This is a genomic window from Arboricoccus pini (assembly GCF_900187945.1).
Lineage (GTDB): Bacteria > Pseudomonadota > Alphaproteobacteria > Geminicoccales > Geminicoccaceae > Arboricoccus > Arboricoccus pini.
On the sequence record NZ_FYEH01000004.1, the window covers coordinates 1 to 57,671 of the forward strand.

Consider the following 57,671-nt stretch of genomic DNA (forward strand, 5'->3'; position numbering starts at 1 on the left):
CAGCGATGAGAGCATCGTTTTGCCAAGGTTCCTTGCGCCCGCGTTCTTTACCGGCTCGGCCGCCATGTGGGGGTGCCGTCGGGCGCCTGTGGCGGGCTCTTCACTGTCATCCTAGATGGAGGAGCGTCTTGCCGTGCTCGGGCCCGGCCTTCACGTCGATGCGAGGGTGGCAGCCGGCGTTGGATACGGGCAAGGATGATCTTGCCTCCAGGGCTCGGTACGTCCATTGAACCTGCGAGGGTTCCGCGAATTTAGAAGAGCCTCCCGTCCCTTGCCCACCAGCCGATTCGAGACCATGCGCGCTTCAATCAAGACGATCCTGCTCACGGGTGCCGTCCTGCAGACCCTGTCCGGCCTGGCACTCTCCGATGCCGCCCATGCGGCCGACGCCGTCTCCACGTTCAAGGACTGGAGTCTCTACGTCCACCAGGACAAGAGCGGCAAGCTGTGCTATATTGCGAGCGTGCCCAGCAAGCAGGAGGGGACGTTCAGCAAGCGCGGGCAGCCAGCCGTGATGGTCGCCAAGCTGCCGAGCGCGCCGCCGAACGAGCAGGTGAGCGTGCAGCCTGGTTACACATACAAGACCGGCAGCGACGTCACCTTCACGGTAGACAGCACCAAGTTCAGCCTCTTCACCCAGGGTGAGCATGCCTGGGCCAAAACCAGTGCCGATGACAAGGCGCTGATCGATGCGCTGCGCAAGGGGACGTCGCTCAAGGTGAGCGGCACCTCGGCGCGCAATACGACCTCCAACGACACGTATTCGCTCTCGGGCTTCACGGCCGCCTATAACGCGATGCGGGACAAGTGCCCCGATGGAAAGAAATCCTGAGATCCTTGACCGGCCCGCGTCCGAGCTGACGTCGCCGGCGCCGCGTCCCAATCTTTTGGGCCTTGCCCCCGAGGGCATTGAGAAGCTGCTGCTCGACTTCGGACTGCCGGCGGCGGCGGCCCGTCTGCGCGGCAAGCAGCTTTTCCACTGGATCCACGCCAAGGGGACCGCGAGCTTCGCCCTGATGACGACGCTGCCGGCCGATCTCAGAGCACTCCTGAAGGAGCGCGCCTCGATCGAGCGGCCCTCGATCGTCACCGCCCAGGTGTCGCAGGATGGGACGCGCAAATGGCTGCTGCGCTTTGCCGACGGCCAGGAAGTGGAGACCGTCTTCATTCCCGAGCGTGACCGCGGCGCCCTTTGCATCTCGACACAGGTTGGCTGCACGCTGACCTGCAAGTTCTGCCATACAGGCACGATGCCTCTGGTGCGCAACCTGGGTGCGATGGAGATCGTGGCCCAGGTGATGGTGGCGAGGGACGCGCTCGCGGACTGGCAGCCCAAGGGCCAGCGCCATCTAACCAACATCGTTGTCATGGGCATGGGCGAGCCGCTCTTCAACTACGACAACATCAAGGCGGCCCTATCGCTCCTGATGCGTGCCGACGGTCAGGCCTTCAACAAGCGGCGCATCACGCTCTCCACCTCGGGCGTTGTTCCGCGGATCGCCGAGATGGGCGAGGCCCTGGGTGTCGGCCTGGCAATTTCGCTGCACGCGGTGCGCGACGAGTTGCGCGACGAATTGGTGCCTATCAACAAGAAATGGGATCTGGCCGCTCTGATGGCGGCCTGTCGGAGCTATCCGGGCACGCGGCAGATCACGTTCGAATACGTGATGCTGGCGGGTGTGAACGATTCGCTGGAGGATGCTCGCGCCATGGTCCAGCTTCTGGAGGGGGTGGACGCCAAGGTTAACCTGATCCCCTTCAATCCCTGGCCGGGTGCCCCCTTCGCCTGCTCCCCCGATGCCCGTATCCGGCAGTTCGCGGCCATTCTCGAACAGGCCGGCTATGAATCGCCGGTGCGCACGCCGCGCGGCCGCGACATCCTTGCGGCCTGCGGCCAGCTCAAGACCGCGAGCGAGCGCGAACGACGGAAAAAAGCCGCCTGAGTCTGCCTAGAGCGGCCGGACCGGTTTGCAGCGGGCGCAATTGATGAAATAAACGCCACCTGACGTTCATCCTGTGGTTGGGAGCAGCATCGGCCCATGTGGCGTTTTATCCGCGGCTTTTTCGCCGTCATCGGCCTCCTGGCCGTCATCGTGCTCGCGGTCGGCCTAGGCGGCGCCTACGTGGCGTACCGGCAGTGGCGATCGCCCGAGCCCCTCCCCGCCGCGATCGTACTCAGGCTCGACCTGCGCCAGGCTCTGGCCGAGACGCCGTCATCGGGGCTGAGCGGCCTGACCGGGCCGGGCCTGACCGTGAGCGACGTCGTCCTGACGCTCGACCGGGCGGCCGCCGATCCCCACGTCAAGGGCGTGGTGGCGCTGATCGACGAGACCGAGCAGGGCCTGGCCGTGACGCAGGAACTGCGCGATTCGATTCTTCGCCTGCACGCCGCCGGCAAATGGACGATCGCCTGGGCGGAGAGCTTCGGCGAGCTGTCGCCCGCCAACCAGGCCTATTATTTGGCCACCGCCTTCGACGAGATCGACATGATGCCCTCCGGCACGCTCGGCCTCACCAGCCTCGCCGTCCAGACCCTGAACGCCAAGACGCTCCTCGACCGACTGGGCGTCGTCCTCTCGGTCACACAGCGCGAATCCTTTAAGTCCGCCTTCGAGACCTTCACTGCGGCCGAGCCCAGCAAGGCCAACATCCTTCAGCTGAAGGCCGTCTTGGACGATAGCGGAAGCCAGTTCGAGGCGGGCATCGCCGCCGGACGCCGGCTCGACTTCCAGGCCGCCGGCGCCGCCATGGCAGGCGGCCCCTATACCGCCGCCGAGGCCAAGGCAGCAGGCTTGGTCGACAACCTCATCTATGGCGATCAGTTGATGGCCCGGATCGACGACCGCGCCAATGGGGTGCCCATGGTCGACCTCGATCGCTACGCGGCCGACCCACCGCCTGCCCCCGATCATGCGCCGGGCGTGGCCCTCATCCGCGCCTCCGGGCTAATCGTGCGCGGCGAGGACGACGCGTTTGGCCGCATCGCGGCCAACCAGTTGGCCGATACCTTGTCCACGGCCATCGATGATCCGGCGATCAAGGCCATCGTCCTCCGACTCAACTCGCCCGGCGGCTCGCCCGTGGCCTCGGACATTATCGCCCGGCAGATCCACCTGGCCATCGAAGCCGGCAAGCCCGTGATCGTTTCGATGGGCAATGTCGCCGCTTCGGGCGGCTACTGGATTAGCATGGGGGCGACGCGCATCGTCGCCCAGCCCGGCACCCTGACGGGCTCGATCGGCGTTGTCGCCGCCAAGCCCGTGATCGACGGGCTTATGGAAAAAGCGGGCGTGCTCGCAACCACGCTGACCAATGCGCAAAACGGCGCCATGTGGTCGATGACCGTGCCCTACACGCCAGCCATGCAGGCCCGCATCGACGCCATCATGGACGCCACCTATGCGGGCTTCAAGGATGGCGTCGCTGTGGGCCGCAAGCTCGATCCAGCCGTGGTTGAGAAGGCGGCACAGGGCCGTGTGTGGACGGGCCAGTCGGCCCTGGAGCGCGGCTTAGTCGACCGCCTGGGCGGCCTTCACGACGCGCTGGGCGATGCACGCATGGCCCTGGGCCTGGCGCCGAACGCGCCGCTCGACATCGTCCCCCTGCCGGCACCGAAATCACCACTCGAGCAGGTCCGCGACCTTGCCCAGCACGATCTGGGGTTCCTGGGCACGATTCAGGGCCTGGCCACCATGGCCCAGCAGGCGCTCTCAACGAACACCGCCCCGATGATCTCCGTGCATTGATCGCGGCGGCCAATTCTCGATGGACGATCTGCCTGGCTGGGGCATAGCGCGATCGCTAGAAATCTGGTGCCCCGGGCAGGCCGCCGCCACAAGCCCGCGCGCAAGAGCGGATTCCGGCCGACCGGCCGGGCCGCTCCAGGCCAAGCGAAGGTAAGGCCGCACCGAGCCCTTGCCGATCGGCATCAGCCGGATGGTCCTGACGGGTGAAACCGCCTTAGTGGATCTCCGGCTCGACCATGGCCTCGGCACCCTCCAGATAATCGAAGTCGCAGCCCTCATGCGCCTGACGGATATGGGCCGCGAACATCTTCTCATAGCCGCGCGCCGGCGGCGGCTTGGGCTGCCAGGCGAGGCGGCGGCGCGTGAGCTCCGCCTCGTCCACCAGCATGTCCAGCGTGCGCGCCTCGACATCGAGGCGGATGAGGTCGCCCGTTTGCACCAACGCCAGGGGACCGCCGATGGCGCTCTCGGGCGAGACATGCAGGATGCAGGCCCCGTAGGACGTGCCGGACATGCGGGCATCGGAGATGCGCAGCATGTCGCGCACCCCCTGCTTCAACAGCTTCGTAGGCAAAGGCAGCATGCCCCATTCCGGCATGCCGGGACCGCCCACCGGCCCGGCATTGCGCAGGATCAGGACATGGTCCGGCGTCACCTCAAGATCGTCGCGGTCGATGAGCGAGGCCATGTGGTTATAATCGTCGAACACGAGCGCCGGCCCGGTATGCTTGAAGAAGCGCGGATCGGCGGCCGAGGGCTTCATCACGGCACCGTCGGGGCAGAGATTGCCCTTGATGATGGCGCAGGCCTCGCGCGCGACCGGCTTGTCCAGCGGACGGATGATCGCCTCGTCATAGACCTTGGCCGCTTCGATGTTCTGCCCCAGCGTCTTGCCGTTGACGGTCAGGCACGCTTTGTCGAGCAGCGGGGCCAATTGGGACTGGAGGCCCAAAAGGCCGCCCGCATAATAGAAATCCTCCATGAGGAACCGGCCGGACGGCCGGACATCCGCCAGGACCGGCACCTCGCGGGCGATGACATCGAAGCGCTCCAGCCTGAAGGGCAGGCCCGCCCGGCGCGCCATGGCCACGACATGCACCATGGCGTTGGTCGACCCGCCCATGGCCATGTGGACACGGATCGCGTTGTCGACGGCCCCGGTCGTCAGGATGTCGCGCGGCTTCAGGTCTTCCCAGACGAGCTCGACCGCGCGCTTGCCGCAGGCGGTGGCCAGACGGGGATGGTTGGCATCGGCCGCCGGAATCGAGGAGCCGCCCGGCAGGATGAAGCCCATGGTCTCGGCAATGGCCGTCATCGAGGAGGCCGTGCCCATGGTCATGCAGTGGCCAAAACTGCGCGCGATGCCCTCCTCGACCTCTTCCCACTCCCGCTCGGTGATCGTGCCAGCCTTGAGTTCCGCCCAATATTTCCAGCTGTCGGAGCCCGAGCCCAGGGGCTTGCCATGCCAGTTGCCCCGCAGCATCGGGCCGGCCGGCATGAAGATGGCGGGCAAGTTGGTCGAGAGGGCCGCCATGATGAGGCCGGGCGTGGTCTTGTCGCAACCGCCCATGAGGACCAGGCCATCCACAGGATGCGAGCGGATCAGCTCCTCGGCCTCCATGGCAAGGAGATTGCGGTAGAGCATCGTCGTCGGCTTGACGAAGGGCTCGGAGAGCGAGATCGCCGGCAGCTCCAGGGGAAAACCGCCAGCCTGCCAGATACCCCGCTTGACCTCCTCAGCCCGGAGCTTGAAATGGGCGTGGCAGGGATTGATGTCGGACCAGGTATTGAGGATGCCGATGACGGGCTTGCCGGCCCAGTCGCTCTTGGCGTAGCCCATCTGCATCAGCCGCGATCGATGGCCGAAGGCGCGCAGGTCCTTGACCCCCAGCCAGCGATAGGATCGGAGCTCCTCATAGGCGCGCCGCGGTTTTTCTCTGCCGGTTTCGTTCAGCGCCATGCGCCAGGGCCTCCCTTTGACCTCTAGCTCGTGGTTTAGGAGTGCCCCGTTCGCCCGGTCAAGCCGGACACTGGAATAGATTGACGAGCAGCCAGACGATGGAGAGGAAGGCAAACCCGATGGATCCGCTCACCGAGACGCTTCGCGTGCTGCGGCCCTACCCCCACCTTTATGCCTTCTATGACGGCCGCGTTCCGGGTCGACGACTGCTCGGGCCCGCGCCGAACTGGCTGGACGACGGCGCCTTCGAGCTCGGCATCGCCACCTATGCGATCGTCGACGGCGACGAGGCCCTGGTCTATGACGCGCATATCTCGCTGGCACACGCGACCCGGATCCGCGAGGTGCTGGCAGCGGCCGGCCATACACGCCTCACGCTCGTCATCAGCCACTGGCACGAGGACCATGTGGCCGGCAACGCGGTTTTCGCCGACTGCCCGATCATCGCCCACGCACTCACGGCCGAGCGGCTCGAAGCCAACAAGGCCGCCTTCGCGGCGGCGCAGCCGCCGATCGCGCCTCTGGTCATGCCGAACCGGCTCTTCAAGGACAGGCTCGCTCTCAAGGTCGGGCGGATCGAGGTGGAGCTCCACCATGCCGACATTCACTCCCTGGATGGCGTCGTTGTCTTCGTACCGAAGGATCGACTCCTACTCGCCGGCGACACGCTCGAGGACCCCATCACCTATGTGGCCGAGCCCGACCGGCTTGCCGTCCACCGTGCGGCCCTGACCGGGCTGGACGCGCTGGCACCAAGCCGCATCCTGCCCAATCATGGCGCCTTGGCGATGATCGAGACCGGCGGCTACGAGACCGGCCTCATTCAGGCAACCAGGCTTTATCTGGATCGGCTCATCGGCCTCGCGGAGGCCGCAGCGGACGATCCCCTCTGGGAACTGCCGCTCCAGGACTTTGCAGCCGATGCCTTCGCCACGGGTGCGATCACGTATTTCGCTCCCTACGAGATGGTCCATCGCCGCAATCTCAAGGTCATCGCCGCCGCCAGGTAATGTCATCCGCGAGCATTCCGGCCTAGGATCGGCGAACGACATGTCGCCCAGTCGAGGAGAGCCTGCCTTGCCGACCCCGCCCCTTGCCGCTCGCGCGCCGCTGTTGGGCGGTGCCGAATCCGATGCCTGGACCGTGCATTTCCTGGGCGCCCAGCGGCGAGCCGCCGGCGAGGATATCATCCTCCTTAGCATCGGCGATCCCGATGCGCCGACGCCAGCACCGATCGTTGCCGCCGCCAAGGCGGGACTGGATCGCGGCAACACCAAATATAACGACCTGCAGGGCCAGCTTGGACTACGCGCCGCCATCGCCACCTGGAACGAGAAACTCACCGGCGCCACCGTGACACCCGAACAGGTCACGGTCTTCTCCGGCGCGCAATGCGCGCTTTTCGCTGCCTGCCAGTGCCTGCTCGATCCCGGCAGCGAGGTGATCGGCTTCGATCCCATGTATGTCACCTACCCAGCCACGATCGCGGCGGCGGGCGGTGTCCTCAGGCGCGTGCCGCTCGATCCCGATCGCGGCTTCAGGCCGGACCTTGGGGCACTCGAGGCGGCGGTGACGCCCAGGACCCGCGCCGTCCTCATGAATTTTCCCAACAACCCGACCGGTGCCGTCCTCGGGCAGGAGGATCTGGCGGCCATCGCCGCTTTCTGCACACGTCACGATCTCTGGCTGATCTCCGACGAGGTCTACGCGGCCCTGGTCTTCGACGGGCGACATCTAAGTCCGCTTGCCCTTCCCGGCATGGCGGCGCGGACCGTCATCGTTTCCAGCCTCTCGAAGTCGCACGCCATGACCGGCTGGCGGGTCGGCTGGACGATCGGCCCGCCGGAGCTGACCCCGCACACCGTCAATCTCGCGCTTTGCATGCTCTACGGTCAGCCGGGCTTCATCCAGGACGCGGCCACGGCCGGCATCGTGGGCGCGCTCGAGGGCAAGGTGGCCGAGATCGCCTCGATGCGGGAAACCTACAAAGCTCGCCGGGATCGTGCCTGCGCCCTGTTCAAGGATCTGCCCGGCTGCCGTCTGCACGTGCCGACGGCCGGCATGTTCATCATGCTCGACATCCGCTCGCTCGGCTGGAGCGCCACCCGCTTTGCCCTGCAACTGCTCGACGAAGAAGGCCTGGCGGTACTGCCGGGCGATCCCTTCGGCAAGGTCGCCGAAGGGCATTTGCGGATCAGCCTCACCGCATCCGAGGAGCGCATCAGCGAGGCGGCCGCCCGCCTCCGGCGCTTTCTGGCGCGACATCGCAAGGCCGCTTAAACGCGGCCGAAGGCAGAGCAAGGCCGCCCAGACGGGGCCAGGGGGCAACAGCTCTCAGCTGCGCTGATCCACCTTGACCGTCCCCTGCCAGAGCGGCGGCGAGGCGGCATCGACATAGTCCTCGAACATCAAGTTGAAGGCGATCGTCACCCGGTCCTCGGTGCTCTGATTGGTCGGCACGGAATGCTGCAGCCAGGAGGGAAACAACACGAGGCGGCCGGGCTTGACGTCGAGATTGACATTGTTGCCGGTGAATTTGGTGAACTGGCTGACCGGCGGCATCATGACGAAGGCCTGCGGTCTAGGGTCGTCGAAGACGATGCGGCCCTGACCGGCGGGTGTTGCCACGTAATAGACGCCCGAGAGGTAATTATTGGGATGGGTATGGGCGGAATTGCGCCCCCCTGGCGGATTGACGTTCGCCCAGCAGCCAGTGATGCGAAATTGCCGCGACTTCAACTTCAAGGCCTCGCCCACCGCCCCGGCCGCCGTCAGGATCAGAGCCTTTAGATCGGCGAACTCAGGAAGGTCCTGCAAGATCGGGTCGGTCTGCCAGTTTGTGCCGGGCTTGAGGGCCGGACGCGGCTCGATCAGCCGCTCGATCTCGTTCAGGAGCCCGGCGTTCATGACCGCCGCCTGATCCGGCGGCAGGTCGAGCGTCCAGATGGGGGTCGGGAAGCATTCCTTGACGCCGATTTCGAGCCGCATCTGCATCTCCTCCTGAGAGTCGGCTTCAAGACGCCGCGAGTTCGCGCTTAGCAGCGAAGCCGCCTGTCACAAAGAGGAACGCGCCAAATCATCCCGAGGGTCGGCGCAAAGAGCACAATTCAGAGCGATTAGGGTAGCATCGATTGTCACATTGTGGTCTTGGGCCAATTCATCTGGATCATCTAATTGGATCAAAAATCTCATGCTCAAGGAATTTCGCGAGTTCGCGCTTCGAGGCAATGTCCTCGACATGGCCGTCGGCATCATCATCGGTGCTGCCTTCACGACCGTCGTGCAGTCCCTCGTCAACGACGTCCTCATGCCGCCTCTGGGCGTCCTTCTTGGGGGCATCGATTTCTCCGATTATTTCATCCGGCTGAACTGGACCTCCGATCAGACCTACGCGACCCTGAAGGCCGCGAGAGACGCAGGCGTTCCGGTCATCGCCTATGGCTCCTTCCTCAATTCTCTTCTTAATTTTGTGATCGTGGCTTTCGCCCTCTTCATGGTCATCAAGCAGATGAACAATATTCGCCGCCTGGCCGATCGCGCCAATCAGAAGGGCAAGGCCGAGGCCGAGGCCGAAGCCCCGCCGCCAGCCGACATTCAGCTCCTGGCCGAGATCCGCGATCTCTTGAAGTCGGAGCGGTCCTCGACGCGAAGCGCCCCGGCCGAATAACCCGCACGCCGCTCGCTGGCGGCACATGGGTGATCCCGGGCCTAGGATGGCCGCGATCGCTAAGCGCGCCCTCCCCAAACGACGCCCGGCAGGACCTTCCTGTCGGGCGTCGTCATTTTCTCGAAGCCCGCAGGCGGCCATGCATCATGGCGGCGACATCGCCGCCACCATTCGCAACTGCGAAGGCTTTTGACTTGACGGGCGGTGCACACCTCATAAAGTAGGGTCGTGACCAAAGAGCCACGCCCGACGCCATTCCTCCGCGCTGCCCCCGATCACCGCAGCCCAGGCTGCCTGCGGCGCGATGAACTTCTCCCGCGCTACCATTTCGCGTCCGGTCTGGCCGGCCTCGGCAGGCGTGCTGTCGTCCCTGGCAATCGACGATGTCGATGGCGACCAGAACTTTCAACTTTTCTCGATTATTATACTTCTTCTGCGCGCTAACGGTGTGATCGCCGGACGGCGGCATGTAGTCCGTGAACTAGAGACGACCACTCGTCGCCAATTAAGGAAATTCTACTTTAAAACACCTCACCTACCGCTAGTTTCAATCTAGCCAGATGCGCCGACCAATGCTCTAATCGCTTCAAGCCGAGGCATGCCCAGCATCTTCTCGCGGTGCTCGTGCCCGCATTCGAACGGTTCGCCGCCCACTTCGCCCTCTACTCACCGACGTCCTATCTTCCACTTGGAAAGGGTCCGCACGGATGCAGATCGAGAAAGCTAAGAAGGTCAATTTTGCCTCGCTGATCGAAAAGGACCGGCAGGACAGGCAAAAAGAGGAATGGAGCGGGACCTTCCTGGAATATCTCGACCTCGTTAAGTCGAAACCCAGCCTGGCCGACCTCGCGCACAAGCGCATGTACGACATGATCGTCAGCCAGGGCGTCTCTGACCTGGACCTTGAAGCCGATCCCCGCGCCAAGCGCCTCTTCGGCGAGCGCGCCGCCAAGGTCTACGGCTTCTTCAAGGACGAATTCTTCGGCATGGAGCGGACACTCGAGAAGATCGTCCGCTATCTGCACTCCGCCGCCATGGGAGGCGAGGAAGCCAAGCAGGTCCTCTACCTCATGGGCCCGGTGGGCTCGGGCAAGAGTTCGCTGGTCGAGCGGCTGAAGCGTGGCTTGGAGGACACCGAGCTCGTCTACACGATCGAAGGTTGCCCCATCCAGGAAGATCCCCTTCATCTGATCCCGCGGCATCTGCGCAAGCCGTTCGAGGAGATGCTGGACGTCAGGATCGAGGGCGATATCTGCCCGATCTGCCGCTACCGGCTGCTCAACGAGTTCGACGGTAAATACGAGCACGTGCCGGTCAAGGCGATCCACATCTCCAGGCGGGCCCGGCGCGGCATCGGCGTGGTGCCGCCCGTTGATCCGAACAATCAGGATACCTCCGTTCTGATCGGCTCGGAGGACATCTCCAAGCTCGACCGCTACTCGGAGGGCGATCCCCGCGTCCTGGAGCTGAACGGCGCCTTCAATGTCGGCAATCGCGGCATGGTGGAGTTCATCGAGGTCTTCAAGAACGAGACCGAATATCTCCACACCATGATCACGGCGACGCAGGAGAAGTTCGTGCCGGCGCCGGGCCGGCACGGCACGATCTATGTGGACACGGTCATCGTCGCCCACTCCAACGAGGCCGAGTGGCAAAAGTTCAAGGCGGACCACACGAACGAGGCGATCTTGGATCGCATCGTCGTCGTCAAGGTCCCCTATAATCTTCGCCTGACCGAGGAGGTGAAGATCTATCAGCGCTTCCTCGAGCGCTCCAAGTTCGACCTCAAGATCGCCCCACACACGCTGGAGGTGGCCTCGATGTTCGCGATCCTGTCGCGGCTCGAGCCCTCGGCCAAATGCGATCCGATGACCAAGCTCAAGATCTATAACGGCGAGGAAGTGCTCGAGAAGGGCCGGCCCAAGAAGCTGACGGCGCAGGAGCTGCGCGAGGACACCAAGCGCGAGGGTCTCTTTGGCATCTCGACCCGCTTCATCATGAAGGCGCTGGACGTGGCGCTGACCGCCAATAACGGCTCCATCCATCCGATCAACGTGCGCGAATCGCTGATCAACATGGTCAAGGAGACCGATCTCGCGGACGACACCAAGAAGACCTATCTGGAGTTCCTGCAAGACACGCTGCACAAGGCCTATCTCGAGATGCTCGAGAAGGACATCACCAAGGCCTTCGTCTTCAGCTTCAAGGGCCAGGCTGAGACCCTCTTCCAGAATTACCTGGACCATGCCGAAGCCTATGTGACGAAGTCGAAGGTCAAGGACTCGCTGACATCGGAGGAGATGCAGCCCGACGAAGGTTTCCTGAAGTCGATCGAGGAGCAGATCGCCATCATCGGCCCTGCCGCCGACGGCTTTCGCCAGGAAGTGATCGCCTATCTCTGGTCATCGATGCGCCGGGGCGAGAGCGTCACCTACGGCTCCTACGAGCCGCTCAAGGAAGCGATCGAGAAGAAGCTCATGAACTCGGTCCGCGACATCAGTCGCATCATCACCAAGGCGCGCACCCGTGATGAAGAGCAGCGGCAGAAATATGACGCGATGGTCGAGAACCTGCTCCAGCAGGGCTACAAGGAAGACAGTATCGACACCATCCTGAAATATGCGTCCAATCACCTGTGGAAGGATTGAGGCGCGGTCTAATGCTATCTCCACATCCTTTGCAGAGGGTTGGTATCGACAGAGCATGACCACTGTTTTCCGGCCATTTTCGGAATCCGACGCGCTGCGTTCCGACCGCAGTGCCGGAGACCGCAAGCGGCATCGCGAGAAATTGCGTCGCTCGCTCCGCGAGAACATCGCCGACATCATTGCCGAGGAGAGCATCATCGGTCGCGACCGCGACCGCGTCATCAAGGTCCCCATACGCGGCATTCGCGAATATCGCTTCACCTACGGCGACAATGAAGGCGGGGTCGGCACGGGCGACGGTGAGACCCAGCCCGGCCAGATTGTCGGCCAGACGGGCAAGAAAGGCGAGAAGGGCCAAAAGGGCCAGGCCGGTAGCGATGCCGGGGTCGATTATTATGAGACCGAGATCTCGCTGGACGAATTGGTCGAGATCATGTTCGAGGATCTCGAACTCCCCGATCTCGAGCGCAAGATGCTGCGCGAGGCGCTGGCCGAGCGCGTCAGCAAGCGCAAGGGCTATCGCAAATCCGGCGTGCGCGTGCATCTCGATCGCAAGCGGACGGTTCGCGCCAAGCTCAAGCGCAAGGTCGCCGCCGGTATCCCCCTGGCCCCGCACGTGGACGAGGGTGAGGAGGAGACCGGGATCGACGAGAGCGAGCGCATCCTCTTCCCGTTCCGCAAGGAAGACCTCACCTATAAGCGGCTGGTGAACGACACCAAGGAAGAATCGAACGCGGTCGTGATGTGTATCATGGACACGTCCGGCTCGATGGATCGGCTCAAGAAATATCTGGCACGCAGCTTTTTCTTCCTGCTCTTCCAGTTCGTCGCCACCAAGTACGAGAACGTCCATTTGGTCTTCATCGGTCATCATACCGAGGCCAAGGAGGTCACCGAGGACGAGTTCTTCCACAAGGGCGAATCGGGCGGCACGCTGATCTCCTCGGGCTATAAGAAGGCGCTGGAGATCATCCAGGACCGCTTCCATCCGGCCCACTGGAACATCTACGCCTTTCATTGCTCGGACGGCGATAATTTCGACTCCGATAATGAGGAGGCGATGCGCACGGCAGCCGAACTCTGCCAGACCTGCAATCTCTTCGGCTATGGCGAGATCAAGCCGATGGGATCGCATTATTATGAAAGCTCGATGCTGGATCGCTTCCGCCGGCTGAAGGCGCAAAACTTCCAGTCCGTGCTGATCGAGCGCCGGGAAGACATCTGGCCGTCCTTCAGGGCATTGATGTCACGCGATCGCACGCAGGCGGATGGCGGCGGCTAGCCGTGACGGTCGAGGCGCTAGAAGTGCTTGACCATGAAGAAGCGACGATGATCGTTCGCAAAGCCCTCGAGTTCGGCGAACTGCTGAAATCCCAGCTTCTCGTAGAAGCCCCGCGCCTGGAAATCGAACGTGTCGAGCCAGGCGCCCCGACAGCCACGGCGCCGACCTTCATCGAGCGCGGCCATGACGAGGGCCCTGCCGATACCCTGACCGCGCGCCTCGGCTGCGACCCAGACGAGGTCGAAATGGACCATCCCACGACCGCTCTCGCCATAGATGGCACCTTGCAGCCGGCCGTGCCGCCTGGCCGTGACAGCCAGGCGCTGATGGTCGGGCGCGCCGAGAAACGGCCGGTTATGCTCAAGAAGGGCCGTTGCGACCGCGGCATAGTCCTCCGGATGCCACCGGCTGGCGACCTCGATCCGCGCCCTGTGTTGCCCGACCATGCCCTCTCATCTCCCGGCTCTGCCGGCGCGCTGCCGCCCTTTGCGGCCTTGGCCCTGTCGCCTAACACGAGGATCGCCGCATGACCAACTGGACGATCGCCGATCTCGAATATTGGAATGCCCAGATCCAGGCAAAGGTCGAGGAATTCGAGCTCGACTGCTACGTACAGGAATTCGAAGTCTGCGATCAGAACGCCATGCTGGGCTACATGGCCTATCACGGCATGCCGGCCCACTATCCGCACTGGTCGTTCGGCAAGTCCTACGAGCAGACCAAGACCATGTACGACTATGGCGTGCAGGGCCTGCCCTACGAGATGGTGATCAATTCCGATCCCTGCCTTGCCTATCTCATGCGCGACAACTCGCTCTGCCTGCAGATCCTGACGATCGCGCACGTCTACGGGCACAATGATTTCTTCAAGAACAACTTCACCTTCACGAGTGCCACGCGCGCCAGCGAGACGCTCAGCAACTTCAAGGTCCGCGCCCAGCGTGTACGCAGCTATATCGAGGATCCCTCGATCGGCGACGAGCAAGTGGAGCTGTTCCTGGATGCAGCGCACGCACTCTCATACAATCGCTCGCGCAACCAGGCGATCAAGAAGCTCGACCATGCGGGCCAGCGGCAACGGCTCATCGAGATGGCCTTGCCGGCACCGAACGAATGGGCGCATCTCTCCCAGCCTCAACCCATCGAGATGCCGGACCTGCAGCGCATCCCGCTCGAGCCCGACCCCGACATCCTCCTCTTCATCCGCGACCATAATCCAGAGCTGGCCGGCTGGCAGCGCGACATCCTGACGATCGTCGACGACGAGGCGCGCTACTTCATCCCGCAGATCGAGACCAAGATCATGAACGAGGGGTGGGCCAGCTTCTGGCACCACAAGATCATGACCTCGATCGGCCTGCCGCCCGACATCCACATGGAATTCCTGGTGCGGCACAATCAGGTCGTCTGCCCGCATCCGGGCGGCCTCAATCCCTATCATGTGGGCTACGTCCTCTGGCACGACATCGAGCAGCGCTTCGGCGGTGCCGACACCAAGGAAGGCCGGGCCAAGATGTTCGAAGTACGGGAGAGCGACCGTGACGTCGCCTTCCTGCGCCGCTTCCTCACCGAGGAGATGTGCCGCGAGCTCGATCTCTTCTCCTGGCGCTCGCGCGGCGAGCATCTGGTTGTCGATGCCGTGGCGGACGAAGAGCATTGGCAGGAGATCCGCAACACGCTGTTGCGCCAGATCGGCACCGAGGCCATGCCGACGATCAAGATCAAGGACGCCGACCACAAGAGCAGTCGCGGGCTCTATTGCGTCCACGAACATGACGGGCGCGATCTCGATATCGGCAATGCCGAGAAGACGCTGAACCATCTTCGCACGCTCTGGGGCGGCCGCGTCTTCCTCGAGACCAAGCTCAAGGGCAAGCCCGCCATCCTCTCCGACGGCCCGGACGGATTCGACGCCAAGCTCATGGTTTGAGCCGGCGCGGCAGCTAGAGAAGCTCGAGCTGGCTGGGATCGTCAGCCTCGATCATGACCCCGCCCTGCGCGAACACCCAGCCCCGCACCCGCAGGCTGTGCCCGGCCAGTTTGTCGAGCGGCAGACCGGCTTTGCTAAAGCGCCTTTTGTCGCGCGCGTTGACCCGGCAGGTGAAATCGCGATTCCGGTCAGCGCCGAAATTCAGATAGATCCAGCTGGCGTTGCTGCCCACCGCCTGCACCCGCCCCTCGACGACGGCCAAACGGCTGGGCGGAAGGCGGACCGCTCCGGCCGGCTCGACCAGGCCCAGTGCCGGCGACCAGAGGCCCAGCCGGGCGGTGCGGGCTTGCGCCTCCGCCTGCCGCAAGGGCTCGAGGTCGAGCAGGTCCAGGCCGCCCTGCCAGAGAATCACGCTGCCGGCCGCGAGCAATTCCGTTTGCAGGAGCGAGCCCTCCGCCAGCCGCAGCAGCGCCAGCAGCCGGCCATAGCGATCGATACCGAGCGGCCGGGCGAAGAGCCCTGCTTGGCCCACCAGCGACTGCAGCCTCGTCATCAACCCGTCAATGGTGGATGGTGCCCGGCCATCGGCTAGCACGGCCGGCGCGGCGATGCCGGCCAGGCGCAGACTTCGACCATCGACGAGCTTGAAGAGCAGCGGCGCCTCGACGGCCTCCAGGGTGACGGGCTCCCAGCCATCGCCCTCGGTCGCGGCCAGCAGCCGCCCAGGGATCGCCAGTGCCGCCAGCCCTGCCCCCATGACGAGCCGACCCATGTGCCGGCTCATGCGCCGACGATGCATCTCGCCCTTGCCCATCAGGCAACCTCGTTGGTATAGCCAGCTTGGCTGCGCCCGTAGCTCAGTAGGATAGAGCGTCGGATTCCTAATCCGAAGGCCACAGGTTCGAATCCTGTCGGGCGCACCATTTCAGTACCGAACTATGAACGCCGAACCCCGCCAATTTCCCTCCCGAAGCGGCAGCGATGAGCGTTCGCAGCAATTCCGACTGCGATCCCATGATGCGAGCCTCGACCTCGTCAACTTCAACCCGCTGTGCGAGCGCGCGCAGATGGTCGCGGCGATAGCTGCCGGCCTCCAGCCATATCGGTTCGCGTGCCTTGCAGGCCAAAGTCTTGAGCATGTCGGCAAACGCGTGTTGAACCTGTGCTCGCCGATATAGGTGGTGCGGCAGGATAGCATGGACTTGCGCCAAGCCCCATCGGCCACCATCGCGGCTATGGGACGGACTGCGAAGATCACTTCGAAGGACTATTCCGTGAGTGGTTCGCATGCATGCGCAGACCGTCAGGTTGGACCGCGCTGCTTCAGAACCCGCAGGCTAATCGGCTCCCAAATCGGAAATCGAAAACGCTATTCACCACAGTAGCCCGCCTCCCGGTAGGTAAATGGGTGGGCACGGTTCACCTCTTTTCGGATGGTGCGCAAGGGCCGCGAAGAGCCCTAGCGCGAGACGCTTTGCACGCTCGCCGACCAATCCTACCTCTTCACTGGGGGCTATTTACCTTGGTGGAACGAGTATCCGAGCATGCACATCCCGGCCCCGCTCGACATCGGCAGCGCTGCCCCAAGCGACATGGGGGAACGCTCGAAGGAGATACTTACCCTCATCAAGATGAACTGGAATTCGAGCGCTATCGGATAACGCGACTCCGAATTCGTCCTATCGCTTCTACATCTGACGAAAGCCACCATCGCAACGTCACGGCGTGGGAGCAGCGGCCGCTGGCACTGGAGCCGCCGCTGCGGCCTTTCGTGCCGCATAGTCCCGGATCACGGCCTCGATCCGTTCGAGCAATGGGGTGAAACCGGCAAAATTGATCGCGCCGGCCTTCGGCCTCACGACCCGCGTTGCGAACACAGCTTTACCGTACTCGGTCGCGGGATTGATCTTGTTTTCCTTGTTGAATGACTTTCCGTCGAGCTTTTCTGCCAGAAGTGCAGGATCAAAGAAATCCTCGGGGCAAGACTTATGATTCGCACCGAGCGCCGGCGTCTTCACCAGATAGAGGGACCCGTGGAGATGGAAAAACGGGTCATGCTTCTCCAATGCAATATCGAGGCCATAGTTCTTTTTGTTTTTGAGGTAGTTGAAAATATCCCCCGCCCCGTCATCATTGTCGATAAGAACGATGACTGGATGCTCTGCCGGGCGGAAATTGTAGCGGTTAAAGGCCTCCTTCCAGGAAATCAGAAAGCTCAGCAAATCGCCGGAGCCTCCTCGCAGCTGAAGGAAGTCACGCGCCTGATCGGAATACTTGAAAAAATTCACCTTCAGCTCGGGCTTGCCGCCCACGACTGACGCAAGAAGCGGATGCGCGGCAGCAAGCCGCCGGATTGCGCTCTTCAGGTACACAGGATCGGTTGGCCCTTCGCAGATAATCAACGGCTGCGGCGGGTTGATGAAGTTTTTGAAGAAAATGAGTTCGTAGTAGACGACGCGGATCGCCGAAGGCCGTTCGTTCTTCGTCTTCGTGCGCTCTGCATGCAGCTTATGCTGCTTCTCTTTGTTGCCTTCGTTCGCGATCGCAATGTCGATCTGCCGTTCGCGCACATGATAGATGTGATTGATCATGCCTTCGAGGCGCGGCACGGAGTTGCAAGTCGCCCCGTCGAGTTCATAGGCCCCCGTTGTCAGAAAGCGATGGGCTGTCGCGCGAACCCGCTTGTAGTATGCCTGCGCTACGTTGACCTTCTCGTTGACGGTAAGCCCCGTCACCATCTGCCGACTTCCGCGAAGCTGCATGCGCGTTTTGGCGTCATTCACCTCAAAGCCGGCGTCATGGATGCGCGACACCAGCTCTTCGCCGAGCTTCCATTGGGTCCCGTCCAATTCAGCTAGCGCCGATGGGAATTCGCGTTGGTTCGTGGAGATTGTGATGTCATCCGCGTACCGCGTGTAAGTGCATTTGTGCCTCGCCGCCAGCTTCACGAGCCGGATATCGAGAAAATGCGTCATCAATTCAGTGATGATCGGCGAGCAGGGGCTACCCTGCGGCAGCTTTCCGTCTTTGCACGCAATCTGCGCCAAAAGCGTTGCTACCGGCTCGGCAAGGCGAAAATGCTCGTTCTTAAGAAAGAAGCCGCGAACGCGGCCGAAGTTGAAAGCTGGGAAAAAGTCCTTCAGGTCAAGGTTCAGCACGTAGCGACGGCGGTGATGCGTCTTAGCGTTGCTAATGATCGAAGCGCCGGGACGAAACGCATGGGAGAGTTTATTCCGGCGAGGATCTTTCGCTTCGATCTCGCGCAGGCATTTAAAAAGTAGTTTCGAAAGGCTGCGTTGCAGACCTTTCAGACGGTCATTCGGCGCATCAATAGTGCGGACACCGCCGCTTCGCTTCGGAATATCGAAGGTCATGTAGCGGGTCGCCGGCCGCGTTATGTGGATAATGTACGACACGGCGCTCGGGCTATAGCTCAACAGCGCTGCCACTTCGTGTCTGGTTCGCGCGGCGCGAAGATCAGTGAGGGTCAACGTGAAGCACCGAAGAAAGAAGGCTTACAGGCACTCCTACGCGAAGTGTGCATCACATCATGCTGACATAGAGCAGCCTGTAGGGAGCAGCGTCCGAGACATTGGATCATATATCGCGAAACACGATAACAAATCTGCCTGTAAGCTTGATAGTGCGATACCATCCGTCGCGCGCCATGCCAAGCGCTCTCGATTTGTTCTGTATCTCAATACCACGTCACACGAGTACAGGTACCGAATGATTGCGGCAATCGCCTCGAAATCTACTGTAATCTCAAAGACTTACCGCCTGGCTACGGATTCGAATTTAAAAGGCTATGGCGTAGGCAAAGTTATCATCTTCGCCCGGCGCGACGCACCATTCTAAAAACATGGCTCGCGCGATGCTTTCATCGCGCCGAACTTACCATCGGCGCCATCAAGAGCCGATATTCTCCCTCTTCGTTCAGATATTCTGACGCAGGCCCACGTTTGACAGCGCCTTCAGGTGTTCGATATGACCAGCGAATATCCTGGTCAGTTCCTGCCGCCGCCGACCGCATTTGATCTCGACCCGCCCCTCATCGTGAACATCGACCATCTTGCCGCCGTTACACGATGAGCGGCGACTCCAGACGCTCCGGCAGGCGAAAATCCGAGCTCCAGCCCAGTTCCGTCGCGGCCTTAGTCGACGTGACATCGTCGTTGGGCTCGACGATGTTGTAGGCGCCGGGAGCGCCTCGCTCGATGGCGAGAAAGGCCGCATGGGCAGCGGCGTCGACATGCAGCGGCAGGGATGAAGGCGGCGAGTCAAAGCCTGTTCCCGGACCGTAAAGGCGGCCATAACGCAAGACGATCCCCTCGATCGGCGCGGCGTTCATGATGCTGTCCTCCAGTGCCACGACACCCCGTTTGCTGACGTCCAATTCCTCGACGGCGCCGGCGTAGAGCGGCGATGCTTCCGTGAACGGCCGAGCGCCCGGCAAGTAGGCCCAGGCCAGGCTTTGCGCGATCAGCCGACGTGCCCCCGCAGCCTTCGCGGCGCGTACCAGATTGCGTGTTCCCTCTTGCCGCAGGCGCGCATTGGCCTTGATCGCCTCGTCCATGCGCGTCGGTTCGAGACCCGGCGGCAGGGCGGTGAGCTGATGGATGACCGTATCGGGCCTGGCCGCCACTACGACACGTTCCACTGCATCGGCATCGAACATGTCGACAATGACGGCTTCGACTCCGGTTCGCTCCAAGGCCGCCGCCTTCGCGGACGAGCGCGTGGTGCCGACGACGTGGTGACCGGCTTGCTTCAGCAGCGGCAGCAGGCGTTTGCCGATCGCGCCGGTGGCACCGGCGAGAAATAGTCTTTTGCCCATGGCTCTTTTCCTCGACGCTGATAACGTCAGAACCCTAACATAATATAAGAGTTCTTACATTATGCATGAGATCTCTGATCCTCGTCCCGTGCCGGCGGCTGGCGAAGGCAAGCGCGGCGAAGATGGTCACCTGGGCTATCTCCTGCGTCAGGCCGCCGGCGTGTTGCGGCTCAGGCTCGATCGGGCGATGGCTGACCTGGAGGTCACGTTGCCGCAATTCGCCGTCTTGACGATGCTTGCCAATTATCCGGGCTTGTCCAACGCCGATCTCGCCCGGCTGGCCCTGCTCACGCCGCAGACGGTGAGCGTCATCGTCGCCAACCTGGCGCGGCGCGGCACGATCACCCGCCGGCCGCATTCGATCCACGGACGAATCCAGCACATCGATCTCACCGACGAAGGACGCGACGTGCTGGCACGATGCCGCCAGCATGTGCGAACGATCGAACAGGACATCACGCGGGACATATCGGCCGGCGATGAGGCGGTTATCCGGCGCTGGCTGGTCAGCATCGCCTCCCGCGAACAAGCGACAGGCGCATAGGGTTTCCAGAGCGTCGGAGGCCGCATTTCCTGACCTTGCATGACGGCGGCACAGGGTGGTGACAGAGCCGAGGAGTTGCCAGGCTGTACGACGGGCTAGTGGGAGCGGCTAGGCCTCCTCGCCCCAGCGCTTCATGCCCGGCATGGCCAGTCCGAAGCTATCCAAAGCGCGGCCGATGATGTGATCGACCAGATCGGCGATCGTCGCCGGTCGGGTATAAAAGGCCGGCACCGGCGGATGGATGATGGCCCCCATCTCGGTTGCCGCCAGCATGTTCCTGATATGGCCCGCATGCAGCGGCGCTTCACGCACCAGCATCACCAGGGGCCGGCGCTCCTTCAAGACGACGTCGGCGGCACGGGTCAGGAGGGTGGACGTCACGCCGTTCGCGACCTCCGCCAGGCTGCGCACCGAGCAGGGGGCGATCAGCATGCCCATGGTGCGAAACGAGCCGCTGGCGATGGAAGCACCGACATCGCCCAGCGGATGGACGTGATCGGCCAGCGCGTGCAGCGCCTCGCGGCTGAGATCGGTTTCCTGCGCCCGGGTCATCTCGGCCGCCCGCGAGACCACGAGATGCGTCTCGATGCCCAGCTGCCTCAGCACCTCCAGGGCGCGGACGCCGAAAATGATGCCCGTGGCACCGGTGATGCCGACGATCATGCGCCGCGGCGTGCTACTCAATCTCGCCACTCCCAACAGCGGCAGGCCTTCAAGGATCACCTCCCTTGCAAGGCGCGCCAGCGACCAGCCCAAGGCCGGATGATAGGGCAGGAACGTCGATCGACCCAGCCTCGCTCGACCAGCGGCGTTCCCCAGCGGCGACACAGGCGAAGTAACCTACGGCATGGCACGATTTGCCGGCGGCCCATGATTTCCCGCGTCGGTGAATGCGCCTAGTCTGCCGCCTCGGATTACAAAACGCCACCGGTGAAAGAAGATGAGCGATATCGTCGCCGACCTGCTGCGCGAACTCGGCCCCTCCCTGGTCGCAGTGGGCGTGGACATCCCCGCCCGCAACCATTCGGACTGGGTGGGGGTGGCGCCGGCGGAGCCTCTGGCGCTGGTTCGCCCGCGCAGCACCGAGGACCTCGCGACGACAGTCCGGCTCTGTGCGGCCCAAGCTGTTCCCGTCGTTGCCCAGGGTGGCTTGACGGGACTTGCCGGTGGCGCCGAACCGCGCGCCGACTGGGTCGCCATTTCACTTGAGCGTATGAACGGTATCGAGGAGATCGATCCCGCCACCGGCACGATGCTGGTCAAGGCCGGCACCCCCCTTGAGGTCGTCCAGCAGGCGGCGAGCGAGGCTGGCTTCTTCTATCCCGTTGACCTTGGCGCGCGCGGCACGGCCACGATTGGCGGCACCATTGCCACCAATGCCGGCGGCAATCGCGTCATCCGCTACGGCATGACCCGCCAGTCGATCCTGGGGCTGGAGGTCGTCCTGGCCGACGGCACGATCGTCAACGCGCTGAACCGCTTCCTCAAGAACAATGCCGGCTACGACATCAAGCAGCTCTTCATCGGCACGGAGGGCACGCTTGGCATCGTGACCCGCGCCGTGCTCCGCCTCGAGGCGGAGCCGGGCTTCACCAGCGCTGCCGTCTGCGGCCTGCCGGATTACCCGGCGATCGTCGAGCTCTTGAAGTTCGCCAGGCGCAAGCTGGGCAGCGGGCTTACCGCCTTCGAGGTCATGTGGCCCAGCTTCTACGATCTTATGACGAGCAAGGTCGAAGGCGTGCGCCCGCCTTTGGCCGGCCGGCACGGCATGTATGTGCTGATCGAATCGCAAGGGACCGACGAAGCTTTCGACGCGCCGCGCTTCGCAGCCTTTCTCGAGTCGGCTTTTGAAGAAGGCCTGATCGAGGATGCGGCCGTGGCCCGCTCGCAAGGCGATGTCCAGGCCTTCTGGAAGATCCGCGACAGCGTCTCGGAATTCTCCCACGTGCTCGGACCCGACACCGCGCTCGACATCAGCCTGCGCGTCGCCGAGATGGATGATTTCGTCGAGGAGGCCAACGTCGCCTTGCGCCAGGCCTTTCCCGACATGCAAAGCGTCTCCTTCGGCCATGTCGGCGACAATAACCTTCATCTCAACATCCACGTCCCGGGCCTGAGCAAGCAGCCCAAGCCAGAGATCCAGGCAATCGTCTACGAGCTTGTCCGTCGTCGCCAAGGCTCGGTCTCGGCCGAGCATGGCATCGGCACGATCAAAGCCCCTTTCCTGCCCTATAGCCGCAACGCGGCCGAGATCGGCTTGATGGAACGCCTGAAGGACGCGCTCGACCCCAAGGCTCTTCTAAATCCCGGCAAGGTGCTCATCAGGCGCTAACCCACTCGACCTCGTCGAGCAGGTTAGCGCGTTTATGTTGACTACCGCGCTGGCCGCTCTGCTTGAGCAGGGCGGAGTTCCTGGCGGCCCGCCCGGGTCAGTAGAGATGCGTGTGATCGCCCAGTCGTTGGATCGACGAGGCCTGGGGGCCCATCGGGCCCTCGACGGCAGCACGGGTTACACGCACGGCAGCGCCCACCTCGAGCTTGTCGAAGAAATTATCGAGGACGACCGCGCGGGAGAAATAAAGCTGAGGCTCCCCGACGATCTCGACAAAGCCATAATTCTGCTCGCGAAAGAGACGGGCGATGACGCCCGTCTCGCCGGTGGCCTCGCGAGCTCGGGCCTGCCTACCCTTTTGCTGCGCATTGTCCTCGAGCTGACGCTGCATCGCATCGAAGGCGCGATTGAACACGGCGGTTCGATCACCCCCCTTCGATTCCCGCATCTCGTCCTCAGCCTTGGCGATCAGCTTCTTGCCGGGAATTTCAATCTCGATGGTGATCGCCAACGGATTCTTGCCGCTGCCCGGCGCCCGACGTGGCACCTCGACGACGACCCGGCAGGAGACGATACGAGGATGAAAGCGCTCGAGCTTCGCGACCCGTTCGCGGATATGACCTTCGAGAAAAGCCGAAGTCTCCATATCCTTGAAGGCTACCTGCAAGGGCGTGTCCATCAACTGCTCCCTCAACCGTTGCGCTTATTGTCGATCGCGGCAATGCGACCAGTCAAGAAATGAACGTCGCCCCACCACGGTTCCGTCATCCGCCATGGTTCGGTCAAAGGACGGACGCTTGCGTCGCCCGATGGCTTTGCCTAATGTCCGGCCGCTTCGACGAGGCGCGCTGCGGGTGTAGCTCAGGGGTAGAGCACGGCGTTTACACCGCCGGTGTCGGGGGTTCGAAACCCTCCGCCCGCACCATCTTCTCGACGTATTCGAGACCAAGCCGCCTTCAATCCATGCGGCAGTGCCACCTCGCCATGCACTCCACCAAGTTCAAGCTTCTGTGCCATCGCGGCTAAACGGCCGGTCAGACGCGTACGACGGTCGCCGTCGGCATAGGTACAGCGCTCCGCCCAGCCATCACCGAGCCGCCGCGGCGATCGCCCGGTCATCGTCGCTTGCTCAATTCCGCAAGGTGAGTTCAGGCCCGCAAGGTGAACTCGAGCTTTGCGCGGCAGACCGTGTGGCTGAAGCCAGGGCAAAAAAAGACCCGCCAGCGAGGCGGGTCGGCAGGTTGTGAGCCACACGCTGAGGCGTGGCTCACCATCTAGATCGTGCTCAGTTCGGCAGATGAGGGCGATCCATCTCGCCCGGTGCCGCCGCTGCCTTGGGAGGCAGAGCCGCATGCGTCTCGCTCTCAGGGGACAAAGGTTCGGGCTTGCCGGCCAGAGCACGGCTGAGCACCTCGTCGGCCGTGGCCACAGGGATGATCTCCAGGCCCTGCTTCACGTTCTCCGGGATTTCCGCCAGATCCTTCTCGTTGTCCTTGGGGATCAGGACCATCTTCAGACCGCCACGCAGCGCTGCCAGCAGCTTCTCCTTGAGACCGCCGATCGGCAGGACGCGACCGCGCAAGGTGATCTCGCCCGTCATAGCGACCGATGCCTTGACCGGGATCTTGGTCAGGACCGACACAATGGCAGTTGCCATGGCGATACCGGCCGAAGGCCCATCTTTGGGCGTCGCACCCTCCGGCACATGGATATGAATATCCACCTTGTCGAAGAGTTCGGGCCGAATGCCTAGGAGGGCTGCCCGGCTGCGCACATAGGACTGCGCCGCCTTCACCGATTCCTGCATCACGTCGCCGAGCTTGCCGGTGATCGTGGTCTTGCCCTTGCCTGGGACGACGACCGCCTCGATGGAGAGCAGTTCGCCGCCAACCTCGGTCCAAGCGAGACCGGTGACGATGCCGATATTGTCCTCGAGCTCAGCCTCGCCGAAGCGGAATTTCCGCACGCCCGCGAACTTGTCGAGATTGTCCAAGGTCACCTGCACGGCCGTGGCATCGCCCGCCACGATCTCCTTGACGGCCTTGCGGGCGAGATTGGCGATCTCCCGCTCGAGCGACCGGACGCCCGCCTCACGGGTGTAATAGCGGATGAGCCCCATGAGCGCGCTGTCGTCCACGCCCCACTCGGATTCCTTCAGGCCATGCTCCTGCCGTTGCTTGGGCAGAAGATGACGCCTGGCGATCTCGAGCTTTTCGTCCTCGGTATAGCCAGCCAGACGGATGATCTCCATGCGGTCCAAAAGCGGCTGCGGCATACGCAGCGTGTTGGACGTGCAGACGAACATGACGTCGGACAGATCGTAGTCGACCTCGAGATAATGATCGTTGAAAGCGGCGTTCTGCTCCGGATCCAGAACCTCGAGCAAGGCCGATGACGGGTCGCCGCGGAAATCCTGACCCATCTTGTCGATCTCATCGAGCATGAACAGCGGATTGCTGCTCTTGGCCTTCTTCATGCTCTGGATGACCTTGCCCGGCATGGAACCGATATAAGTCCGCCGATGACCACGAATCTCGGCCTCGTCCCGCACGCCGCCCAGCGAGAAGCGCACGAAATTCCGCCCGGTCGCCTTAGCGATCGACTTGCCGAGCGACGTCTTGCCGACACCGGGAGGGCCAACCAGGCAGAGGATCGGACCCTTCATCTTCTCGACGCGCTGCTGAACGGCCAGATACTCGACGATCCGCTCCTTGACCTTGTCCAGGCCATAATGATCGGCATCGAGAATGGACTGCGCGTTCTTGATGTCCTTGATCACCTTGGTGCGCTTCTTCCAAGGAATGCCGAGCATCCAGTCCAGATAGTTGCGCACCACCGTGGCCTCGGCCGACATCGGACTCATGGTGCGGAGCTTCTTGACCTCCGTCTTGGCCCGCTCGCGTGCTTCCTTTGAGAGCCGGGTCGCCTTGATGCGCTCCTCCAGCTCGGAGACCTCGTCCTTGCCATCCTCGAGTTCACCCAGTTCCTTCTGGATGGCCTTCATCTGCTCGTTCAGATAATACTCGCGCTGCGTTTTCTCCATCTGGCGCTTGACGCGCGAGCGGATGCGCTTTTCCACCTGGAGCACGCTGATCTCGGCTTCCATGTAGCCATAGAGGCGCTCCAGCCGCTCAGTGAGCGAGCCCGTCTCCAGCAGTTCCTGCTTTTCGGCGATCTTCAAGGAAAGATGCGCGGCGATCGTGTCTGCCAGCTTCGACTGGTCCTCGATCTGCCCCAGGCTGACCAGGACCTCTGGCGGCACTTTCTTGTTGAGCTTCACATATTGCTCGAACTGGCCGACCACCGCTCGACCCAGCGCCTCGATCTCGCGCGGCTCAAGCGCCGCCTCCTCGATCACCTTGGCCTCGACCTGGAAAAACTTGTCGTTCTCGACAAAATCGGTGATCTCGGCACGGCCATTGCCCTCGACCAACACCTTCACAGTGCCGTCGGGCAACTTGAGGAGCTGGAGGACACTCGAGACGGTGCCGACGCGATAAATGTCGTCCTTCCCGGGATCGTCCTGGCTGGCGTTCCTCTGCGCAACCAAAAGGATCTGCTTGTCCTCTTTCATCACTTCTTCGAGGGCCAGGATCGACTTTTCGCGACCAACGAAGAGGGGCACGATCATGTGCGGAAAGACGACAATGTCCCGAAGCGGAAGAACGGGGTAAGTGCTGACCTCGGGGAGTTCGCTCATTTTGCCTCTCTTGAGAGCCGGATTGGGCAAGCCGGCATCATTCCGAGTTTATCAGGTGGCTCCTGCCAGGACACGTTTCAAGCGTCCTGGCAAGGCTACCGCCGCTAGCCATCGCGGGGTGTGCGCGCATCCACCGCAAGATATGGACCAAGATACGCTCAGTGGCCGGACCAGCCTTCATCCAGAGGCCGTCCGGCGGAGCGATCAGCATCTGATCGAGGGACGATCGCCGGGCGAGAGCCGAGAAGGTCCCCCCTGGCAAGCGGGACCTCAGGAAGCGGAGCCGACGTCGCCGCGTCGATCCGCGTAGATCATCAAGGGCTTGGCACGCGCTTCCGCGACCTCCCGGTTGACGACGATCTCGTCCACCCCATCAAGCGATGGCAGGTCGAACATCGTGTCCAAAAGGATGCCTTCCATGATCGAACGCAAGCCTCGGGCACCGGTCTTGCGCTGGATCGCCCGGTCGGCGATCGATTTCAGCGCATCCTCGGTGAAGTTTAGCTGCACGCCCTCCATCTCGAAAAGCTTGGCATATTGCTTGACGAGTGCATTCTTGGGCTCGCGCAAGATCTTGATCAGGGCCGGCGCATCCAGGTCCTGCAAGGTTGCCACCACCGGAAGACGACCAACGAACTCGGGTATCAAGCCGAATTTCAACAGATCGTCCGGCTCCACCTCACGCAGCACATCGCCGCTCCGTCGATCCTCCGGCCCTGCCACCTCGGCCCCAAAGCCCATCGAGCGCTGCTTGCCACGCTGGCCGATAATCTTCTCCAACCCGGCGAAGGCGCCACCGCAGATGAAGAGGATATTGGTCGTGTCCACCTGCAGGAATTCCTGCTGGGGATGCTTACGGCCGCCTTGCGGCGGCACGCTGGCGACCGTGCCCTCGATGATTTTCAAGAGCGCCTGCTGGACACCCTCGCCCGAGACGTCACGGGTGATCGAGGGATTCTCGGACTTGCGGCTGATCTTGTCGACTTCGTCGATATAGACGATGCCACGTTGGGCCCGCTCGACATTATAGTCGGCCGCCTGGAGAAGCTTGAGGATGATGTTCTCGACATCCTCGCCCACATAGCCGGCCTCGGTCAGGGTCGTTGCGTCCGCCATCGTGAAGGGGACGTCCAGCGTGCGGGCCAGCGTCTGGGCCAAAAGTGTCTTGCCGCAGCCCGTCGGCCCGACCAGCAGGATGTTCGACTTAGCGAGTTCGACCTCGCCGCCCTTCCCGCCATGGGCCAGCCGCTTATAGTGATTATGGACGGCTACCGAGAGCACGCGCTTGGCATGGTCCTGGCCGATCACGTAGTCATCTAGAACGCCCTTGATTTCCAACGGGGTCGGCACACCGGCCCTGCTCTTCGCGACGGCGCTCTTATTTTCCTCGCGAATAATGTCCATGCACAGTTCGACGCATTCATCGCAGATGAATACCGTCGGACCGGCGATGAGCTTGCGTACTTCGTGCTGACTCTTACCGCAGAACGAGCAGTAGAGCGTATTCTTTGAGTCGCCTGCTGCCTTGCTCATCGCATCCACGCGTCCTGATATGTCCCATCCATGATGGTAGCGACCGCCGGGGAGCGGCACAACCCGTGGACACACTCCTTATCCAGTCACCGCCGTGCCCAGGCATGCGACCTTATCTGGAGCAGGTCCAGCCCAGAGACATAGGCATCGACGCGGGCCAACGCCATAGTCAGCCCGCATGGGAGCCCTGCCGCGGTGCGGAACGGGCCTACTTGTCGCCTACCGGGCGCTTCTCCATCACCATGTCGACCAGCCCGAAATCGCGGGCTTCCTCGGCCGACATGAAGCTGTCGCGCTCCATCTTGGATTCGATTTCGTTAAGGCTGCGGCCCGTATGTTTCATGTAGATATCATTCAGGCGCTGGCGGATCTTCAGGATCTCGCGCGCCTGGATCTCGATGTCCGAAGCCTGGCCCTGCGCGCCGCCCGATGGCTGGTGCGTCATGATCCGCGCATGCGGCAGAGCGTAGCGCTTCCCCTTGGCCCCGGCGGTGAGCAGCAGCGATCCCATGCTCATGGCTTGGCCGACGCAGATCGTCGTCACGTCGCAGCGGATATACTGCATGGTGTCGTAGATCGCGAGGCCCGAGGTGACGATGCCGCCCGGGCTGTTGATGTAGAGGCTGATATCCTTGTCGGGATTTTCAGCCTCGAGGAACAGCAACTGGGCGGTAACGAGGCTGGCGACGTGATCGTCTATACCACCCATGATGAAGATGATTCGCTCCTTCAACATGCGCGAATAGATGTCGAAGGAACGCTCCCCGCGAGCCGTCTGCTCGATCACCATGGGGACGAGCTGGCTGGTCAACGCCATATTCTTGCAAAACCTCACCTAGGGCCGCTCCAAGGCCGCCGCGCATCGCTTGCTCCACGATGCTGCGGACAGGCCTGTCTCGCTTCGGTCTGCCAGCTTGGCCGACGCCGGTCCAATGTGCGACGCGTGGGCCTCCCGCACAAGAGGAGGGCGGCGCCTTCCTTGCGGCGGGCCGGCCTCAGCCAGGCGACGCGGCCTTGCCCGGAAGCTCAGGCCTTGGCGTCGTCTTCGTTCTCTTCCGCGGCATCGAGCTTCAAGAGCTCGTCGATCGGCAGGGATTTCTCCTCGACCTTGGCCTTGCCAAAGACCAGATCGACAACCTTGTCCTCGAAGATCGGCGCACGCAGTTGCTCGATGGCCGCCGGATTTTTCTGATAGAACTCGAAGACCTGCTTTTCCTGACCAGGGAAGCGATAGGCCTCACGCAGCACCGCCTGCTGCAGCTCGTTGCTCTCGACCTTGACGTCGTTGCGCGCGCCGATATCGGCCAGGATCAGGCCCAGGCGGACGCGCCGCTCGGCGATCTTGCCATATTCCTCGCGGGCGGCAGCCTCGCTCTCATCACCTTCCTCGGCGAAGGTCTGGCCTGACTGCGCCATCTCATTCTGGAGCTGCTTCCAGATCGAATCGAACTCCATGGCCACCATCCCGGGCGGTACGGGGAAGGTCGCGGCTTCCGCCAGTTGGTCGAGCAGCTGGCGCTTCATACGCGCACGCGCCACGCCCTTATATTCCTCCTCCATGCGATCGCTCATGGTCTTCCTGAGCGTCGCCAGGTCCTCAAGGCCCAGCTTCTGCGCCCAGGCATCATCGATCTCGGTGCCATCGGGCTCCTCGATCGCCGTCACCTTGACGTCGAAGACGGCTTCCTTGCCGGCCACGGCCGGGGCGCCATAGGACTCGGGGAAGGTAACGGTGAGCTTGCGCTCCTCACCGACGGTGGCGCCGACCAGCTGGTCCTCGAAGCCCGGCACCATCATGCCGGAGCCCAGGACAAGCTGCTGCCCCTCGCCGCTGCCGCCGTCAAACAGCTCGTCGTCGATGCGTCCCTTGAAGTCGATCGTCAAGCGATCGCCTTCCTTGGCCGGCCGCGCCTCCGCAGGCGCCTTGAACTCGCGGCGGGCACGCGCCAGGCCGTTGATCGCCGTGTCGATCCGCGCATCGTCGAGGACGGGAACCAAGCGGGTCAGCTCAAGCGTGCTGAGCTCGATCTCCGGCACATCGGGCATCAATTCGACGTCGATCTTAAACTCGAGATCCTTGCCCTCGCCTACGCCCTCGGGATCGAGATCCACCTTGGGCTGCATGGCCGGCTTTAACTGGTTGTCGTTGATCGCCTGACGCGAACCCTCGTTGATCGCTTCCTGCACGACCTCGGAGAACACCGACGATCCATACTGTTTCTTGAGGAGAGTCACCGGCACCTTGCCAGGCCGAAAGCCCGGCATCTTGGCGGTCTTGCTCAAGCTCTCGAGGCGCGACTGGACCTTCGCGTCGATTTCCGCTGCTGGCACGGTGACCGTGAAGTGGCGCGTGAGGCCCTGGGCCTCGGTTTCAACGACCTGCATGTACGACGTCCTGATCCAAACCTGCAAAAAGCCAAAGCCGGCCAGGCATTTCAAGCCCCGCGCCAGCCGATTCCCCTTCGGCCCCGAAGCCATCACCGCAGAGCGGCGTTGGCCAGGGCCGTTTCATCTCCACATGGTGCGGGCGGCGAGACTCGAACTCGCACAGCTTTCGCCACAGGAACCTAAATCCTGCGTGTCTACCAATTCCACCACGCCCGCCGATCGCGCGAAAGCTGCGCCGAAGCTGCCTTCGCCGCGCATGGGGCAAAGCCTATAGCAAGGCTCATGCGGAAGGCCAACAGCGACGAGCCCGGCTGGCGCCGGTTCAGACCGCCGGCCCCTCGTTTGCCACATCCGGCTCCGCCTCGCCGATCATGTAGCCAAAGCCCCGGCTGGTCTTGATGAGCGATACCTCGCTATCCTCGTCCACCTTGCGTCGCAGATAACGGATATAAACGTCAACGATCTTGGTCCCCGGGTCGAAATTGAGGCCCCAGACGTCGGAGAGGATGCGCGTGCGGCTAACGACCTGGCCCGCATGGGCGATCAGATAAGCCAGGAGCGCCCATTCCTTGGCTGTCAACTGGATCTCGCGCTGGCCGCGCCTCGCGGTCCGGGTCGCCGGATCGAGCCTGAGATCGGCCACCTGCATCGGCGGCGGCCGATCCGAGCCATTGGCCCGCCGCTCAAGCGTCTCCATCCGCGCCAGAAGCTCGTCGAAGGCGAAGGGCTTGGTCAGATAGTCATCGGCGCCGCCCTTGAGCCCATCGATCTTGTCCTGCAATTGATCGCGCGCGGTCAGCATCAAGATGAGGCTGCGCCGATCCTCCTGGCGGATCCGCCGGCAGACCTCGAGGCCGTCCATCGAGGGCAGCATGCGATCCAGGATGATGAAGGAGAACACGCTCTGGCGCGCAGCCGCGATGGCTGGCGGTCCGTCGCCCACCTGCTGGACGGCAAAGCCTTCGGCCTCGAGCCCGCGCTTGAGGAACGACGCGATGCGCGCATCGTCCTCGACCAGAAGAACCGTCTTCGTCATGTGCTTTGGTCCTGCAGCGGTAGATGGATGTCAACGCGGGTCCCTCGACCCTCCTGGCTATCGAGCTCGATCGTTCCGCCATGTTTTTCAACGATCCAGCGGGCGATGTTCAAACCGAGACCGCTCCCCCCCGGCGCCTCCCGCCGGCCATTCTCGCCGCGATAGAAGCGCTCGAACACATGCGGTAGATCCTTGCCGGCGATGCCTTGCCCCTGATCCTCGACGCTGACGCAAGCCCAACAATTTTTGGTTGTCGTCATGCTTATCTGAACGCGAGCGTTTGATTTGGAATATTTGATCGCATTGTCGAGGACGATCAGGAGCACCTGTCGCAGCCGCCTGGGATCGGCCCGGACCGCCAGGCCCATGGCCTCGCCATCGAACTCCAGCGCGATACCCTTCTCTTCGGCAAGAACGCTCGCGGCCTCGATTGCACCCAGGACCACATCGTCCAGAACCACGTGCTGCTCGTCAAAGCGGATCTCGCCCATTTCGGAGCGGGCGAGAAAGAGGAGGTCGTCGATCAGCCGGCTCATGCCGGCCGCTTCCTCGACGATCCGCTCCAGTGCTTCTCGATAGGCAAAGGCCGGCCGCTCGGCGCCCCGCAAGGTCACCTCGGCCTCGCCGCGCAGCACCGTTAAGGGGGTGCGCATCTCATGGCTGATATCGGCCAGGAAGCGCACCCGCTGCCGATCGAGGTCGGTGAGCTGGCGGTTTAACCGGTCCAACTCCATCGTCCGAGCGCGCACCTGCTCCTCGAGGCCGGCCTGCGCCTCCGCCAATTGCCGGACCTTGTTCTCCAGCCGCTCGGCCATGCGATCGAAATGCTGCGAGAGCCGACCCAGTTCGTCCTGGCGCTTCAAGCCGATGCGATGCGCGAGGCTGCCCTCCTCGATGGCGCGAGCTCCCCTGGTCAGCGCATCGATCGGCTCCAGCAGGGCCCGGGCGAAGGTGGTGCCCATGATCACCATGAGGAGGATGAGGACGAGGGCCACGACAATCACCGTGTCCGTCACCCGCCTGGAAGTAGCCTGCGCCGCCATCTCGGCATTGCTCACCCTCGCCTCTTCATCGGTCACGGCCCGCGCGACAACGGCGCGAAAATCGGCATCCAGCCTGGGCTGGATCTCGCTCTTGAAGATCTGGATCGCCTCAGGATAGGCCTTCTCGTCGTTGAGCAGGGCAGCCCGCTCGACCGCATGGTCGATCTTGCTGAAGACCTGCCGCAGCCGGTCGAGCTCCTCCAACCAGTCGGCGTTGGCATGGCGCTGATGTTGGAACTGCTGACTATGACGCTGCATTTGCGCAAAGACGACCTCGACGTCGTTACGCACCTGTTCGAGCTGCTCATTGCCCTGCTGCCGCATCAGCAGCAACAGGGCCGTCTGCTCTGCATAACGATGCGTCGCCGTCGCGAACTGCATGGTCAGGCGATAGCGGCTGGTGGCCTCCTCAACCGCCTCCATGGCGTGACGATTGACATGCGCCCCGACCAGCGCCGTGACCGCGAGGCCCGCCACGACGATGCAAAGCACCAGCACGAAGGTGAAGATGCGGCGGCGAATGGTCATGCCGCGTTCCTTTGGCAGCGCCCGCGCCCTGCGCGACGAGGAGCCCCAACTTCGTTTTCGCGGCAGGGCCTGGCCTCAACGGCTGACAACCAGCCTCTCCTCAAGACGCCCTTGCTTCTCCTTATCGAGCCCGGTTTTCTGCCAGTCCTCGACCAGTCGGGCGCCGTGGGAGCGATTCTGGCGGGCCCAATTCTCGAGCAGGTCCTTGCAGGCATGGTCGATATAGGTCTGCGGAGCGGTTCGCACATGAAGCTCGGTACCAGGTGGCAGGCGTTCGAGAATGGCACCGAGCCTGGGTGTCTGCAGGAAGGTGGCCGCCCCCTCGAGGCTCATTTCAATCCTGGACGGGCCCGCCTCCTCGATGGTTACCCGCAGACGAGCAGCCTTATAGATGACCTCGGCGAACGACAAGGCGATGCCGACAAGGACGCCGGTTAGAAGATCGATAAAAACGGTACCCAGGAACGTCGCCGCATAGACGAAAAGGGGCATCCGACCATAACCGGCCAGCCGCTTGACGGCTTCGACCTCCATGAGCTTCACGCCCGTGACGACGAGGATGGCACCCAGGCTGGCTGTCGGGATAAGCTTGAGAATGAAGGGAAACGCCAGGACGAAAAGGGCGATCCAAAGCCCGTGCAGGACAGCCGACCAGCGCGAGACAGCACCGGCCTGGACATTGGTCGAGCTGCGCACGATGACGCCCGTCATGGGCAAGGCGCCGAGGCCGCCGCAGATCATGTTGCCGATCCCCTGGGCGCGCAGCTCCTTGTTGTAGTCGGTGCGCGCGCCGTCATGCATCCGGTCGACGGCACCGGCGGACAGGAGCGTCTCGGCGCTGGCGATGAAGGCCAAGGTCAACGCCGTGACGATGACCCCCGCCTGCGCCAGACCCAAAAGCTCGCCGCCGCCGGGCGGTCTGAGCGCGGCCATTATATTGCCCGGTACGTCGACATAGGCGACGGGTGCCCCGGTCAACCAGGCGGCCAGGGCCGCCGCGACCACGCCCATGAGCGCCCCCGGCAGGAAGCGCAGGCGCCTCGGCTTGAGCTTGTCCCAGCCGACCATCAGGAGGATCGTCAAGAGTCCTATCAGCAAGGCCGCCGCATCCGAGCCACCGTCTATGGTGCCCAGAAGCGCTTGCGGAATGGCCGCCAGATTGGCGATGGCGTCCGCCTCCGGCCGTCGGCCCAGCATGACGTGGATCTGGGCGATCAGGATCAGCGCGCCGATGCCGGCCAGCATGCCGTAGATCACGGCTGGCGAGATCGCCCTGAACCACCGCCCAAGGCCGGCCATGGCGGCCAGGACCTGGAAGAGGCCAGCCAGGATCAGGATCGGGCCCAAGAGACCCACGCCTTGGGTGTTGACGATGTCGAAGACGATGACGGCAAGGCCGGCGGCCGGTCCGCTGACCTGAAAGGGCGAGCCCGCCAGCAGGCCGCCGACAATGCCGCCGACAATGCCGGTGACAAGGCCCTTCTCGGGTGGCAGGCCGGAGGCGATGGCGATGCCCATGCAAAGCGGCAAGGCCACGAGAAAGACGACGAACGAGGCCATGAGGTCACGGCCGGGCGATGGCGTGAGGCGACCCAGCATCATGCGCGCCATCAAGCCGCGCCGGCGACGATCGTGGCACCAAGATCGGGGTCAACGTCATCGGCTTGCGCCTGACCAAGCGGCGCCCAGACGGCTCTCGTTGGATCGAGGACCAGCACCTCCCCCGCCTTGATGTCGAAGATCCAGCCATGCACGCGCAGCCGCCCCGCCGCGAGGCTGGCCGCCACGGCTGGATGCGTTCGCAGGTTGACGAGCTGCGCCTGGACGTTGGCTCGCGTCAGGGCCTCCAATCGGACGGTATCGTCGGCCGCCATCGGCATAGCCTCGGCGGCGACGCGCCTTGCCGCCGCCGCATGATGCAGCCAGCCGGCCACCGCCGGCATCGCCTCGAGGCCCTCTGGATGCAGTGCCGCCTTCATGGCACCGCAATCGGTATGACCGCAAACGATGATGTCCGGCACCTTCAGCGCCATGACGGCATATTCGACGGCGGCCGCGACGCTGCCGGCCAGTTGGCCGTGCGGCGGGACGATGTTGCCGGCATTGCGGCAGATGAAGAGGTCGCCGGGCTCGCTCTGCGTGATCAGCTCCGAGACGACACGACTATCGGAGCAGGTAATGAAGAGGGCACGCGGGCTTTGCCCGTTCGACAGGCGGTCGAACTGGGAACGCCGGTCGGGGAACACATCGGCACGAAAGCGTCGCACTCCTGCCAGGAGTTCGTCCATGATCTTTCCTTCCACGAGGCTGACTACACACACATCCTCACCTTAGAGCTGCGACGCAGCATTGCTTCGCCTCGTGGTTTAAAGTTCGCCGAGAACGGCATTAGAATGTGGCGAGCACCTGCCGCGAGGAAGGAAAGGCGCCGCGAAGACCGCTGGCACCCATGCCTCAGACCTTGCACGTACGCGCTTCTTTTGCGCGTCGTTTTCCTCTATGCAGCGCGGCTATGACGGAACGTGTCCTTATCCTCGATTTCGGTTCGCAATTCGTACAGCTGATCGCGCGGCGGCTTCGCGAGATCGGCGTCTATTGCGAGATCCATCCCTGCACGGTCGACGATGCCTTCGTGCGCGCCTTCGATGCGCGCGCGGTCATCCTCTCGGGCAGCCCCGCCTCGGTGACCGAGGCCGACAGCCCGCGCGCGCCGCAGGCCGTCTTCGAGCTCGGCGTGCCGGTCCTGGGCATCTGCTACGGCGAGCACACGATGTGCCAGCAGCTGGGCGGCAATGTCGAGCCGGACAATCATCGTGAGTTCGGCAGGGCCACCATCGAGGTGACGGTGCCCTCGCCGCTCTTCGACGGCATCCTCTCGCCCGGCGAGGGAGCCGTCGTCTGGATGAGCCATGGCGACCGGGTGACACGCCTGCCTGAGGGCTTCAGCCTCATCGGCAAGAGTACCGGCGCCCCCATGGCGGCCATCGCCGACGAGACCCGCCATTTCTATGGCTTGCAGTTCCATCCCGAGGTCGTCCACTCGACGATCGGCAAGGCGCTGCTTGAGAATTTCTGCTTCAAGATCGCGCGTCTCAAGGGCGACTGGACGATGGAGGCCTACAAGGAACAGGCCATCGCCAAGATCCGCGCCCAGGTGGGCTCCGGCCATGTCATCTGCGGTCTTTCGGGCGGTGTGGATTCCGCCGTGGCGGCCCTCCTCATCCACGAGGCGATCGGCGAACAGCTGACCTGCGTCTTCGTCGATACGGGCGTGCTTCGCTTCAACGAAGCCAAGGAGATCGTCGAGCTCTTCCGCGGCCATTTCAACATCCCGCTCGTGCACGTGGATGCGAGCGAGATGTTCTTGGAGAAGCTTGCCGGGGTCAGCGATCCCGAGCAGAAGCGCAAGGCGATTGGCGGTCTCTTCATCGACGTGTTCGAGGCTGAGGCCAGGAAGCTGGGCGAGGTCGATTTCCTGGCCCAGGGCACCCTTTATCCCGACGTCATCGAGAGCGTCTCCTTCAAGGGCCCGTCGGTGACGATCAAGAGCCACCATAATGTGGGCGGTCTGCCGGCCCGGATGCGCATGAAGCTGGTGGAGCCGCTCCGCGAGCTCTTCAAGGATGAGGTCCGGGCACTTGGCCGCGAACTTGGCCTGCCCGAGATCTTCGTCGGTCGCCATCCCTTTCCCGGCCCGGGTCTCGCCGTCCGGATCCTGGGCGAAGTGACCAAGGATCGCGTGCAGATCCTGCAGCAGGCCGACCGGATCTTCCTCGAGGAGATCCGCCAGGCCGGCCTCTATGACGAGATCTGGCAGGCCTTCGCCGTCCTCCTGCCGGTCAAGACGGTGGGCGTCATGGGCGATGGCCGCACCTATGAATGGGTCTCGGCCCTTCGCGCCGTGACCTCGGTCGACGGCATGACGGCCGACGTCTACCCCTTCGAATCGGCTTTCCTCTCCAAGGTCGCGACCCGCATCGTCAACGAGGTCCGCGGCATCAACCGCGTCACCTACGACTATACAAGCAAACCCCCCGGCACGATCGAGTGGGAGTGAATTAGGGTGGTTTCAGACCATCCCGCTCCGTGCCACAAATCGCACGAACTCGTTGACTGACAAGGATTATTTTTCCCACCCCGTATCGCTGCGTGTCACCCCAGCCGAGCCACTTTGTTGGTAGCGATGTTGGTACGGCGCAGGATGGTCCAGAAACGGGCATTCGCTACCAACAGCCCCCCTTGTTGGTATCCGTTTGCCGCCGGACCGGATGCGGATTTATGGGCGATCTCACTGATAAAGAACTGAAAAATCTCAAGCCGAGGGCCAAGCTCTACAAGGTGACAGACCGCGACGGGATGCACGCGGCCGTCACGCCGACCGGGGTTATCTCGTTCCGGTATCAGTATCGGGTGAGCGGGCGGCAGGAGGTGTTGACCATCGGTCGATATAGCGCCGAGGCGGCGCGCAATCTGACGCGGGCGCCCGACGCGCTGGAATACGGAATGGAGGTGTCGCTTGCGGAGGCCAGGACGTTGCTGGCGCGCGCCAGGCGTCAGGTCGAACGGGGCGAGTCGCCGTCGAAAGCCAAGGTGGAGAAGCGTACCGCGTCAGCCCAGGCGTTCACGTTCGGCGGGTGGGCGGAAGCCTATTTCAAGCACAAAGCCGATCCCAAATCGGGAGCCGAGAAACTGGCTGACAGCACCTTGGCGATGCGCCGATCTGTCTATGATCGCGCCATAGCGGGAGAGTTGTCGAAGCTCAAGCTGGGAGAGGTGACGCCACAGCGTCTCAAACATCTGTGCGACGAGGTTAAGGAGAAGCGCGGGCCAGCCGTCGCTGTGCATGTCCGCGAGGTCGTGTTGCTGGTGTTCCGTCACGCCCAAGGATGTGGCCTGGATGTGAGCAACCCGGCCGAGTCGATCCGCACTAGTGCCATCGCCACCTTCGAGCCGCGCGAGCGCGCTCTGTCGCCATCCGAGGTCCGCGCGGTCCTGGCGGCCTTGGATCATGTGTCGGCAGCACCCACGCTGCGCTCAGCGGTGAGGTTTGTCCTGCTGACCGGCGTTCGCAAGTCGGAGTTCATAGACGCCACATGGAAGGAAATCGACTTCGCCGCCGCGCGCTGGACGATTCCGGCCGAGCGCATGAAGGCGGGCAAGGCGCATGTTATCCCGCTGAGCGATCAGGCACTCGACATTCTGACAGCGTTCCGCACCATGTTCGGCGCCAGCCGATACCTGCACCCCGGCCGATATGACAGCGACACGCCGATCAGCAACGCCACGCTCAACCGCGTGATCGACACGGTGGTAGAGCGTATCCGGGGGACTGATCCTGACTTTCAGAGCTTCGGCGTTCACGACCTGCGCCGCACATTTTCGACCGGCCTGAACCGCGCCAAGTTCGATGATCGTTGGATCGAGATGAGCCTGGCCCACGCGCCTCGGAACCGGATCGCCGCCGTCTACAACGTGAACCGCTACCTCGCCGAGCGGAAGATCATGCTTCAGTGCTGGGCCGATATGCTCGACGTGTGGGTGAAGGGCGAATCCGCGAAAGAGCTGATCGCCGACGCGAAGCAGCGTGCCGCCGAGGTTCACGACGACGAACTGGACGCTGATCTCTGAACTACGTGCGGTTCGCATCCACTCCGTCAGTCGTCGTCATTGGTGGCCGCCAGCCGGCGGGATCGGCGATCCAGCGGTCGATGTCGGATTCCCGCCAACCGGCGCCATTCATGCTGATCTTGATCCGGGGCGGGAACGTGCCCTCGGCGATTTTGCGGTAGATGGTAGACCGGGACAGGCCGGTGCGGGCGAGAATAGTTTTCATGCGGACGATACGGTCTGGTGCGAGCATGGTTGCGCTGCCTCCTGCCGGGTGCTTCTGACGATTGCAGAGACCAGACAGAGCGATGATTTGTTATTGCACAAGAGTGATTTAGACGTCGTAGTGCTGTGGCGTAGAGCGGGTTAAAAATAGGCGGGGTTAAATCCCGATGCCCCGGCCCCTGCCGAGGTCTATGCCGTGTGTGAAGGCGAGTTCCAGTCCGAGTCGGCGGCCTGCTTCAAACGAGATGCCGAGTTCACGCTTGCGGCCTTCGAGGATGGATTCAAGCTGCGGATCGCGTTCGAGGCTTTTCGCCATATTGCTCATCTCCGCCCGCGCGGCCTTGTAGCCAGAGTAATCTCCCGCCGTATAGCTGTGCTCGCTCGACCGGCCGAGTTCCCGCCAGCGTTCGACGAAGCGATCCGCGCGGCGCTGCGGATCGGTGCGCAGTTCGGTTTCGAGCTGTAGGGCGCGGATGGCGCGGCTGACCCGGCCCGTTGCAGCTTCCTGGGCGAGTTCCGGGTCTTTCTTGTAGGCGGCTTCGGCGTCGTGCGAGCCGTGGGGCCGCACGTCCTCGAAGACCTTGCGGGCGTCCTGCAATTCCTCCACCTGCTCCGGGCTGGCCCTGCCGCCTTGCTCCTGCATCTCAAAAATCGCATCCACGGCGCGGGCATGACGCACGAGCGCCTTGGTGCGGGCTTTGCGCAGGGCCTCTGCCGAGTCTTCCTCCACCTTCCTTTCTGGCCCTTGCTCGCCCTCGGTGGGCAAGCGCAACCCATCGAACATGCCGCGCACCTTCTTCGGCACGACCTTGCGCGCGATCTCGGCGACGCGCTCGCGGAAGGTGATGCCGCGCTGTTCGGCGAAAGTGCGGGCGGGTCCGTAATCGCTCGCCATGTCCTTGGCCCGGTCGCGCGAGAGGGCGTTGGCAAGCCGGTCTCGACTGGCGAAGTCGTCGCGGCCATAGTGCAGGTCCATGCCGTCGCGGTGGCGCGACAGGGCGACATAGCTGGCATGGGCGTCCAGGCCCGGCGTGGCCAGCACATGAGCGCGGTCCACGGTCATGCCCTGCGCTTTGTGGATGGTCGCGGCATAGCCGTGGTCGATGCTGTTGTAGTCCTTCAGGTCGAACGACACCGAATGGCCGGCATCGGTACGCACGGTCATGCCGTGATCGCCGACGCGCTCGACGGTCCCTAGCGTGCCGTTCTTCACCTCCAGGCCGCGTTCGTTCTTCAGGAACATGATGCGGTCGCCGGGGGCGAAGGTTCGTTCGCCGCGCTCGGTAGCGACATGCACATCATCGCCAAGATCGCGCGCCGTCCGCATCCGGTCGCGGGCCGCCTGGTTGAGTTCGCGCACCTCGTCATTGGTATGGGTGAGGATGATGCGGCTGGCGTCGGGGCTGGCCTGCCGGTCGCGCTCCCAGCGGTCGATCAGCTCCCCGCGCGCCTCTTCCCTCGTTCCGGCCTCATGCACTCTGTCGCAGGCGCGGTAGGCGTCCAGGGCCTCGCCCGTCCGACCGTTGGCGAGGTCGCGGGTCGCCTGACGTTGCCAGTCCTCCCGCTGACGGCGAACCTCGGTGATCTCGACGCCGCCGTGGCGTTCGTGGATCGCGCGGAACGCCGCGCCTGCTTCGATGGACTGCAACTGCTGCGGATCGCCGACCAGCACCACCTTCGCGCCGGTCTCGGCGGCATGGGATAGCACGCGCTCCAACTGCCGCGTGCCAGCCATGCCCGCCTCGTCGATCACCAGCACATCGCGCGACGTGAGAAGGTCGCGGCCCTGTCCCCAGCCATGTTCCATGCTGGCGATGGTGCGCGAGGCGATGCCGGAGCCGTGTTCCAACCCCTCGGCGGCGATGCCGGACAGCGCCACGCCGCGTACGCTGTAGCCGGCTTCCTCCCACGCCTCGCGCGCCACGCCGAGCATGGCGCTCTTGCCCGTCCCGGCGTAGCCGACCACGGCGCTCAAATCCCGCCCGTCCGTGACATGCCGGAAGGCGTCGGCCTGCTCGCCGGACAGGACCAGGCCGCGCGCTTCCGCACGCGCTAGCGCCGTTTCGCGGTCTTTGTCAGTGACCTCATGCCGTTCCCGTTCGGCTATGAGTTCCGACGCGCGCCGCAACCGCTGCTCGGTCTCGATCATCTCGCGGCTGGTGAAGCGGTCCTCACCGCGTCCGTCCCGGCCCAGCTCGACAAGATCGGATGACGCGCGCACCGCGCTCATCACCTGATTGAACTGCTCCAAACTATCGCTGTGCCGATGGACGAACATGGCGAGGTCGCGGTTGGTGAACGTCGCTTGCTGATGCGTGATCGCGTCCAGGGCGATGTTCGGATTGGCGGCGATCCGCTCGCCGTTGGCCCGTGCGATCTCGCGGTGTTCGTCGGCGCGGTCGGCCTCAAGCCCGGCGGCTTCCATGCGCTGCGCGGGCGCGCCGATCTGGCTTTGCGGCTCCAGCGCGATGCCCTGCGCCTCCAGGCTGCGATGGTCGATCCGTGCGTCGATGTCGAGTTCGGCCAGCCGCTCGTTGACGTGATCGGCCCAACGCTCGCGCCAATGTTCGACCAGCTCCGTGCGGTTCCAGTCCCGCACCTTCTGGCCGAACCCATCCTCGCTCACCTCGCGCATCGTCAGCATGACATGGGCATGGGGCTTGGGCTGGCCGTCCTCGGCCATGTCCCAATGCACATTGAGGTCGCCGATCATGCCCCGATCCACGAACTCGGCCTGCACGAAGTCGCGGGCGAGTTCGATGCCCTGCGCTTGCGTCATCTCGCGCGGAAGGGCGAACTCGATCTCACGGCAAAGTTGGGCGTCCTTCCTGACCTCGAAGGCTTCGACATCGTTCCAGAGCCGTTCGCGGTCGCGCCATTGTTCGGGCGCATCCTCCGGCAGCATGACCTCGGAGTGGACGACGCCGCGCTTGTTGGAGAAGTCGTGGCTGCGCTCAAGCCGGTCGTCGCGCAGCCGCGAGGCCGAGCGGTAGGCGGCGGACGCCACCGCGCTGGAGCCGGATTTGCGGCCAATGACCTTGACGTGAAGATGATAGATCGCCATCGCGATCCGAACATCATCACAGCGAAGCGCACGTCGGAACGACGTATAAGCGCGCCCTCGAAACTAATTTCTCGGGATGGTCCGCGCCGTTTCAGCCCGTCCCGGCAACCTTACAGCATTGGGGCAGGCGCTCAACTATCATCGCTCCATCGACAGCTTACGGAGACGGTGATGCGCAAGCCACGGGATTTCGATTCGGAACTGAAGTCGCTTGAAGAAAAGACGCGAGACCTGAAAGCCCGCAAGGTGCAGCAACTCGGCGAGCTGGTCATCTCGACCGGAGCCGACGCGCTGACCGCCGACGAACTGGCGGGCGCACTAATCGTGCTGGCCGAAACCAGGGACGTCGGAAAGAGGGAGGCATGGGCGAAACGTGGGGCCGCGTTCTTTCGAGGGCGGGCACGGCGAGCTGCGCCATCGCCTGACCGCGACGCTGGCGGCGCTCAAACGCAACCGGGCGGCGCGCAACCGGCATCAGGCAGTGGTGGCCCGGCATGACATGCGCACCTGGCAGGTCGAGCGCCGCAAGCGGACGCGGCATCTGATCGAACTCGGCGGCCTCGTCGTCAAAGCCGGGGTCGTGGACCTGGCCGGCGACGACCGCGCCATGATCTACGGTGCGCTGCTCTGGATTGCCGACAAGCTCAAAAGCGATGAGCGCGACAAGGCGTTGGCGCTGTGGGCCGCGAAGGGAAAGCAGGCGTTCGAGAATAACTGAGCATCAGCATTGCCAAAGGACACGTCCCTTCGATGGCGTTGCTGTCAGGGAAAAAGAACGCGCTCCAGCGCATCCGCCAGTTCGCGCCGTTTGGCGTTGGACAGTTTGGCGAGGTTGCGCTGTTTCCACATGACGGCGGGCAAATGCTGGGCCTCCGGTATGCCTTGAAGCGTCCAATCCGGCTCGCCGCGCTTGAAGCCGGCAAGGAAGCGCCGGTGATCTTCCGGCATGGCGGCGACCATTGCGGCGATGATCGCTTCCCGCGCGGCCTCGAGGTCCGAAAGCGCGACAGGCTCCTGAGTCATGCCGGCGAAGCCCCGCGCGAACTCCTCGCCCAGCGGCTTGCGGGTCGGGGCGAGAACTTCGGCCATCGGACGATTGTGACTGATGACGTAAACCAGAAAGGCTCGGCGCAACTCGTCGCCGACGCCCTCGTTCGCCAGCAGGCCGCGCACGTCGAAGAGGTCGCGCGGGTGCTGACGGTCGAAGGCCGCCACGATCTTGCCCGCGTAGAGGTCGGCGAATGACACGACCTGCATTTCGGCAAAGCCGAAGGCGTCTTCGACAACGGGAACCACGCTCATCACGACGGGATCATAGACCGCACCGCGGAGCACTGGCGTCACCTCGATCTTGATCTGCACGCCGCTCGCCCGAACGATCAGCTTGGTGACGATCTTCTCGCCGGCGGAACGTGAAGCATTGACTCTCGCGGCGGGGATGCTCCGCTCGATGCGCTCTTTGATCCGCAGCATGGTGTCGTCGATTGCCGCGAGCGATGCGGCCCGATCTTCGATCGGCAGATAGGTCAGGTCGATGTCCACGGAGAGGCGCGGCATGTCGCGCACGAACAGGTTGATCGCGGTGCCGCCTTTGAGCGCGAAAGCCCGCTCCTCCGCGACGAAAGGAAGGACGCGAATAAGCAGGGCGACCTGCTGCCGATATGTGTCCAGGAAGGCCATGAAATTCACGGGCCTCCAAGGTCGGACGGCACGGTGATGTTGTAGCGCGGATCGAGCTTGCCGCCCTTGACGAGGGCGCGCTTGCCCGAACCCAGATCGACGCGGGACATATCGAGCCGGGAACGCCACGCATGACGGTGGCGGTCGGCGAAGAAGAGAAAGAGCCGCTTCACCTTCACGCTGGCGCAAGCCTCCAGCAGCGTTTGCAGGCGGCGCGGGCTTAAATCGCTTATCCCTTCCATCAAGGCATCGACTTGATGGAAGCTCTCATGCTCGGGCAGTTCGTCGAGCAATTCGAGAACGGCGCGCTCCTTGCTGGAATATCGGATAGGCAAGGTCAGGCCGCTGGCGCTGACCATGACCGGGCTTGGCTCGGGTGGCGCATCGGCATCGCCGGGAAACAGCCGCAGGCTGTTGTGCCAGTGAAAGGTCACGTTGAGCGGTAAGCTCGCCAGCCAGGTCGGCGGACGCTTCGGCCCGTAAAGATGAACCTCGCGCATGGCTGTCGAAAGGTAATGGGCGTAACCCTGCTGTTCGAGCGCGGTGCGCCCGCCAACGGTCAGCGGAAGGTCCAGCACCGTCTGGAGAGAAACGGCCACCTGCTGCCATGTCAGCGGCGTGCGCGAGCGGCGATAGACGCGCCGGGCCGGGCTATCGAGCCAGCCCGCGCGAACGTACTGGCTGCGCAGCGCCGACGAGTAGCCGTGGGCCTCCATCCAAGCGGCGTCGGCCAGGAGTCCCTCGGGGAGTTCCTGCTGAAGCCGGTTTAGCTTGCCGCCAGAACGCATATCCATGCTTAGCATTTTTGCATATTTGCAAACCAATGTCGAGTTCATATTTCTCGACATTCGCTAAGTTATACTTAGCGTTTCAAGAAATATACAAACCATCTCGATGAGGGACCGCCCACATCGGATCATCCTTAAAACTCCGCTTTCAGAGCGGATTTTTCAATACGATGCTGCGGCGGTTCTTGCCGGTACCGCCGGGGATTAGACCTTGGCGACCTGTCAACGACCGGCGATTTCCCTATACATATCGACCATGACGTGTTAAATAATTTTAATATTTTTAACACATACTGATCGACATGTTAAAATCGAGCTATGCCATTCCCGCTCTGCCACCGCCGGGAAACCTCGAAACGGTTCCGGTGTTCAAGGCGCTCGCCAAGGCGAATCGCGCTCTCGCCGAATTGAAGGGGCGTGCGGCGACGATCACCAATCAGGGCATCCTCATCGACACGCTCGCGCTTCAGGAGGCGAAGGCTTCCTCCGAGATCGAAAATATCGTCACGACGCAGGACGAACTGTTTCAGGCCGACCTCCAGCTTGAGGGGCCGGATTCCCCGGCCGCCAAGGAAGTCGCCCTATACCGCGACGCTTTGAAGCTTGGCTATGACCGGCTGCTTACGTCCGGCGGCCTCATCACCAATCGCACGCTGATCGAGATATTCCGCCTTCTCAAGCGCCGGGACGACGGGTTTCGTGTCACGCCGGGAACCGCGCTCAAGAACGACACCACCGGCGAGGTCATCTATGTCCCGCCGCAGGATGCACGCGAGATCGAAGCGGCGATGTCCGCGCTGGAGCAATTCATCAACGAGGACGAACGCTCGCCCCTCGATCCGCTCATCAAGATGACGCTCATCCACCATCAGTTCGAGAGCATCCACCCGTTTCCCGATGGCAATGGCCGTATCGGACGCATCCTGAACGTGCTCTATCTCACGCGCGCCGGGCTACTCGAAACTCCGATCCTCTATCTCTCGCGCCACATCACGCGCACGAAGGCGGACTACTACCGCCTGATTCAAGCGGTGCGCACCCAAGGCGCATGGGAAGAATGGATTCTCTATATGCTGGAGGCCGTCGCGGACACGGCGCAAACCACGCTTGCACTGGTCGAAGGCATACGAAACCAGATGGCCAGCGGGAAGAAGCGGCTGCGCGACGAACTGCCGAACCTCTATTCGCAAGACCTGTTGAACAACCTGTTCCGCCACCCTTACACACGTATCGACTTCGTGGTGAAAGACCTCAAGGTCTCCCGCCAGACAGCGGCGAAGTATCTCGATATGCTGGCGGAGAAGGGGTTTGTCGCCAAGCACCGCTCGGGCCGAAGCAATTACTACGTCAACGCGGATCTTGTGCGTCTGTTTCTTGACGTGTCGGGGGGACGATAAGAATGAGCGGGATTGAAGGCAAAGCGCGAACCGTCCGCGAACTGCTCAAGGGCGTGAAATACTCCATAGACTACTATCAACGGGAATATAAGTGGGGCGAGAAACAGGCGCGCGAGCTGATCGACGACCTCACTGGAAAATTTCTTGAGGACTACCAACCCATACACCAGCGCAAACAGGTCGCTGGCTATCCACACTATTTTCTCGGCGCAATCATCATCAGCAAGAAGGATAACGCGAACTTCATTGTTGACGGGCAGCAACGTCTAACCACCCTAACGATACTTCTGATGCTGCTGCGCAATCTCCAAAAAGAGCGTGACGACCAAGTGAACGTCGATGAGCTAATCGTCTCAGAAAAATTCGGAGAAAAATCGTTCAATCTCGATGTAGATGAGCGCACGCCATGCATGGATGCTTTGTTCGAGAGCCAGCCCTTCGACGCATCAAACAGAGCGCCATCGGTTCAAAACCTCGCCGCTCGTTACGCCGATATGGAGGGAGCCTGGCCGGAAGAATTGCGCGGTGATGCTCTTCCATACTTCATCGACTGGCTTTTAGAGAACGTGCATCTCGTCGAAATCACGGCTTATTCCGACGACGATGCCTATACGATCTTCGAGACTATGAATGACCGCGGCCTCTCCCTTAGCCCAACGGACATGCTTAAGGGATATTTGCTCGCCAATATCGCAACCAACAAGCGCGTTGCCGCCAACGCCCGTTGGCGTGAACGAATTGCCACCCTGAATGAAGTCGGCAAGGAGGTTGAAGCCGATTTCTTCAAAGCGTGGCTTCGTAGTCAGTACGCCACTAAAATCCGCGAGCGTAAGAGAGGCGCGAAGGCCGAGGACTTCGACCGCATTGGCACCGAGTTTCATCGCTGGCTGAGGGATGCCAGCGAGGCCATTAGCTTGAAAAAGGAAGATGACTTCTTCCGCTTAATTGACCGGGATTTCGATTTTTACGCACGCCATTATCTGTTGGCGTTGGAGGCCTCTGAAAAGCGTGTCGATGGATTGGAGGCTATCCAATACAACGCGCAGAATGGCTTCACGTTGCAATACATGCTGCTGCTGGCGCCGCTAAAGCCGGACGACGATCCTGAGCTAGCAAAGCGCAAGATGAATATCGTGGCCAACTTCTTAGACATTCTGCTGGCGTGGCGGCTCTGGAATTTTCGCAGCATTGCCTATTCGACGATGCAATATGCGATGTTCCTCGTCATGCGCGATATTCGCGGATTAGAACCAAAACCGCTGGCGAAAAAACTCTATGACGTGCTTTCCCAAGAAAAGGAAACCTTCGAGAGCAACGACAGGCTGCGCGTCCACCAACAAAACAGGTACGCCATTCACCGCTTGCTAGCGCGGTTGACGGAATACGTTGAAACACAGTCCGGGCAGCCCTCGCGCTATGCCGAGTATGTTGCCGAGGGTGCGGGTCGATACGAAGTCGAGCACGTTTGGGCAGACCATGCGGAACGACATACGAACGAGTTTGCTCACACCGCCGATTTTTCCGAACATCGCAATCGCATTGGCGGTCTGCTTTTGCTTCCAAAGCAATTCAATGCAAGCTATGGCGATTTGCCATACCAAGAAAAATTGCCGTACTACCGCACGCAAAACCTCCTCGCACACTCGCTTCATGAAGAGTGCTACACGCGCAATCCTGGCTTTGTCCGGTTCGTGAGCGAGTCAAAATTGCCGTTCCATCCCATCGCACAATTCAAAAAGGATGATCTGGACGAGCGCAGTGTCCTCTATCGGCTGCTCGCAGAGCGCGTTTGGAACCCCCAGCGCATTCTTCGAATGGGGGGAATAGAGTGACGAACGAAGCCGACACCTGCCGAAAATTCGTCGTGCCCAAGCTGCAATCGGCGGGGTGGGATAATGAACCCCATTCCATCGCCGAGCAGCGCACCATCACGGATGGTCGCGTCATTCCCGTGGGCAAAGGCTTCGTCCGCAAGCCGCCCAAGCGGGTGGACTACCTGCTGCGCTACACGCGGGACTTTCCGCTCGCCGTGGTCGAGGCGAAGGCCGGCTACAAATCCGCGACCGATGCCGTGCAGCAGGCCCGCGACTATGCGGAAATCCTCGGCCTCAAATATGCCTACGCCACCAACGGCGCCGAAATCATCGAGATCGACTATCTCAAGGGGACGGAAACGCGCGTCGCCGACTTCCCCGCGCCCGACGACCTTTGGCGGCGGTATCAGGCGGGCAGCGGGATCGACACGCCCGAGCGCGTCGAACACCTGATCGCCCCCTACAATACGGTCGGCGGCAAGCCGCCGAGATACTACCAGCAGATCGCCATCAACCGCACGGTCGAAGCCATCCTTGCCGGAAAGAAGCGCCTGCTTCTCACGATGGCGACAGGAACAGGCAAGACCATCGTGGCCTTCCAGATTTGCTGGAAGCTCTGGTCGAGCCGCTGGAACACGACCGGGGAACATCGCAAGCCGCGCATCCTGTTCCTCGCCGACCGCAACATCCTCATCGACGACCCGAAGGACAAGACCTTCACGCCCTTCGGGGACGCGCGCCATAAGATCGAATCCGGCGAGATCGTCAAAAGTCGGGAAATGTATTTCGCCATCTATCAGGCGCTCGCCGAGGACGAGCGCCGCGCGGGGCTTTTCCGCGATTATCCGCCGGACTTCTTCGACCTCATTATCGTCGACGAATGTCACCGGGGAAGCGCGCGGGACGACAGTTCGTGGCGTGTCATCCTTGAGCATTTCAAGCCTGCCTATCAGCTCGGCATGACGGCCACGCCGCTGCGCGAGGACAACCGCGACACTTATCTCTATTTCGGAAACCCGATCTACGAATACAGCCTGCGCCAGGGCATCGACGACGGTTTCCTCGCACCCTACCGCGTGCATCGCGTCGTCACCCAATGGGACGCGGCAGGCTGGCGGCCGAGCAAGGACGAGGTTGACCGCTTCGGCCGCGCGATTCCCGACGATGAATACCAGACCAAGGATTTCGAGCGATCTATCGCCTTGCGCGCCCGCACGGAGGCTATCGCCCGCCACCTGACCGACTTCCTCAAGAAGACCGACCGCTTCGCCAAGACCATCGTGTTCTGCGTCGATCAGGAACACGCCTCGGAAATGCGGCAGGCGCTGGTCAACCTCAATGCCGATCTTGTGGCGCAGTATCCCGACTATGTGGCGCGCGTCACCGCCGACGAGGGCGCCATCGGGCGCGGCCACCTGTCGAAGTTCCAAGATCTCGAAACCAAAACGCCGGTGATCCTCACATCGTCGCAACTGCTGACGACCGGCGTCGATGCACCGACCTGCAAGAATGTCGTGCTGGCGCGCGTTGTCGGGTCCATGAGCGAGTTCAAGCAGATCATCGGGCGCGGGACGCGCCTGCGCGATGACTACGGCAAGCTGTGGTTCAACATCCTCGACTATACCGGCTCGGCCACCCGCATGTTCGCCGACCCGGACTTCGACGGTGATCCGGCCCGGATCACAGAAGAAGAAGTGAACGACGCCGGTGAGACCACCGCAACGACGGAGATCGTCCCCGAAGGGCAGGAACCGGAGCCTGCCCCGCCCGAGGAAGGCGAACCCGGCGTGATCGAACCGCCGACCGGCGAGCCGCGCAAATTCTATTTCGACGGCGGCCAGGTCGAAGTCGTGGCCCATCTGGTCCACGAGCTTGATCCGAACGGCAAACAGCTTCGCGTCGTCAAATACACCGACTATGCCGCTGAAAGCGTCCGGTCACTCGCGCCGACCTCCGCCGAGCTTCGCAAGCGTTGGGCGGACGCAGACCAGCGCAGCGAGATCATCGCCGCGCTGGCCGAACGCGGCATCGACTTCGACGTGCTGGCCGAACAGACGGGCCAGACCGACGCCGACCCCTTCGACCTGCTTTGCCATCTGGCCTTCAATGCGCCGCTCCGCACCCGGCGCGAGCGGGCGCAGCGCCTCAAGGCCGAGCGCAAGGACTATTTCGAGAAGTTCTCCCCCGAGGCGCGTCAGGTGCTCGACGAGCTTCTGGAAAAATATGCGGAACACGGCGACGCGCAGTTTGTCCTGCCCGACGTGCTCAAGGTTCCGCCGATCTCAACCCACGGCCAGCCCGCCGAAATCATCAAGCTGTTCGGCGGCCCCGATGAGCTTCGCCGGGCCGTAACCGACCTGCAAGGACTGCTCTATGGCGCGAATTAAAAAGAAGAACGGCGCAGACGCGGCACCGATGACGACCTCCCAGATGCTCGGGAGCGTTCTCAAGTCCGCGCGCGACATCATGCGCAAGGACAAGGGGTTGAACGGCGACCTCGACCGTCTGCCGCTGCTGACATGGATCATGTTCCTCAAATTCCTCGACGACCTGGAACAGCAGCGCGAGGAGGAAACCATGCTGTCCGGCAAGAAGTTCAAGGCCGCCATCGAAGCCCCGTATCGCTGGCGCGATTGGGCCGCCGATCCGCAGGGCATCACGGGCGATGAGCTGCTTTCCTTCATCAACTCCGACGAAGCCGTGCGTGAGGATGGCAAGAAAGGCCCCGGCCTGTTCGCCTATCTGCGCTCGCTCTCAAGCTCCAACGGTGACAACCGCCGCGACGTGATCGCCACCGTATTCAAGGGCGTCGATAATCGCATGAAGAGCGGTTATCTGCTGCGCGACATTATCAACAAGATAGGTGGGATTCATTTCACGTCGTCGGACGAGCTTCACACCCTCGGCGCGCTTTACGAGTCCATGCTCCGCGAAATGCGCGATGCAGCCGGCGATTCCGGCGAGTTTTATACGCCACGCGCCGTCGTCCGCTTCATGGTGGAAGTCACCGACCCACGCCTTGGCGAAACCGTGCTCGACCCGGCCAGCGGCACGGGTGGTTTTCTGGTGGAGGCGTACAACCACCTTGAGAAGCAGGTGAAGACCATCGCCGACCGCAAGCGTCTGCAAAACGACACCATCGCCGGCTGCGAACCCAAATCCCTGCCTTATCTGCTATGCCAGATGAACCTGCTGCTGCACGGGCTCGACGCGCCGCAGATCGACCCCGGCAACGCCCTGCGCTTCAAGCTCTCCGAGATAGGCGAGAAAGAGCGCGTCGATGTGATTCTTACCAACCCGCCTTTCGGCGGGGAGGAGGAAAAGGGCATCCAGGGCAACTTCCCCGAAGACCGCCAGACGGCGGAAACCGCGCTGCTGTTCCTCCAGCTCATCATGCGCAAGCTCAAGCGCAAGCCGACCCCGGTGGGACGCCCGGCGCGCGCTGCCGTGGTGGTGCCGAATGGAACGCTGTTCGGCGATGGCGTATGCGCTCGGATCAAAGAGGAGCTTCTCAAGGAGTTCAACCTTCATACCGTCGTGCGGTTGCCTAACGGAGTGTTCGCACCGTACACCGGCATCCCGACCAACATCCTGTTCTTCGACCGCTCCGGGCCGACGAAAGAGGTTTGGTACTACGAACAGCCCTTGCCCGAGGGCCGCAAGAACTACACCAAGACCCAGCCCATGCAGTTCGACGAGTTCAAGGGCTGCATCGCGTGGTGGGCAAAGCGCGAGGAAAACGATCAGGCGTGGAGGGTGTCGGCCAAGGAACTGCTTGACGCTAACTGCAATCTCGACCGCAAGAATCCGCGCGCCAGGGTGGATTTCGAGCACCTGCCGCCGGATCAGCTTGCCGATGACATCCTCAAGAAGGAACTGCGGATCGCCGAGCTGATGCGGGAGATCAAGGCGGCGTTGGGGGCGAACGCATGAGTGCAGTTTGGCCAACCGTCGCGCTTGGTGAGCTGATCGGCCATCGAAAAGAATTCATCACCATTGATGACCTCAAAACCTACCGTCGCCCGCGCGTCCAGCTTCACGCGCAGGGTATTGTGTTGCGCGATGCCGTGCCTGGCGCAGAGATCAAAACTAAAAAGCAGCAAGTCGCCCGCGCAGGCGAATTTCTTGTCGCTGAGATTGATGCGAAGGTCGGTGGCTTTGGCATCGTTCCTGACGACCTCGATGGGGCAATCGTCAGCAGCCACTATTTCCTTTACGGTCATAAGCCGGATCGCCTGGACAACAAATACCTTGGATGGTTCGTTAAGACGCGCGCTTTTCGTCAACAGGTCGAGGCACAGGGATCAACGAACTACGCTGCGATCCGGCCTAACGACGTGCTTGGTTATGAAATCCCCCTCCCGCCGGTCGACGAGCAGCGCCACATCGTCGCGCGCATCGAGGAACTGGCTGCGAAAGCGGCGGAGGCGCGCGAGTTGCGTTCGTCGGCATTGGATGAGCTTGCTGCTTTGCGTTCCGCTCAATCCCGCAGAGTATTTGAATCGCTGCGCGCTGCGACGGTGCCACTTGAAATGGTGTGCAGCGCAATCATCGACAATTTGCACAGCAATCCGATCTACGCCGAGGGCGGCACAGTGCCCTGCATTCGCTCGTCGGATGTTGGATTCGGTGTTCTGGACTTAGCTGAGGCGCGCCGTACCGACGAAGCCGAATATCGACGGCGCACCGTTCGCGGCGAACCTCAGGCAGACGACATCGTGCTCGTTCGCGAAGGTGGCGGCACGGGAAAATGTGCGCTCGTGTTGCCAGAGCATCGGTTTAGCCTCGGACAAAGAGTGATGATGCTTAGGCCGGATCAGAACAAGGTTCTGCCGAAATTCTTTCTCTACCAACTTCTGTCGCCGACCATTCAGGAAGACCACGTTCAGCCGCTTTCTAAGGGGTCTGCATCGCCGCACCTCAATATCGGCTCGCTACGCCAGTTCCCATTCTTGCTACCAAGCGTAGGCGAGCAGGCGCAGATCGTCGAAAGCCTCGACGCTCTGCAAGCCAAGCTCGATGCCGTCAAAGCGCTCCAAGCCGAAACCGCCGCCGAGCTGGGCGCCATGCTTCCGGCGATTCTCGACAAGGCGTTCAAGGGGGAATTGTGACCGCATGAGTGTCGCGACCACGCCATCCGCGCCCCTGACCGAAAAGGCCGCTCTTGCGGACCTTTTGGCATGGGCGGAGAAACGGCCTGCTTGGCAGAAAGATGCGCTTCGCCGGCTGGTCACAGGTGCAACGCTCGACGATCAGGCGATTGCAGAACTTACAGAGCTTTGCCTCGATCCCGCGCGCGCCCATACGCCGATTTCGCAATCGCATATCGTGGCCGAAACCAGTGCAGCAGAGCCGATTTCCCTTGTTTCGATAAAGAACCCCACCGCCATCAACGCGCTTGCCAGCCAGCAGGAGTTATCCTTCGAGCCTTCCGGGCTGACGGTAATTTACGGCGACAACGGTTCGGGAAAGTCTGGCTATGTCCGAGTCCTGAAGCACGCATGTCGGTCACGGGACGAGAAGTTCGCAATCCATAGGGATTTGGAGGATAAGACCGACACGCCGCAATCTGCAGAGATATGTTTCACGCGGGGTGTGAACACCGAACAATTCAATTGGACGCCCGACGGCGAGCCGCACGGCGACCTGCCATCGGTCAGCATCTTCGACTCCCGAAGCGCAAGCATCCATGTCGAAAGCACCAACGAGGTAGCCTATATCCCCCGGCCAATGCGGTTGCTGGAGGCGCTGGCCGATGCTTCCGACCGCATTAAAACGGCGCTCGACGGCAAGATCGCAACGCTCAAGAGCCAGGTTCCGCTTGCGATTTCAAACCCCTCGCAGAGCAGGGAAACGGCTGCCGGCAGCTACGTCTTCGGGTTGAGCGCGAAATCCAACATCCCGCAGCTTGATAAGCTCGCCGCGTTTACCGATCAGGAAACCGCTCGCCTCACCACGCTGGAAGCCGACTTCGCTCAAGACCCCAAGCGCGCCGTGGCACGGCTTGATAATCAGCGCGGTGAAGTGGAGCGCATCCAGACGACCCTTCAAACCCTTATTGGCGCGACGAGCGCGGCGGCGTTCGTGGAAATCAATGCGCTGCGAAAGACACATGGCGATGCCGTGGAAGCCGCGTCGTTAGCATCGCAACAGCTATTCAGCGCATCGCTGTTGCCCGAGGTAGGCCAAGCCGCCTGGCAAAAACTGTGGGAGGCCGCCCGCACCTATGCGGACACTGTGGCCTATCCCGGCAAGACATTCCCTTCGAGCGAACCGGATACGCTTTGCGTGCTTTGTCAGCAGCCCCTCGGAGCTGACGCAATGGTGCGCCAGCAGACATTCGAGTCGTTTGTAAAAAGCTCGACGAAGGCTGATGAAGCGACGGCGCGCGCGAAGCTGGATGCCGCGCTCACGCAGTTGAAAGGGCGGATGCTGCGCCTTGGCGATGTGCTGAAATCCGGCAAATTCCTCGCCACCGAGATCGGCGATGCGGCGCTTGCCCAGCAAGTCCGCCGGGCCTTTGTCGTGGTGCTTTGGCGGCTTCGGGCAATGGTCAGGGCATACGGCGAGCCCAAGCCGCTTGGCGCTGATCCGCTCCAGGCACTTACGGCGCTCGCAACCGATCTCAAGACCCGTGCCGCGCAGCTTTCCGCCGATACGCAGAGCGACGACTACCAGAAACTGAAATCCGAATACCTTGAACTCAAGGAGCGTGCCGCCCTTGCGCCTCTGCTCCCGGACATCAAGGCGCAAATTGCGCGCCTCAAGGAAATCGAGTCGATCAACACCGCGCTGAAGGCGACCGCCAAGAAGCCGATCACCGATAAAAACAAGGAACTCTCGGATCGTATGGTGACGGACGCGCTGCGCGGTCGGTTTGCGCGCGAGATCGGAAAACTCAAACTGTCCAGAATGCCGGTCGAGCTTCGTAAGGAGAAAGACCGGCAGGCCGTATCGTATTTTCGCGTCGCGTTGGTGGAGAATCCCAACGCCAAGGTCGGCGAGATATTCAGCGAAGGCGAGCACCGCTGCGTCGCGCTCGCCGCGTTCCTCGCCGAGCTGGTCACGGCACAGCGTTATTCCGGCATCGTTTTCGACGATCCGATGTCATCGCTCGATCACATCCACAGAGGCGCGGTTGCGTCGCGGCTGGTGGAGGAGGCGGAACACCGCCAAGTCGTCGTATTCACGCATGACCTTGTGTTCCTGTACGAACTTCGCCGCGAAGCGGAAAAGGCAAACTGGCCAATCGCGTTTCGCAACGTCCGGCGTCAACAAGACAAGCCCGGCTACATTGAAAATGAGTTGCCGGACAAGGCGAAATCCGGGCTTGAGATGTGCAATGCGCTGCGGTCGTCGTTGAAGGCGGCGAAACCCGGCTTTGACAAGCTGACCGATACGCAACGCACCATCTTCTGCAAAGGCACTATTGGTCAGTTGCGCGATGCCTGGGAACAGGCGATCTCTGACTATATCCGCCCCGTGCTTGAACGGTTCGATAACAAGGTCAAGCCGACCTCAATGTTCAAGCTCGGCATTCTCACCGAGGACGACGTGAAGCGCGTTATGGCCGCCCAATCGAGGCTATCCGAAGATCTTCATTCGTCAGCACAGGCGTTGAATCCCGAAGCTGTATCACTTGATGACCTGATTAATGAAGTGAAGGCGCTAGAAGGCTGGATTCAGTCTATACGTGACCGCCAAAAGAATGCGGTCAAACCCACGTTGAATTAAGAATGTTTCGCTGCGCCAAAGATCATTGGATGAGTATTCCTAGGTGTAGCGACAAAAGCCTGATGATACGGGAACGTGTGCTACAGGTGAAATGTTCCAGAATTGGAGAAACCGCGGATGGGTAGCCCACCGCAGGAAAAACTTTGCCGAGTCTTGGCTCTCGATGGCGGGGGCGCGAAGGGATTCTATACGCTTGGCGCGCTGAAGGAGATCGAGGGCATTATTGGTTGTCCGGTCAGCGAGAAATTCGACCTCATCTACGGGACATCTACGGGGGCCATTATCGCGGCGCTGCTCGGTCTGGGAAAGTCGGTCGATGATGTCGAGGCTCTCTACCGGGCGCATGTCATCAAGATCATGTCGCGTTGGCTGGCCCAGCGAAAATCGGCCGCGCTTGAGGAACTGGCGGCTGAAGTATTCGGCGACCTGAGGTTCGGCGCCTTCAAGACGAACGTCGGCATTGTGGCAACGCGCTGGTCGGAAGAGCGGCCCATCATCTTCAAAACGAATGTCGCGCAAGCTTTCTCCGGCAAGGCGACCTTCGAGCCCGGCTTCGGCTGCACTATCGGGGACGCGGTTATAGGGTCTTGCTCGGCATATCCGTTTTTCACGAAAAAGTTCGTGACGACGGCACGCGGCGAGCGCATCGAGGTCAGGGACGGCGGCTTCGTCGCGAACAACCCGACCCTATACGCCATCGCTGACGCCACGGAATCGTTCGGCTTTGCCCGGAAAGACGTGCGGGTGGTGAGCATCGGGGTCGGAGAGTATCCGTCGCCGAAGCTTCCCGCCTGGAGCGTGCGAAAGTGGGCCAGCAAGCTCCCTACGATGAAATTCCTCCAGAAGACGCTTGAGATAAGCACGCAATCTATGGACCAACTCCGCAAAGTCCTTTTCCGCGATGTGCCGACCATCCGTATTCACAACAAATATACGCAGCCAGACCTCTCAACAGACATGCTTGAGGTGGACATGGCGAAGCTCGGACTGCTGTGGCAGCGCGGGCGCGATTCCGCCCGTGATGCGGAAGCCGATTTGAAGAAATTTTTGCTTTAGGAGAGTGTGGTGGCGATCGCAGAGAGGCAGCTTGAGACGTGGGCAAAGCAAGGCTCCACGGGTCAGTTCACCGGCACCTACAACACCATGCGCGGGCACTTGCTCGATACGAGCGCGCCGTACCGGGTCGCCAACACCGAAGTCTTCCTCCAAGGCTCCTATGGCAACGACACGAACGTCTACGCCGACAGCGATGTGGACGTGGTGCTGAAGCACACCGGCGCCTACTGCTATGATCTCAGCCATCTTTCGCCGGAGCATAGGGCGAACTACGAACGCGCATCGGGAGGTGGCGTGCAGTACGGCTACGACCAATTCAAGGCGCACGCCGAGGATTACATCAAGCGCCTCTATAACGGCGTCCGAGTCGGAAAGAAGGCCGTGTTCGTGCCCGGCAACAATGGGCGGCGTGACGCGGACATTCTCATCTGCCAGGAATTTCGCCGCTACATTTCCTACGAGCCCGGCAACATTCTCTACCACGAAGGCGTGGCGTTCTTCTCCGGCGGGAATCGCATCGACAACTTCCCCAAGCAACACTCGGCGAATTGCACCTCGAAGCATCAAGCGACCAACGGCAACTTCAAGCCAATGGTGCGGGTCTTCAAGAACATGCGGAACACGATGATTGAGAAAGGCTACCTCGCCGACGGCGTGGCGCCCTCTTATTTTATCGAAGGGATGCTCTGGAATGTTCCGGTTGACAAGTTCATCGGCAGCTACGGATATATGTTCGTCGCCTGCTACAACTGGATCGTGAATGCGGACGTGTCGAAGCTCGCCTGCGCGAATAATTTATATTGGCTTGTGCAGGATAATTCGTCAGTGTGCTGGCCTACGGTGAACTTTCAGACCTTCACCTCTGCGCTCAAGGCGTATTGGGAAAGTTGAGCTTTCAGTCCGCCGCCCAGGGTGTCATTGTGCCTTTCCATTTTTTGGAATGGGTGGCGACAGGTTTAAGGGGCGAAGCTTCGACCTCTTTTGGCCTGCTTTCTCCCGACGCTCGTTTATGATGTGCGGACGTTTATGACGGCTTGGATCGCCGTTGAGAATCCACAAATCCAGTGCCCTTATCCTGGTGGTATCGCAGTTGGTATCGACTTGGTGACCTGAGCGGAAAGCCTAATGCTTA

At 62.3% G+C, this 57,671-nt stretch carries 43 protein-coding genes and 3 tRNA genes; 25 read left to right on the forward strand and 21 right to left on the reverse strand.

Translation table 11 applies throughout. The annotated features are described in order from the left end of the window. The first annotated feature begins 295 nt into the window (after positions 1 to 295). From CFB17_RS06460 to sppA, 3 genes are all read left to right on the forward strand, one after another. Positions 296 to 832, forward strand: a complete 537-nt coding sequence (locus CFB17_RS06460; protein ID WP_133063857.1) for an invasion associated locus B family protein — start codon at positions 296 to 298, stop codon at positions 830 to 832. After that, the gene (gene rlmN / locus CFB17_RS06465) at positions 816 to 1,943 is read left to right on the forward strand and encodes a 23S rRNA (adenine(2503)-C(2))-methyltransferase RlmN (RefSeq protein ID WP_088560609.1); all 1,128 of its coding nucleotides are present in this window, start codon (positions 816 to 818) and stop codon (positions 1,941 to 1,943) included. Before CFB17_RS06460 ends, rlmN begins: the two co-directional genes overlap by 17 nt. 96 nt (positions 1,944 to 2,039) lie before the next feature. Next, a complete protein-coding gene (sppA, locus tag CFB17_RS06470; protein ID WP_088560610.1) occupies positions 2,040 to 3,746 on the forward strand; it encodes a signal peptide peptidase SppA in 1,707 nt (568 codons plus the stop codon). A gap of 214 nt (positions 3,747 to 3,960) precedes the next feature. Here sppA and araD read toward each other — a convergent pair whose 3' ends face one another. Continuing rightward, the gene (gene araD, locus CFB17_RS06475; RefSeq protein ID WP_088560611.1) at positions 3,961 to 5,706 is read right to left on the reverse strand and encodes an L-arabinonate dehydratase; all 1,746 of its coding nucleotides are present in this window, start codon (positions 5,704 to 5,706) and stop codon (positions 3,961 to 3,963) included. Between the two features lie 119 nt (positions 5,707 to 5,825). Between araD and CFB17_RS06480 the strand changes: the two genes are divergently transcribed. Then, complete coding sequence (locus CFB17_RS06480) at positions 5,826 to 6,716, forward strand: MBL fold metallo-hydrolase (RefSeq protein ID WP_088560612.1); 891 nt, start codon at positions 5,826 to 5,828, stop codon at positions 6,714 to 6,716. A gap of 67 nt (positions 6,717 to 6,783) precedes the next feature. Further along, positions 6,784 to 7,986, forward strand: coding sequence for a pyridoxal phosphate-dependent aminotransferase (locus CFB17_RS06485; RefSeq protein WP_207761958.1), 1,203 nt, complete (start codon positions 6,784 to 6,786; stop codon positions 7,984 to 7,986). A 54-nt stretch (positions 7,987 to 8,040) separates the two neighbouring features. On the opposite strand, the gene CFB17_RS06490 is transcribed toward CFB17_RS06485, so the two are convergent. Then, complete coding sequence (locus tag CFB17_RS06490; protein WP_165769464.1) at positions 8,041 to 8,694, reverse strand: TIGR02466 family protein; 654 nt, start codon at positions 8,692 to 8,694, stop codon at positions 8,041 to 8,043. Positions 8,695 to 8,896: 202 nt separating this feature from the next. On the opposite strand from CFB17_RS06490, the gene mscL reads away from it, so the two are divergent. From mscL to yhbH, 3 genes are all read left to right on the forward strand, one after another. After that, positions 8,897 to 9,373, forward strand: a complete 477-nt coding sequence (mscL, locus tag CFB17_RS06495) for a large conductance mechanosensitive channel protein MscL (protein WP_088560615.1) — start codon at positions 8,897 to 8,899, stop codon at positions 9,371 to 9,373. 707 nt (positions 9,374 to 10,080) lie between these two features. Continuing rightward, the gene (locus CFB17_RS06500; protein WP_088560616.1) at positions 10,081 to 12,021 is read left to right on the forward strand and encodes a serine protein kinase; all 1,941 of its coding nucleotides are present in this window, start codon (positions 10,081 to 10,083) and stop codon (positions 12,019 to 12,021) included. Positions 12,022 to 12,076: 55 nt separating this feature from the next. Then, positions 12,077 to 13,303 (forward strand): sporulation protein YhbH, encoded by a 1,227-nt coding sequence (gene yhbH, locus CFB17_RS06505; protein WP_088560617.1) that lies wholly within the window; start codon positions 12,077 to 12,079, stop codon positions 13,301 to 13,303. Between the two features lie 17 nt (positions 13,304 to 13,320). Here the strand turns inward: yhbH and CFB17_RS06510 are convergent, their stop codons facing one another. Next, positions 13,321 to 13,749 carry a GNAT family N-acetyltransferase gene (locus CFB17_RS06510; RefSeq protein WP_088560618.1) on the reverse strand — a complete coding sequence of 143 codons (429 nt, stop codon included), beginning with the start codon at positions 13,747 to 13,749 and terminating at the stop codon, positions 13,321 to 13,323. An 80-nt stretch (positions 13,750 to 13,829) separates the two neighbouring features. Between CFB17_RS06510 and CFB17_RS06515 the strand changes: the two genes are divergently transcribed. Next, on the forward strand, positions 13,830 to 15,233 hold the full coding sequence (locus tag CFB17_RS06515; RefSeq protein WP_088560619.1) for a SpoVR family protein: 1,404 nt from the start codon (positions 13,830 to 13,832) through the stop codon (positions 15,231 to 15,233). A 13-nt stretch (positions 15,234 to 15,246) separates the two neighbouring features. On the opposite strand, the gene CFB17_RS06520 is transcribed toward CFB17_RS06515, so the two are convergent. Then, on the reverse strand, positions 15,247 to 16,047 hold the full coding sequence (locus tag CFB17_RS06520) for a thermonuclease family protein (RefSeq protein ID WP_088560620.1): 801 nt from the start codon (positions 16,045 to 16,047) through the stop codon (positions 15,247 to 15,249). Positions 16,048 to 16,079: 32 nt separating this feature from the next. Here CFB17_RS06520 and CFB17_RS06525 point away from each other — a divergent pair. Continuing rightward, a tRNA-Arg gene (locus CFB17_RS06525) sits at positions 16,080 to 16,156 on the forward strand. A gap of 795 nt (positions 16,157 to 16,951) precedes the next feature. Here the strand turns inward: CFB17_RS06525 and CFB17_RS06535 are convergent. Both CFB17_RS06535 and CFB17_RS06540 read right to left on the reverse strand, forming a co-directional pair. Further along, entirely contained in the window at positions 16,952 to 18,724 is a 1,773-nt protein-coding gene (locus tag CFB17_RS06535; RefSeq protein ID WP_207761959.1) for a retron Ec67 family RNA-directed DNA polymerase/endonuclease, read from the reverse strand. A gap of 590 nt (positions 18,725 to 19,314) precedes the next feature. Beyond that, positions 19,315 to 20,070 (reverse strand): NAD-dependent epimerase/dehydratase family protein, encoded by a 756-nt coding sequence (locus CFB17_RS06540; protein WP_088560623.1) that lies wholly within the window; start codon positions 20,068 to 20,070, stop codon positions 19,315 to 19,317. 61 nt (positions 20,071 to 20,131) lie between these two features. On the opposite strand from CFB17_RS06540, the gene CFB17_RS06545 reads away from it, so the two are divergent. Then, positions 20,132 to 20,614, forward strand: a complete 483-nt coding sequence (locus tag CFB17_RS06545; protein WP_088560624.1) for a MarR family winged helix-turn-helix transcriptional regulator — start codon at positions 20,132 to 20,134, stop codon at positions 20,612 to 20,614. Between the two features lie 108 nt (positions 20,615 to 20,722). Here CFB17_RS06545 and CFB17_RS06550 read toward each other — a convergent pair whose 3' ends face one another. Beyond that, positions 20,723 to 21,277 carry a UbiX family flavin prenyltransferase gene (locus tag CFB17_RS06550; protein WP_088560909.1) on the reverse strand — a complete coding sequence of 185 codons (555 nt, stop codon included), beginning with the start codon at positions 21,275 to 21,277 and terminating at the stop codon, positions 20,723 to 20,725. A 277-nt stretch (positions 21,278 to 21,554) separates the two neighbouring features. Here CFB17_RS06550 and CFB17_RS06555 point away from each other — a divergent pair, with 277 nt between their 5' ends. Next, a complete protein-coding gene (locus CFB17_RS06555) occupies positions 21,555 to 22,946 on the forward strand; it encodes an FAD-binding oxidoreductase (protein WP_088560625.1) in 1,392 nt (463 codons plus the stop codon). A 97-nt stretch (positions 22,947 to 23,043) separates the two neighbouring features. Here the strand turns inward: CFB17_RS06555 and CFB17_RS06560 are convergent, their stop codons facing one another. After that, positions 23,044 to 23,625 (reverse strand): HPF/RaiA family ribosome-associated protein, encoded by a 582-nt coding sequence (locus CFB17_RS06560; protein WP_088560626.1) that lies wholly within the window; start codon positions 23,623 to 23,625, stop codon positions 23,044 to 23,046. 171 nt (positions 23,626 to 23,796) lie between these two features. On the opposite strand from CFB17_RS06560, the gene CFB17_RS06565 reads away from it, so the two are divergent. Continuing rightward, positions 23,797 to 23,871, forward strand: a tRNA-Val gene (locus tag CFB17_RS06565). A gap of 360 nt (positions 23,872 to 24,231) precedes the next feature. Here CFB17_RS06565 and lon read toward each other — a convergent pair. The 9 genes from lon to CFB17_RS06610 form a co-directional block, all read right to left on the reverse strand. Next, on the reverse strand, positions 24,232 to 26,646 hold the full coding sequence (lon, locus tag CFB17_RS06570) for an endopeptidase La (RefSeq protein ID WP_088560627.1): 2,415 nt from the start codon (positions 26,644 to 26,646) through the stop codon (positions 24,232 to 24,234). 270 nt (positions 26,647 to 26,916) lie between these two features. After that, on the reverse strand, positions 26,917 to 28,179 hold the full coding sequence (clpX, locus tag CFB17_RS06575; RefSeq protein WP_088560628.1) for an ATP-dependent Clp protease ATP-binding subunit ClpX: 1,263 nt from the start codon (positions 28,177 to 28,179) through the stop codon (positions 26,917 to 26,919). 208 nt (positions 28,180 to 28,387) lie between these two features. After that, positions 28,388 to 28,996 (reverse strand): ATP-dependent Clp endopeptidase proteolytic subunit ClpP, encoded by a 609-nt coding sequence (gene clpP, locus CFB17_RS06580; RefSeq protein WP_088560629.1) that lies wholly within the window; start codon positions 28,994 to 28,996, stop codon positions 28,388 to 28,390. A gap of 209 nt (positions 28,997 to 29,205) precedes the next feature. Beyond that, positions 29,206 to 30,564 carry a trigger factor gene (tig, locus tag CFB17_RS06585; protein ID WP_088560911.1) on the reverse strand — a complete coding sequence of 453 codons (1,359 nt, stop codon included), beginning with the start codon at positions 30,562 to 30,564 and terminating at the stop codon, positions 29,206 to 29,208. Positions 30,565 to 30,698: 134 nt separating this feature from the next. Then, positions 30,699 to 30,783, reverse strand: a tRNA-Leu gene (locus CFB17_RS06590). A gap of 106 nt (positions 30,784 to 30,889) precedes the next feature. After that, the gene (locus CFB17_RS06595) at positions 30,890 to 31,603 is read right to left on the reverse strand and encodes a response regulator transcription factor (RefSeq protein WP_088560630.1); all 714 of its coding nucleotides are present in this window, start codon (positions 31,601 to 31,603) and stop codon (positions 30,890 to 30,892) included. Beyond that, the gene (locus tag CFB17_RS06600) at positions 31,600 to 33,174 is read right to left on the reverse strand and encodes a sensor histidine kinase (RefSeq protein WP_088560631.1); all 1,575 of its coding nucleotides are present in this window, start codon (positions 33,172 to 33,174) and stop codon (positions 31,600 to 31,602) included. The genes CFB17_RS06595 and CFB17_RS06600 overlap by 4 nt, the downstream gene beginning before the upstream one ends. A gap of 75 nt (positions 33,175 to 33,249) precedes the next feature. After that, positions 33,250 to 34,785 (reverse strand): SulP family inorganic anion transporter, encoded by a 1,536-nt coding sequence (locus CFB17_RS06605; RefSeq protein ID WP_207761960.1) that lies wholly within the window; start codon positions 34,783 to 34,785, stop codon positions 33,250 to 33,252. After that, entirely contained in the window at positions 34,785 to 35,462 is a 678-nt protein-coding gene (locus tag CFB17_RS06610; protein ID WP_088560632.1) for a carbonic anhydrase, read from the reverse strand. Before CFB17_RS06610 ends, CFB17_RS06605 begins: the two co-directional genes overlap by 1 nt. A 224-nt stretch (positions 35,463 to 35,686) precedes the next feature. Here CFB17_RS06610 and guaA point away from each other — a divergent pair, with 224 nt between their 5' ends. Both guaA and CFB17_RS06620 read left to right on the forward strand, forming a co-directional pair. Beyond that, positions 35,687 to 37,231 (forward strand): glutamine-hydrolyzing GMP synthase, encoded by a 1,545-nt coding sequence (guaA, locus tag CFB17_RS06615; RefSeq protein ID WP_088560633.1) that lies wholly within the window; start codon positions 35,687 to 35,689, stop codon positions 37,229 to 37,231. A gap of 221 nt (positions 37,232 to 37,452) precedes the next feature. Next, a complete protein-coding gene (locus CFB17_RS06620; RefSeq protein ID WP_088560634.1) occupies positions 37,453 to 38,802 on the forward strand; it encodes a tyrosine-type recombinase/integrase in 1,350 nt (449 codons plus the stop codon). A gap of 1 nt (position 38,803) precedes the next feature. Here CFB17_RS06620 and CFB17_RS06625 read toward each other — a convergent pair whose 3' ends face one another. Next, entirely contained in the window at positions 38,804 to 39,034 is a 231-nt protein-coding gene (locus tag CFB17_RS06625; RefSeq protein WP_088560635.1) for a helix-turn-helix transcriptional regulator, read from the reverse strand. A gap of 129 nt (positions 39,035 to 39,163) precedes the next feature. After that, a complete protein-coding gene (gene traA, locus CFB17_RS06630; RefSeq protein ID WP_088560636.1) occupies positions 39,164 to 42,070 on the reverse strand; it encodes a Ti-type conjugative transfer relaxase TraA in 2,907 nt (968 codons plus the stop codon). A gap of 171 nt (positions 42,071 to 42,241) precedes the next feature. Between traA and CFB17_RS06635 the strand changes: the two genes are divergently transcribed. Both CFB17_RS06635 and CFB17_RS06640 read left to right on the forward strand, forming a co-directional pair. After that, the gene (locus tag CFB17_RS06635; protein WP_088560637.1) at positions 42,242 to 42,568 is read left to right on the forward strand and encodes a conjugal transfer protein TraD; all 327 of its coding nucleotides are present in this window, start codon (positions 42,242 to 42,244) and stop codon (positions 42,566 to 42,568) included. Between the two features lies 1 nt (position 42,569). Further along, the gene (locus CFB17_RS06640; RefSeq protein ID WP_088560638.1) at positions 42,570 to 42,788 is read left to right on the forward strand and encodes a conjugal transfer protein TraD; all 219 of its coding nucleotides are present in this window, start codon (positions 42,570 to 42,572) and stop codon (positions 42,786 to 42,788) included. A 44-nt stretch (positions 42,789 to 42,832) separates the two neighbouring features. On the opposite strand, the gene CFB17_RS06645 is transcribed toward CFB17_RS06640, so the two are convergent. Both CFB17_RS06645 and CFB17_RS06650 read right to left on the reverse strand, forming a co-directional pair. Continuing rightward, a complete protein-coding gene (locus tag CFB17_RS06645; RefSeq protein WP_243389800.1) occupies positions 42,833 to 43,750 on the reverse strand; it encodes a nucleotidyl transferase AbiEii/AbiGii toxin family protein in 918 nt (305 codons plus the stop codon). 5 nt (positions 43,751 to 43,755) lie between these two features. Continuing rightward, positions 43,756 to 44,544, reverse strand: coding sequence for a type IV toxin-antitoxin system AbiEi family antitoxin (locus CFB17_RS06650; RefSeq protein ID WP_088560640.1), 789 nt, complete (start codon positions 44,542 to 44,544; stop codon positions 43,756 to 43,758). Positions 44,545 to 44,840: 296 nt separating this feature from the next. Here CFB17_RS06650 and CFB17_RS06655 point away from each other — a divergent pair, with 296 nt between their 5' ends. The 8 genes from CFB17_RS06655 (at position 44,841) to CFB17_RS06690 (ending at position 57,430) form a co-directional block, all read left to right on the forward strand. Then, positions 44,841 to 45,935 carry a Fic family protein gene (locus CFB17_RS06655; RefSeq protein WP_088560641.1) on the forward strand — a complete coding sequence of 365 codons (1,095 nt, stop codon included), beginning with the start codon at positions 44,841 to 44,843 and terminating at the stop codon, positions 45,933 to 45,935. A gap of 2 nt (positions 45,936 to 45,937) precedes the next feature. After that, on the forward strand, positions 45,938 to 47,767 hold the full coding sequence (locus CFB17_RS06660; RefSeq protein WP_088560642.1) for a DUF262 domain-containing protein: 1,830 nt from the start codon (positions 45,938 to 45,940) through the stop codon (positions 47,765 to 47,767). Next, positions 47,764 to 50,136: an EcoAI/FtnUII family type I restriction enzme subunit R gene (gene hsdR, locus CFB17_RS06665; RefSeq protein WP_088560643.1), complete on the forward strand. Its 2,373-nt coding sequence runs from the start codon at positions 47,764 to 47,766 to the stop codon at positions 50,134 to 50,136. Before CFB17_RS06660 ends, hsdR begins: the two co-directional genes overlap by 4 nt. Further along, positions 50,123 to 51,682: a type I restriction-modification system subunit M gene (locus CFB17_RS06670; RefSeq protein WP_207761961.1), complete on the forward strand. Its 1,560-nt coding sequence runs from the start codon at positions 50,123 to 50,125 to the stop codon at positions 51,680 to 51,682. Before hsdR ends, CFB17_RS06670 begins: the two co-directional genes overlap by 14 nt. Next, a complete protein-coding gene (locus CFB17_RS06675; RefSeq protein ID WP_088560645.1) occupies positions 51,679 to 52,860 on the forward strand; it encodes a restriction endonuclease subunit S in 1,182 nt (393 codons plus the stop codon). The genes CFB17_RS06670 and CFB17_RS06675 overlap by 4 nt, the downstream gene beginning before the upstream one ends. A gap of 4 nt (positions 52,861 to 52,864) precedes the next feature. Then, positions 52,865 to 55,483, forward strand: coding sequence for an AAA family ATPase (locus CFB17_RS06680; RefSeq protein WP_088560646.1), 2,619 nt, complete (start codon positions 52,865 to 52,867; stop codon positions 55,481 to 55,483). Between the two features lie 117 nt (positions 55,484 to 55,600). Further along, entirely contained in the window at positions 55,601 to 56,539 is a 939-nt protein-coding gene (locus CFB17_RS06685) for a patatin-like phospholipase family protein (protein WP_088560647.1), read from the forward strand. 9 nt (positions 56,540 to 56,548) lie between these two features. Then, positions 56,549 to 57,430: a nucleotidyltransferase family protein gene (locus tag CFB17_RS06690; RefSeq protein ID WP_133063858.1), complete on the forward strand. Its 882-nt coding sequence runs from the start codon at positions 56,549 to 56,551 to the stop codon at positions 57,428 to 57,430. Positions 57,431 to 57,671 lie beyond the last annotated feature (241 nt).

What these genes read in the sequence shown, in the direction of transcription:
- CFB17_RS06645 (WP_243389800.1), bottom strand. Translation starts at nt 43,750, where the DNA reads ATGGCCTTCCTGGACACATATCGGCAGCAGGTCGCCCTGCTTATTCGC.
- clpP (WP_088560629.1), bottom strand. Translation starts at nt 28,996, where the DNA reads ATGGCGTTGACCAGCCAGCTCGTCCCCATGGTGATCGAGCAGACGGCT.
- CFB17_RS06460 (WP_133063857.1), top strand. Translation starts at nt 296, where the DNA reads ATGCGCGCTTCAATCAAGACGATCCTGCTCACGGGTGCCGTCCTGCAG.
- CFB17_RS06650 (WP_088560640.1), bottom strand. Translation starts at nt 44,544, where the DNA reads ATGGATATGCGTTCTGGCGGCAAGCTAAACCGGCTTCAGCAGGAACTC.
- mscL (WP_088560615.1), top strand. Translation starts at nt 8,897, where the DNA reads ATGCTCAAGGAATTTCGCGAGTTCGCGCTTCGAGGCAATGTCCTCGAC.
- CFB17_RS06490 (WP_165769464.1), bottom strand. Translation starts at nt 8,694, where the DNA reads ATGCGGCTCGAAATCGGCGTCAAGGAATGCTTCCCGACCCCCATCTGG.
- yhbH (WP_088560617.1), top strand. Translation starts at nt 12,077, where the DNA reads ATGACCACTGTTTTCCGGCCATTTTCGGAATCCGACGCGCTGCGTTCC.
- rlmN (WP_088560609.1), top strand. Translation starts at nt 816, where the DNA reads ATGGAAAGAAATCCTGAGATCCTTGACCGGCCCGCGTCCGAGCTGACG.
- CFB17_RS06550 (WP_088560909.1), bottom strand. Translation starts at nt 21,277, where the DNA reads ATGATCGTCGGCATCACCGGTGCCACGGGCATCATTTTCGGCGTCCGC.
- CFB17_RS06610 (WP_088560632.1), bottom strand. Translation starts at nt 35,462, where the DNA reads ATGGACGAACTCCTGGCAGGAGTGCGACGCTTTCGTGCCGATGTGTTC.
- CFB17_RS06670 (WP_207761961.1), top strand. Translation starts at nt 50,123, where the DNA reads ATGGCGCGAATTAAAAAGAAGAACGGCGCAGACGCGGCACCGATGACG.
- CFB17_RS06555 (WP_088560625.1), top strand. Translation starts at nt 21,555, where the DNA reads ATGAGCGATATCGTCGCCGACCTGCTGCGCGAACTCGGCCCCTCCCTG.
- CFB17_RS06675 (WP_088560645.1), top strand. Translation starts at nt 51,679, where the DNA reads ATGAGTGCAGTTTGGCCAACCGTCGCGCTTGGTGAGCTGATCGGCCAT.
- CFB17_RS06655 (WP_088560641.1), top strand. Translation starts at nt 44,841, where the DNA reads ATGTTAAAATCGAGCTATGCCATTCCCGCTCTGCCACCGCCGGGAAAC.
- CFB17_RS06625 (WP_088560635.1), bottom strand. Translation starts at nt 39,034, where the DNA reads ATGCTCGCACCAGACCGTATCGTCCGCATGAAAACTATTCTCGCCCGC.
- CFB17_RS06680 (WP_088560646.1), top strand. Translation starts at nt 52,865, where the DNA reads ATGAGTGTCGCGACCACGCCATCCGCGCCCCTGACCGAAAAGGCCGCT.
- CFB17_RS06480 (WP_088560612.1), top strand. Translation starts at nt 5,826, where the DNA reads ATGGATCCGCTCACCGAGACGCTTCGCGTGCTGCGGCCCTACCCCCAC.
- CFB17_RS06640 (WP_088560638.1), top strand. Translation starts at nt 42,570, where the DNA reads ATGCGCACCTGGCAGGTCGAGCGCCGCAAGCGGACGCGGCATCTGATC.
- clpX (WP_088560628.1), bottom strand. Translation starts at nt 28,179, where the DNA reads ATGAGCAAGGCAGCAGGCGACTCAAAGAATACGCTCTACTGCTCGTTC.
- CFB17_RS06685 (WP_088560647.1), top strand. Translation starts at nt 55,601, where the DNA reads ATGGGTAGCCCACCGCAGGAAAAACTTTGCCGAGTCTTGGCTCTCGAT.
- araD (WP_088560611.1), bottom strand. Translation starts at nt 5,706, where the DNA reads ATGGCGCTGAACGAAACCGGCAGAGAAAAACCGCGGCGCGCCTATGAG.
- CFB17_RS06500 (WP_088560616.1), top strand. Translation starts at nt 10,081, where the DNA reads ATGCAGATCGAGAAAGCTAAGAAGGTCAATTTTGCCTCGCTGATCGAA.
- guaA (WP_088560633.1), top strand. Translation starts at nt 35,687, where the DNA reads ATGACGGAACGTGTCCTTATCCTCGATTTCGGTTCGCAATTCGTACAG.
- CFB17_RS06560 (WP_088560626.1), bottom strand. Translation starts at nt 23,625, where the DNA reads ATGGACACGCCCTTGCAGGTAGCCTTCAAGGATATGGAGACTTCGGCT.
- CFB17_RS06605 (WP_207761960.1), bottom strand. Translation starts at nt 34,785, where the DNA reads ATGGCGCGCATGATGCTGGGTCGCCTCACGCCATCGCCCGGCCGTGAC.
- CFB17_RS06545 (WP_088560624.1), top strand. Translation starts at nt 20,132, where the DNA reads ATGCATGAGATCTCTGATCCTCGTCCCGTGCCGGCGGCTGGCGAAGGC.
- CFB17_RS06595 (WP_088560630.1), bottom strand. Translation starts at nt 31,603, where the DNA reads ATGACGAAGACGGTTCTTCTGGTCGAGGACGATGCGCGCATCGCGTCG.
- CFB17_RS06515 (WP_088560619.1), top strand. Translation starts at nt 13,830, where the DNA reads ATGACCAACTGGACGATCGCCGATCTCGAATATTGGAATGCCCAGATC.
- CFB17_RS06660 (WP_088560642.1), top strand. Translation starts at nt 45,938, where the DNA reads ATGAGCGGGATTGAAGGCAAAGCGCGAACCGTCCGCGAACTGCTCAAG.
- CFB17_RS06600 (WP_088560631.1), bottom strand. Translation starts at nt 33,174, where the DNA reads ATGACCATTCGCCGCCGCATCTTCACCTTCGTGCTGGTGCTTTGCATC.
- CFB17_RS06620 (WP_088560634.1), top strand. Translation starts at nt 37,453, where the DNA reads ATGGGCGATCTCACTGATAAAGAACTGAAAAATCTCAAGCCGAGGGCC.
- CFB17_RS06520 (WP_088560620.1), bottom strand. Translation starts at nt 16,047, where the DNA reads ATGGGCAAGGGCGAGATGCATCGTCGGCGCATGAGCCGGCACATGGGT.
- lon (WP_088560627.1), bottom strand. Translation starts at nt 26,646, where the DNA reads ATGAGCGAACTCCCCGAGGTCAGCACTTACCCCGTTCTTCCGCTTCGG.
- CFB17_RS06635 (WP_088560637.1), top strand. Translation starts at nt 42,242, where the DNA reads ATGCGCAAGCCACGGGATTTCGATTCGGAACTGAAGTCGCTTGAAGAA.
- sppA (WP_088560610.1), top strand. Translation starts at nt 2,040, where the DNA reads ATGTGGCGTTTTATCCGCGGCTTTTTCGCCGTCATCGGCCTCCTGGCC.
- CFB17_RS06510 (WP_088560618.1), bottom strand. Translation starts at nt 13,749, where the DNA reads ATGGTCGGGCAACACAGGGCGCGGATCGAGGTCGCCAGCCGGTGGCAT.
- traA (WP_088560636.1), bottom strand. Translation starts at nt 42,070, where the DNA reads ATGGCGATCTATCATCTTCACGTCAAGGTCATTGGCCGCAAATCCGGC.
- CFB17_RS06540 (WP_088560623.1), bottom strand. Translation starts at nt 20,070, where the DNA reads ATGGGCAAAAGACTATTTCTCGCCGGTGCCACCGGCGCGATCGGCAAA.
- tig (WP_088560911.1), bottom strand. Translation starts at nt 30,564, where the DNA reads ATGCAGGTCGTTGAAACCGAGGCCCAGGGCCTCACGCGCCACTTCACG.